At 65.0% G+C, this 57,671-nt stretch carries 37 protein-coding genes (1 of these 37 running past the window's edge); 27 read left to right on the top strand and 10 right to left on the bottom strand.

Annotation, left to right across the window (positions count from 1 at the left end; all coding sequences use genetic code 11):
- On the bottom strand, nt 1-620 hold the start of the coding sequence (gene glnE, locus AC56DV_RS24640) for a bifunctional [glutamate--ammonia ligase]-adenylyl-L-tyrosine phosphorylase/[glutamate--ammonia-ligase] adenylyltransferase (protein ID WP_496316849.1). It extends 2,134 nt beyond the left edge of the window; 620 of the gene's 2,754 nt are visible here — the first part of the coding sequence; its start codon is at nt 618-620; its stop codon lies off the left edge, out of view.
- A gap of 158 nt (nt 621-778) precedes the next feature.
- Here glnE and AC56DV_RS24635 point away from each other — a divergent pair, with 158 nt between their 5' ends.
- The 3 genes from AC56DV_RS24635 (at nt 779) to tldD (ending at nt 7,292) form a co-directional block, all read left to right on the top strand.
- Nucleotides 779-4,948 (top strand): YhdP family protein, encoded by a 4,170-nt coding sequence (locus AC56DV_RS24635; RefSeq protein WP_496316848.1) that lies wholly within the window; start codon nt 779-781, stop codon nt 4,946-4,948.
- 21 nt (nt 4,949-4,969) lie between these two features.
- Complete coding sequence (locus tag AC56DV_RS24630) at nt 4,970-5,767, top strand: carbon-nitrogen hydrolase family protein (RefSeq protein ID WP_496316847.1); 798 nt, start codon at nt 4,970-4,972, stop codon at nt 5,765-5,767.
- Between the two features lie 64 nt (nt 5,768-5,831).
- Nucleotides 5,832-7,292 carry a metalloprotease TldD gene (gene tldD, locus AC56DV_RS24625; protein ID WP_496316846.1) on the top strand — a complete coding sequence of 487 codons (1,461 nt, stop codon included), beginning with the start codon at nt 5,832-5,834 and terminating at the stop codon, nt 7,290-7,292.
- 43 nt (nt 7,293-7,335) lie between these two features.
- On the opposite strand, the gene AC56DV_RS24620 is transcribed toward tldD, so the two are convergent.
- On the bottom strand, nt 7,336-10,149 hold the full coding sequence (locus tag AC56DV_RS24620; protein ID WP_496316845.1) for a TonB-dependent receptor: 2,814 nt from the start codon (nt 10,147-10,149) through the stop codon (nt 7,336-7,338).
- 383 nt (nt 10,150-10,532) lie between these two features.
- Between AC56DV_RS24620 and aroG the strand changes: the two genes are divergently transcribed.
- Complete coding sequence (gene aroG / locus AC56DV_RS24615) at nt 10,533-11,594, top strand: 3-deoxy-7-phosphoheptulonate synthase AroG (RefSeq protein WP_496316844.1); 1,062 nt, start codon at nt 10,533-10,535, stop codon at nt 11,592-11,594.
- 69 nt (nt 11,595-11,663) lie between these two features.
- On the opposite strand, the gene AC56DV_RS24610 is transcribed toward aroG, so the two are convergent.
- The 5 genes from AC56DV_RS24610 to AC56DV_RS24590 all read right to left on the bottom strand — a co-directional run bounded on the left by AC56DV_RS24610 (nt 11,664) and on the right by AC56DV_RS24590 (nt 26,961).
- Complete coding sequence (locus AC56DV_RS24610; RefSeq protein WP_496316843.1) at nt 11,664-14,429, bottom strand: TonB-dependent receptor domain-containing protein; 2,766 nt, start codon at nt 14,427-14,429, stop codon at nt 11,664-11,666.
- Between the two features lie 467 nt (nt 14,430-14,896).
- Entirely contained in the window at nt 14,897-17,572 is a 2,676-nt protein-coding gene (locus AC56DV_RS24605) for a TonB-dependent receptor (RefSeq protein WP_496316842.1), read from the bottom strand.
- A 300-nt stretch (nt 17,573-17,872) separates the two neighbouring features.
- Complete coding sequence (locus AC56DV_RS24600) at nt 17,873-20,692, bottom strand: TonB-dependent receptor (protein WP_496316841.1); 2,820 nt, start codon at nt 20,690-20,692, stop codon at nt 17,873-17,875.
- Nucleotides 20,693-20,981: 289 nt separating this feature from the next.
- Entirely contained in the window at nt 20,982-23,756 is a 2,775-nt protein-coding gene (locus AC56DV_RS24595; RefSeq protein WP_496316840.1) for a TonB-dependent receptor, read from the bottom strand.
- Between the two features lie 424 nt (nt 23,757-24,180).
- Complete coding sequence (locus tag AC56DV_RS24590; protein ID WP_496316839.1) at nt 24,181-26,961, bottom strand: TonB-dependent receptor; 2,781 nt, start codon at nt 26,959-26,961, stop codon at nt 24,181-24,183.
- 412 nt (nt 26,962-27,373) lie between these two features.
- Here AC56DV_RS24590 and AC56DV_RS24585 point away from each other — a divergent pair, with 412 nt between their 5' ends.
- The 18 genes from AC56DV_RS24585 (at nt 27,374) to AC56DV_RS24500 (ending at nt 50,605) form a co-directional block, all read left to right on the top strand.
- On the top strand, nt 27,374-28,312 hold the full coding sequence (locus AC56DV_RS24585) for an ABC transporter permease (RefSeq protein ID WP_496316838.1): 939 nt from the start codon (nt 27,374-27,376) through the stop codon (nt 28,310-28,312).
- A 10-nt stretch (nt 28,313-28,322) separates the two neighbouring features.
- Nucleotides 28,323-29,348, top strand: a complete 1,026-nt coding sequence (locus tag AC56DV_RS24580) for an ABC transporter permease (protein WP_496316837.1) — start codon at nt 28,323-28,325, stop codon at nt 29,346-29,348.
- Nucleotides 29,348-31,039, top strand: a complete 1,692-nt coding sequence (locus AC56DV_RS24575) for an ABC transporter ATP-binding protein (protein WP_496316836.1) — start codon at nt 29,348-29,350, stop codon at nt 31,037-31,039. The genes AC56DV_RS24580 and AC56DV_RS24575 overlap by 1 nt, the downstream gene beginning before the upstream one ends.
- Before the next feature lie 12 nt (nt 31,040-31,051).
- Complete coding sequence (locus tag AC56DV_RS24570) at nt 31,052-32,029, top strand: VTT domain-containing protein (RefSeq protein ID WP_496316835.1); 978 nt, start codon at nt 31,052-31,054, stop codon at nt 32,027-32,029.
- A gap of 198 nt (nt 32,030-32,227) precedes the next feature.
- A complete protein-coding gene (locus tag AC56DV_RS24565) occupies nt 32,228-33,259 on the top strand; it encodes a glucokinase (RefSeq protein WP_496316834.1) in 1,032 nt (343 codons plus the stop codon).
- A 157-nt stretch (nt 33,260-33,416) separates the two neighbouring features.
- Nucleotides 33,417-34,136, top strand: a complete 720-nt coding sequence (gene scpB / locus AC56DV_RS24560) for an SMC-Scp complex subunit ScpB (protein WP_496316833.1) — start codon at nt 33,417-33,419, stop codon at nt 34,134-34,136.
- On the top strand, nt 34,123-36,246 hold the full coding sequence (locus AC56DV_RS24555; protein WP_496316832.1) for a pseudouridine synthase: 2,124 nt from the start codon (nt 34,123-34,125) through the stop codon (nt 36,244-36,246). The genes scpB and AC56DV_RS24555 overlap by 14 nt, the downstream gene beginning before the upstream one ends.
- A gap of 231 nt (nt 36,247-36,477) precedes the next feature.
- On the top strand, nt 36,478-36,966 hold the full coding sequence (rimP, locus tag AC56DV_RS24550) for a ribosome maturation factor RimP (protein WP_056399542.1): 489 nt from the start codon (nt 36,478-36,480) through the stop codon (nt 36,964-36,966).
- The gene (gene nusA / locus AC56DV_RS24545) at nt 36,963-38,528 is read left to right on the top strand and encodes a transcription termination factor NusA (RefSeq protein WP_056399544.1); all 1,566 of its coding nucleotides are present in this window, start codon (nt 36,963-36,965) and stop codon (nt 38,526-38,528) included. The genes rimP and nusA overlap by 4 nt, the downstream gene beginning before the upstream one ends.
- A gap of 46 nt (nt 38,529-38,574) precedes the next feature.
- Nucleotides 38,575-41,448, top strand: coding sequence for a translation initiation factor IF-2 (gene infB, locus AC56DV_RS24540; protein WP_496316831.1), 2,874 nt, complete (start codon nt 38,575-38,577; stop codon nt 41,446-41,448).
- Nucleotides 41,449-41,533: 85 nt separating this feature from the next.
- A complete protein-coding gene (gene rbfA / locus AC56DV_RS24535; RefSeq protein ID WP_496316830.1) occupies nt 41,534-41,959 on the top strand; it encodes a 30S ribosome-binding factor RbfA in 426 nt (141 codons plus the stop codon).
- A complete protein-coding gene (truB, locus tag AC56DV_RS24530; RefSeq protein WP_496316829.1) occupies nt 41,959-42,891 on the top strand; it encodes a tRNA pseudouridine(55) synthase TruB in 933 nt (310 codons plus the stop codon). The genes rbfA and truB overlap by 1 nt, the downstream gene beginning before the upstream one ends.
- 97 nt (nt 42,892-42,988) lie before the next feature.
- On the top strand, nt 42,989-44,821 hold the full coding sequence (typA, locus tag AC56DV_RS24525; protein ID WP_496316828.1) for a translational GTPase TypA: 1,833 nt from the start codon (nt 42,989-42,991) through the stop codon (nt 44,819-44,821).
- 164 nt (nt 44,822-44,985) lie between these two features.
- Nucleotides 44,986-47,247, top strand: a complete 2,262-nt coding sequence (locus AC56DV_RS24520) for a DUF3141 domain-containing protein (RefSeq protein ID WP_496316827.1) — start codon at nt 44,986-44,988, stop codon at nt 47,245-47,247.
- The gene (locus AC56DV_RS24515) at nt 47,244-48,203 is read left to right on the top strand and encodes a phosphate acetyltransferase (RefSeq protein ID WP_496316826.1); all 960 of its coding nucleotides are present in this window, start codon (nt 47,244-47,246) and stop codon (nt 48,201-48,203) included. The genes AC56DV_RS24520 and AC56DV_RS24515 overlap by 4 nt, the downstream gene beginning before the upstream one ends.
- A 12-nt stretch (nt 48,204-48,215) precedes the next feature.
- Nucleotides 48,216-49,523, top strand: a complete 1,308-nt coding sequence (locus AC56DV_RS24510) for an acetate/propionate family kinase (protein WP_496317281.1) — start codon at nt 48,216-48,218, stop codon at nt 49,521-49,523.
- Nucleotide 49,524: 1 nt separating this feature from the next.
- Complete coding sequence (fabI, locus tag AC56DV_RS24505) at nt 49,525-50,307, top strand: enoyl-ACP reductase FabI (RefSeq protein ID WP_496316825.1); 783 nt, start codon at nt 49,525-49,527, stop codon at nt 50,305-50,307.
- A gap of 10 nt (nt 50,308-50,317) precedes the next feature.
- Nucleotides 50,318-50,605 carry an RNA-binding protein gene (locus AC56DV_RS24500; protein WP_496316824.1) on the top strand — a complete coding sequence of 96 codons (288 nt, stop codon included), beginning with the start codon at nt 50,318-50,320 and terminating at the stop codon, nt 50,603-50,605.
- 40 nt (nt 50,606-50,645) lie between these two features.
- Here the strand turns inward: AC56DV_RS24500 and AC56DV_RS24495 are convergent, their stop codons facing one another.
- Entirely contained in the window at nt 50,646-51,416 is a 771-nt protein-coding gene (locus AC56DV_RS24495; RefSeq protein ID WP_496316823.1) for a PEP-CTERM sorting domain-containing protein, read from the bottom strand.
- A gap of 440 nt (nt 51,417-51,856) precedes the next feature.
- On the opposite strand from AC56DV_RS24495, the gene dusA reads away from it, so the two are divergent.
- The 5 genes from dusA (at nt 51,857) to AC56DV_RS24470 (ending at nt 56,317) form a co-directional block, all read left to right on the top strand.
- Entirely contained in the window at nt 51,857-52,888 is a 1,032-nt protein-coding gene (dusA, locus tag AC56DV_RS24490) for a tRNA dihydrouridine(20/20a) synthase DusA (protein ID WP_496316822.1), read from the top strand.
- A 347-nt stretch (nt 52,889-53,235) separates the two neighbouring features.
- Complete coding sequence (locus AC56DV_RS24485) at nt 53,236-54,975, top strand: methyl-accepting chemotaxis protein (protein ID WP_496316821.1); 1,740 nt, start codon at nt 53,236-53,238, stop codon at nt 54,973-54,975.
- Between the two features lie 84 nt (nt 54,976-55,059).
- Complete coding sequence (locus AC56DV_RS24480; protein ID WP_496316820.1) at nt 55,060-55,392, top strand: energy transducer TonB; 333 nt, start codon at nt 55,060-55,062, stop codon at nt 55,390-55,392.
- Nucleotides 55,393-55,444: 52 nt separating this feature from the next.
- Entirely contained in the window at nt 55,445-55,786 is a 342-nt protein-coding gene (locus tag AC56DV_RS24475) for an energy transducer TonB (RefSeq protein WP_496316819.1), read from the top strand.
- Nucleotides 55,787-55,957: 171 nt separating this feature from the next.
- The gene (locus tag AC56DV_RS24470; protein WP_496316818.1) at nt 55,958-56,317 is read left to right on the top strand and encodes a hypothetical protein; all 360 of its coding nucleotides are present in this window, start codon (nt 55,958-55,960) and stop codon (nt 56,315-56,317) included.
- Between the two features lie 246 nt (nt 56,318-56,563).
- On the opposite strand, the gene AC56DV_RS24465 is transcribed toward AC56DV_RS24470, so the two are convergent.
- Both AC56DV_RS24465 and AC56DV_RS24460 read right to left on the bottom strand, forming a co-directional pair.
- Nucleotides 56,564-57,010: a hypothetical protein gene (locus AC56DV_RS24465; protein WP_496316817.1), complete on the bottom strand. Its 447-nt coding sequence runs from the start codon at nt 57,008-57,010 to the stop codon at nt 56,564-56,566.
- Nucleotides 57,011-57,221: 211 nt separating this feature from the next.
- On the bottom strand, nt 57,222-57,437 hold the full coding sequence (locus tag AC56DV_RS24460) for a hypothetical protein (RefSeq protein ID WP_496316816.1): 216 nt from the start codon (nt 57,435-57,437) through the stop codon (nt 57,222-57,224).
- Nucleotides 57,438-57,671 lie beyond the last annotated feature (234 nt).

Raw genomic sequence — 57,671 nt, 5'->3', positions numbered from 1 at the left:
GAGCCGCCGTTCGGGCGCAGCGCCATGTCGACCCGGAAGGTGTAGCCGTCCTCGGTGATCTCGGCCATGGCGGCGATCAGCTTCTTGCCGAGGCGGACGAAGAATTCGTGGTTGGACAGCGAGCGCTGGCCGGGGCCGGCCGCCGTGTCGCCGTCTTCGGGATAGACGAAGATCAGGTCGATGTCGGAGGACACGTTGAGCTCGCCGCCCCCCTGCTTGCCCATGGCCAGCACCATCAGTTCCTGCTCCTCGCCGCTGTCGTGGCCGACGGGCTGGCCGTGCAGGGCCACCATTTCCGCGTGCAGCGCCGCCACGTGCTGCCGGATGGCGAAGTCGGCGAAGCGGGTCATGGCGGTCACCACCTCGTGCAGGTCGGCCCGGCCTTCCAGGTCGCGCCGGATCAGGCCGCATACCAGCAGGTTGCGCAGGCGGCGCATGGCGCGCGGCAGGGGCAGCGGCTGCTCTTGCCCCACGTCCGCTTCCCTTGCCAGATAGGCGGCGAAATCCAGTTCGGCCAGCGATAATTTCGCCAGCGCATCAACCTTGGCCGCGCGGCCCGGATCGGCGCTGAGCCAGCGCTGGTAGTAACGGGAGGCGGAGGTCAGTGCGGGTGCGGTCATATAAAGGAAGGTAAGGGGAAAGTAACTTAGTGTTGCAACGTAATAAACAGAGCGTGGGGATACCGGCCTATGCGGTAAAATGAACGCGTAGGCTCCTTCAGGGCTGGAAACGATTTTAGCGATTTATTTGACGCCGGGCCCGAATTATTAGCTTATTGATGCAAAAACCGCCAGAGGAGACCGTGACAGGCAGCGTGCCCTTGGCCGAACGCTGGCACCGGCTGCGTTCCGCCTATCGCGTCTGCAATCTGGCCACCCACCATGTGCTGGGCTTTACTGTCAAGTTGGCCCTGTTGGTGTACTTTGCCTTCGCCGTTCTGCTGCTGGTGCTGCGCTACCTGGTGCTGCCCAATATCGACCACTACAAGGGCGACATCGAGCGCCTGGCCAGCCGCGCGGTCGGCAACCCCGTCACCATTGAACGCATCTACGCCTCCTGGTCCGGCCTCAGCCCCAGCCTGTTCCTGGGCGACGTGGTGCTGCGCGACCCGCAGGGCCGCGAAGTGCTGGCGCTGCCCAGCGTGTCGGCCACGTTGTCGTGGTGGAGCGTGGCGGCGGCCGACGTGCGGTTCGAATCGCTGGAACTGATACGCCCCAAGCTGGACGTGCGGCGCGAGGCGGACGGCAAGCTGTACGCGGCCGGCGTGTATATCGACCTGAACCGGAAGGGCGACGGCAAGGGCGCCGACTGGCTGCTGGCGCAGCGTGAAATCGTCATCCGCGAAGGCCAGCTGGACTGGACCGACAAGCTGCGCGGCACGCCGCAGGTGAGCCTGGCCGACATGCGCCTGGTGCTGCGCAACAAGTGGCGCCGCCACCAGTTCGGCATGACCGCCACCCCGCCCGCCGCGCTGGGCGGCCCGCTGGACGTGCGCGCCGACTTCGTCCACCCGGCCTTCGCCAGCCGCCGCTCCGACGTGCGCCTGTGGCAGGGCGAGCTGTACGCCGACGTGCGCCAGGCCGACCTGGCCGCCTGGCGGCAGCATATCGATTACCCCTTCGACCTGCGTTCCGGCATGGGTTCGGTGCGCGCCTGGATCAAGCTGGACCACGCCAAGCTGGCCGGCTTCACGGCCGACGTCAGCCTGGCCGACGTGACGGCCCAGCTGGGCAAGGACCTGGAGCCGCTGGACCTGGTGGAAGTGCGCGGCCGGGTCTCGGCGCGCGAGGAAATCCCCGCCACGCTGCAAATCGGCCAGCCCGCGTTCGGCGTGCTGGGCCACAGCGTGACGCTGAACAATTTCTCGCTGCGCACGCGCGATGGCCTCGAGCTGCCGCCCACCGATTTGTCCGAGCGCTATGTGGCGGCCACCGCCAAGGCGCCGGCGCGCATGGAGCTGAACGCCAGCGTGCTGGACCTGGAAACCCTGGCCGCGCTGGCCGGCCGCCTGCCGCTGAACGAGGGCCAGCGCGCCATGCTGGAAGACGTGGCGCCCAGCGGCCGGCTGCGCGGCGTGGCGGCCTCCTGGTATGGCAGCTATCCGGCGCTGCTGTCCTACCATGTGAAGGCGGAGCTGGACGGCCTGGGCCTGCGGCCGCGCGCGGCGCGCCTGCCTCAGCCGAAGAACGGCAAGATCCCGGCGGTGCGCGGCATGCCGGCGCTGCCGGGTTTCGAACACCTGAGCGGCACCCTGGAAGCGAGCGAGAAGGGCGGCACCTTCACCCTGGACGCCGACCAGCTGCTGCTGCAGATGCCGGACTATTTCGCCGAAGCGGCGATGCAGTTCGACAAGCTGCGCGGCCGGATGAGCTGGTCGTTCGAAGGCAATGAACAGCTCAGGGTCGACCTGCACAACCTGGAATTCGCGCAGGAAGGCCTGAGCGGCTCGCTGTCCGGCAGCCATGTGCTGCCGCTGGACGGCAAGAGCGCCGGCGTGGCCGACTTTACCGGCAAGCTGGACGGCTTCGACCTGAAGAAGATCGGCCGCTACCTGCCGCTGCAAACTCCGGAACACCTGCACCACTGGCTCACCGGCGCGCTGGAGGACGGCATGGCCGACGACGTGACCTTGCGCCTGCGCGGCGACTTGGCGCATTTCCCGTTCAAGAGCGCGGGCCCGGTGCCCACCGCCGCCGAGCGCGCCAGGGGCGAGTTCCGCGTGGCCGGCCGCCTGACGAATGGCAAGCTCAACTACGACCCCGGCTTCTACGCCAAGGACGGCAAGTCGCCGCTGTGGCCGCAGGCCGAAAAGATCAAGGGCAGCTTCGTGTTCGACCGCACGCGCATGGAAATCCGGGGCGACACGGCCACCACCGGCGGCGTGGCGCTGAGCGGCGTGAAAGCCGTCATCGCCGACTTGTCGTCGCACGACGGCCTGCTGGAGATCGACGGCAACGCGGCCGGGCCGATGCAGGAATTCCTGCACTATGTGGCGGCCAGCCCGGTGCTGGAATGGATCGGCCATTTCACCGACGAGACGCAAGCCAGCGGCAACGCCAGGCTGGCGCTCAAGCTGCAGCTGCCGCTGAACCATATGCACGATTCGAAAGTGCAGGGCTCGCTGCAGCTGGCCAATAACGACATCGTGCTGTGGCACGACATGCCTGTGGTGGCGGGCTCCACCGGCAAGATCGAATTCAACGAAAAAGGCGTGAACCTGAACAACCTGGCGGGCAACTTCATCGGCGGCCCGGTTTCCATCACCGGCGGCAGCCAGCGCGACGGCAGCATCCAGGTGCGCCTGGGCGGCACCGTCACGGCCGACGGCCTGCGCAAGACCTGGCCGTCGCCGCAGATGCAGCGCGTGGCCGGCCACTTCAGCGGCGGCACGCGCTACAGCGGCCTGGTGGTGGCGCGCGACCACCACTACTCGGTCACGGTCGATTCCACCCTGGCCGGCCTGGGCCTGGACTTCCCGGCGCCGCTGGCCAAGGGCGCGGCCGACACGCTGCCGCTGCATTTCGTGCTGAACGGCACCCACGCCAACGAGGCGGGCCTGATGCGCGACGAGATCCGCGTGGCGCTCGGCTCCGGCATTGCGGCCGCCTACCAGCGTCAGCGCCAGGGCAAGGACGCGTGGAAACTGGTGCGCGGCGGCATCGGCGTGAACGTGCCGGCGCCGGAACCGGACAGCGGCATGATGCTGCAGGCTAATGTGAAATCGCTCAACGTGGACCAGTGGCTGGCATTGGGCGAAGCCATCGCCGGCAAGGATGCGGCCAGCAGCGGCGGCGGCAGCGGCGCCGACGCGGCGCAATATGTGGTGGCCGACACGATGGCCGCGCGGGCGGGCGAGCTCATCATCGGCGAGCGCAAGCTGGACAATGTGGTGGTGGGCGTCAGCCACCAGAAAAACGTGTGGCAGGCGAATATCGATTCGCGCCACGTGAACGGCTACGTCACGTGGAACGAGTCGCCGACCGGGCAGGGCGTGGGCAAGGTGACGGCGCGCCTGTCATCGCTCATCATTCCCGAGTCGCAGGCCAACGAGGTCAAGGACTTACTGGAGAATAAGGCCGCCCAGCCCGCCATTCCGGCGCTGGACGTGGTGGCCGAGCGCTTCGAGCTGTTCAACAAGCCGCTGGGCCGCCTGGAGCTGCAGGCCCACAACGCGCTGATCGCGGCCTCGCGCGAATGGCGCGTGTCGAAGCTGTCGCTGGCCAACGCGGACGGCGAACTGAACGGCACCGGGCGCTGGGTGGTGAAGGACGGCCAGCCGCAGACCAGCCTGAACTTCGAACTGGAGATCGCCAACGCCGGCAAGCTGCTGGACCGCTTCGGTTTCGCCGACACCGTGCGCAACGGCAGGGGCAAGCTCAGCGGCGACATTTCCTGGAAGGGCTTGCCGTATTCGCTGGACATTCCCAGCCTGTCGGGCCAGATCAGCATGAACGTGGAAAAGGGCCAGTTCCTCAAGCAGGACCCGGGCGCGGCCAAGCTGCTGGGCGTGCTCAGCCTGCAGGCGCTGCCGCGCATGCTCAAGCTGGACTTCCACGACGTGTTCTCGGAAGGCCTGGCGTTCGACGGCATCAGCGCCAACGCCGCCATCACGCGCGGCATCGTCAAGACCGACAACTTGAAAATGCACGGCGTCGCCGCTACTGTACTGATGGACGGCACCGTCGATATCGCCAACGAGTCGACCAATCTGCGCGTGGTGGTGATGCCGGAAGTCAATCTCGGTACGGCGCCGCTGGTGTACGCGCTGGCGGTGAACCCGGTGATCGGCCTGGGCAGCTACCTGGCCCAGCTGTTCCTGGCGCAGCCGATGATGCGCGCGCTGACCTATGAAATGCAGGTCACGGGGCCGTGGAAGGCGCCCGTCATCACCAAGCTGGACACCGGCAGGCTGGAAGCGGCCAAAGACCAGGCCAAGGCCAAACCATAAGGACTCGATAAGGACATGCCCATGAACACCGTCGCAGCGATACAGATGATTTCCTCGCCTTCCGTGGGCGAAAACCTGGCCACCGCGCGGCGCCTGATCGCGCAGGCGGCCGGCACCGGCGCCAAGCTGGTGCTGCTGCCCGAGTACTGGGCCATCATGGGGCTGAGCGACAGCGACAAGGTGGCCGTGGCCGAGCCGCTGGGCAAGGGACCGATCCAGGACTTCATGAGCGAGATGGCGCGCCAGCACAGCATCTGGCTGCTGGGCGGCACCTTGCCGCTGGCGTCCGACGATCCGGCCCGCGTGGTCAACACCACCCTGGTGTACGACGATCAAGGCCGCCGCGTGGGCCGCTACGACAAGATCCACCTGTTCGGCTTCACCAAGGGCACCGAATCCTACGACGAGGCGCGCACCATCGTGCCGGGCCGCAATGTCGGCACGGTGGACACGCCGGTGGGCAAGGTCGGCATGTCGGTCTGCTACGACCTGCGCTTCCCGGAACTGTTCCGCGCCATGGGGCCGGTGTCGCTGATCGTGGTGCCGGCCGCGTTCACCTACACCACCGGCCAGGCGCACTGGGAAATCCTGCTGCGCGCGCGCGCGATTGAAAACCAGTGCTACGTGCTGGCGGCGGCGCAGGGCGGTGCCCACCAGAACGGCCGCCGCACCTGGGGCCACAGCATGCTGATCGACCCCTGGGGCGCGGTGAAGGCGGTGCAGGCCGAAGGCGAGGGCGTGGTGCACGGCGAAGTGGACGCGCTGTTCATGGACAGCGTGCGGGAGAGTTTGCCGGCGCTGAAACACCGCACCATGTGACGGCGGCCCGGCACCATGCATGAATTCGCCCTACAATGGCAACATATTCAATAAGGCATACACCATGATCCCATTCGAACCCAATCTGTCCACCCTGGCCGTCGCGCGCGATTTGCTGCTGACGCCGTTCGGCCTGGACGAAGGCAAGCTGCTGAAAACGCTGGGCAGCATGTTCACCCACAAAGTCGATTACGCCGACCTGTATTTCCAGTTCACCAAGAACGAAGGCTGGAGCCTGGAAGAAGGCATCGTCAAGACCGGCAGCTTCTCGATCGACCAGGGCGTGGGCGTGCGCGCCATCTCCGGCGACAAGACCGCCTTCGCCTACTCGGACGATATTTCCGAACGCGCGCTGATGGAAGCGGCGGCGGCAACCCGCACCATCGGCCGTTCCGGCGCCGGCAAGATCAAGGTGGCCGGCGGCATGACCCAGGTGGGCGGCCGCTCGCTGTACCTGCCGAACGACCCGCTGGCCTCGCTGGACGCGACCGCCAAGGTGAAACTGCTGGAGCGCCTGGAGAAAATGGCGCGCGCCAAGGACCCGCGCGTGGTGCAGGTGATGGCCGGCCTGGCCGGTGAATACGACGTGGTGCTGGTGGCGCGCAGCGACGGCGTGCTGGCGGCCGACATCCGTCCGCTGGTGCGCGTGTCGCTGACCGTGATCGCCGAGCAGGACGGCCGCCGCGAGGTGGGCTCGTCCGGCGGCGGCGGCCGCTACGACTACGGCTACTTCAGCGACGAGCTGCTGGAGCAGTACGCCGACGAGGCGGTGAAATCGGCCATCGTCAACCTGGACGCGCGCCCGGCGCCGGCCGGCCCGATGACCGTGGTGCTGGGACCGGGCTGGCCCGGCATCCTGCTGCACGAGGCGATCGGCCACGGCCTGGAGGGCGATTTCAACCGCAAGGGCTCGTCCACCTTCTCCGGCCGCATCGGCGAACGGGTGGCGGCCAAGGGCGTCACGGTGGTCGACGACGGCACGCTGCGGGACCGCCGCGGTTCGCTCAACATCGACGACGAGGGCAACCCGACCCAGTGCACCACGCTGATCGAGGACGGCATCCTGAAAGGCTATATCCAGGACACCATGAACGCGCGCCTGATGAAGATGCCGGTGACCGGCAACGCGCGCCGCGAATCGTTCGCCCACCTGCCGATGCCGCGCATGACCAACACCTATATGCTGGGCGGCGACAAGGACCCGGGCGAGATCCTGGCGTCGGTGAAGAACGGCCTGTACGCGGTCAATTTCGGCGGCGGCCAGGTCGACATCACCAACGGCAAGTTCGTGTTCTCGGCCAGCGAAGCGTACATGATCGAGGACGGCAAGATCACCTACCCGGTGAAGGGCGCCACCTTGATCGGCAACGGTCCCGACGTGCTGAACCGCGTGTCCATGATCGGCAACGACATGAAGCTCGATCCGGGCGTGGGCGTGTGCGGCAAGGAGGGCCAGAGCGTGCCGGTGGGCGTCGGCCAGCCAACCCTGCGCCTGGACGGCGTGACGGTCGGCGGCACGGCGTAAGCAACAACTAAAAACCGGGCACAGCCCGGTTTTTTTTACGTCTTCAGAACTGGTAGCGCATCCCCACGTTGAAATAACGCCCCAGCGCCCCGCTGTAATCGAGCGGGTTGTACGACACCGCCCCGTAGGTCAGCGGATCGAGCGGCGGGATCTTGTCGAACAGGTTCTGGATCGACGCCGTCACTTCCATCTTCGCGCTGACCTTCCAGCGCGCCGTCAAATCCACCGTGGTGAACGACGCCAGCTTGCAGCCGCGCGGCGCGTCCGTGCCGTCGGCGAAGTGGGTGGCGCAGCCGTCCGGGTCGTTCTTGAACAGCGTGTTGTCCATCTTGCCCCGGTAGTTGGCCGTGGCCGTCACGCGCCATGCCTCGCGCTCCCAGGTGGCGCCCAGGTTGACCCGGTCGTCCGGCGTGCCGATGCAGTTGGTCACGTCGCAATTGCCGTGCGTGCCGGCGAAGTCGCGCTGCGAGCCGTCGGTTTCCGTGCGCAGCCATTTGAACAAATGGGTCCACTTGGCGTCCGCCGCCAGCGTGCCCCAGCCGCCGCCCAGGGTGAAGGTCTTGCGCAGGTCCAGGTCGGCGCCGCGCACCTTGGTGTTGCTGGAGTTGACGTAGCGCGCCAGCACCGCCGTGATGGCGCCCGGGTCGCCGGGACGGGTGGCGGTGGACGGGTCGCGCGCGACCTGGCCGGCCGCGATGGCGGCGTCGATCTGCTCCTGGTTGATCTCGTTCTTGCGCTTGATCTGCCAGAAGTCCAGCGACACGCTGGTGCGCGGCAGCGGGTCCCACACCAGGCCTGCGCTGTAGCTCTTCGAGCGCTCCGGCGACAGGGCGGGATTGGGCGAGGTGATCACCGCCACCGAGGCCGGGTTGCAGGCCACCTGCACGCCCAGCGCGCAGCGCGCCGGATCGTCCGCCGTGGCGAACGCGGCCAGGCCGCCGACGCCGTTCTCGGCCGCGCTCGGGGCGCGGAAGCCGCGCGCGAAGGTGCCGCGCAGCGCGAGGGCGCGGGTCGGCGTCCACTTCAGGCCGGCTTTCGGCGTGGTGGAATTGCCGACGTCCGAGAAGTGGTCGTAGCGCAGCGCGGCCGACGCTTCCAGCGTCTTGTGCAGCGGCGCCAGCAGTTCGGCGTACAGCGCGCTGGCGGTGCGCTTGCCCCGGTAGGCCGAGTAGCCCAGGCCGATGATGTTGCCCAGTTCGGTGCCCTGGGTCGGCGCCAGCTCGGTCGACTCGCGCCGGTACTCGGCGCCCACCGCCACGCCCATGGCGCCGCCGGGCAGCGCGCCGAATTCGCGGCTGGCCTTGACGTCGAGCTGGTTGATGCGGGTCTGGGCGTCGTTGGCGATGGTGGGCGACAGCGCGCCGTACAGCGCGGCCGGGTTCAGGCCGGCGTTCTCGCCGATGCGCCAGAAGCTGCCGGCCGGCAGCGCGGCGTAGGCGGCGCTGCGGGCGCGCGCCGCCGCCACGTTGGCCGCGCTCGGGTCGAGCAGCGCGAAGGCCACGTCGCGCTGCAGGTAGCCGGTGCGGGTGTTGCCCACTTCGCTTTGCGAGAACAGCCAGGCGGCGTCGAGGTCCCATTGCAGCCAGCTGCCCTTGGCGCCGGCCACGAAGCGCGTGAAGTCCGAACGGACGTTGCTCACGCGCGGGCCGACGTCGGCCGCCAGGTAGCGCAGCCGCGCGGCGCGGCCGAAGTAGGGATTGTCCGGGTGCCCCGCGCCCAGCTGCACGGCGGCGTTGCTGACCGGACCGCCCGGATAGCCGACCGAGGCGCTGACGGTGGAAGGCGTAGTGGCGGCGGTGGAATTGCTGTGATAGAAGTTCAGCTCGCTGTACGCCAGCCATTGCGGGTTGAGCTGGTAGCTCAGGCGCGCGAAGGCGTTGGTGGTTTCCTGTTGCGGCTGGATTTGGCTGTACTGCTGCGGGGCGTCGATCAGGCAGCCGCCGCCGGGGTCGCCCTGCGGGTGGCTGGTGAAGTTGGCGCAGTTGGCGCCGGGGAAGAAGCGCGTGAAGCCGGCGCCGGCCGGGTTGCCGCGGTTGTAGTACGCCAGCGTGTCGGGGTTGCGCACGTTGCCGTTGACGGCGCTGCCGGCGTTGTTGGTGCTGACGATGGCGCCGGTACCGCCCAGCGTTTCCTGGGCCGAGAAGCCGAAGTCGCGCAGGTCGGCGCGCCCGACCGGGCCGCGGCCGGCGCGCGCGCTGTTGGCGACGGCGCCCTTGCGGCCGTACTCCAGGCTGCCCATGAAGTTGTAGCGGTCGGTCTCCAGGCTGCCGATGCCGTGGCTGATGGCCACGCGCGTGTCATGGCCGTCGTGCTGTTCGGAGATGCCCTGGCTGGCGCGCACTGTGGTGCCGCGGAAGTCGCGCCGCAGGATCACGTTGACCACGCCGGCGATGGCGTCCGAGCCGTAGATGGCCGAGGCGCCGTCCTTCAGGATCTCGACCCGCTCGATGGCTTCGGACGGGATCACGTTCAGGTCGGCGAACACTTTCTGGCCGTCGTCGGCCAGGCCGTAGGGCGCCACGCGGCGGCCGTTGATCAGCACCAGGGTGGAGGCGGCGCCCAGGCCGCGCAGCGACATGCCGGACGCGCCGGAGGCGAAGCCGCCGCCGAAGCTCGTCGGCACCGAGCCCTGGTTGTCCACCGCCAGCGTCTGCATCAGCTCGGCCACCGTGGTCTTGCCCGATTTTTCGATGTCGGCGCGGTTCAGCGTCTGCACCGGCGAGGCCGTCTCGGCCTGCGCGCGGCGGATGTTGGAGCCGGTGATTTCCACTCGCTGCATGGGCTGCTGGGCAGCTTCCTGCGCATAGGCCTGGCCCAGCACGCTCAGCAGGCCAGGCAAGATCAGTTTCTTCATCATGTCACTCCATTTAGGTAAGCAGGATTGTGCAATCTTGCTTCCTTCGCATGGGGGGATGCTGATCTGGATCAAGGTGCGGCGCGGAACAGGCACCGTTGTGGTGCGTGCGCCACGCATGCTCCTGACGGGCCTGCTTGACAAACTGCTTGCCAAAACTTGTAACTTGTTGCTATAGTCGTTGCAACCTTTTAGGATTTCTTCCATGCAGCGCAGCGTTTTCTTTACCGGCCACTTTTACTTTAGCAATTCCAACCCAAAGGCGGTGGAGTAGCGGCCGGTTCACGTAGCAGCAAAACGAGATCCCAGCAGACCCAGACAAACCGCCAGCGATGGCGGTTTTTTTTTAGCCCACGATTTTTCAGCCTTAGACTTCAGGAGATACCATGCAACGCACCGACGACCTGCGCATCCGCGAAATGAAGGAACTGGTCCCGCCCTCGCACCTGATCCGCGAGTACGCCGTCAGCGAGTCCGCCAGCACCACCGCCGCCAATGCGCGCGTGGCGCTGCACCGCATCCTGCACGGCCAGGACGACCGCCTGATGGTGGTGATCGGCCCGTGCTCGATCCACGACCCGAAAGCGGCCATGGAATACGCGCGCCGCCTGGCGCCGCTGCGCCAGCAGCTGGGCGCGGACCTGGAGATCGTGATGCGGGTGTACTTCGAGAAGCCGCGCACCACGGTGGGCTGGAAGGGCATGATCAACGACCCCTACATGGACAACAGCTTCCGCATCAACGACGGGCTGCGCATGGCGCGCGAACTGCTGCGCGACATCAACGAGCTGGGCCTGCCGGCCGGCACCGAATACCTGGACGTGATCAGCCCGCAGTACATCGCCGACCTGATCAGCTGGGGCGCGATCGGCGCCCGCACCACCGAGTCGCAGGTGCACCGCGAGCTCGCTTCCGGCCTGTCGTGCCCGGTGGGCTTCAAGAACGGCACCGACGGCAACGTCAAGATCGCCGTGGAAGCCATCAAGGCGGCCTCGCAGCCGCACCACTTCCTGTCGGTGACCAAGGGCGGCCACTCGGCCATCGTGTCCACCAACGGCAATGAGGACTGCCACATCATCCTGCGCGGCGGCAAAGCGCCGAACTACGACGCGGCCAGCGTGGAGGAGGCCTGCAAGGCCATCGCCGCCCAGGGCCTGGCGGCGCGCCTGATGATCGACGCCTCGCACGCCAACAGCTCGAAAAAGCCGGAGAACCAGATCCCGGTGTGCGCCGACATCGCGGCCCAGGTGGCCGGCGGCGACGCCCGCATCGTCGGCGTGATGGTGGAGTCGCACCTGGTGGCCGGACGCCAGGACCTGGTGCCGGGCAAGGAGCTGACCTACGGCCAGTCCATTACCGACGGCTGCATCGACTGGGACAGCAGCGTGCAGGTGCTGGAAGGCCTGGCCGCCGCCGTGCGCCAGCGCCGCCTGCAGCACACCGACTGATGAAAGCCAGCGCCCATTAAAAAACCCCGCCGTATCGCTACGGCGGGGTTTTTTTTCAGCTGCTACGTCTTACTTGAAGGTGTAGCCTGCCGACACGTACACAAAGCGGCCGCGTGGGTCGTATTGGTTGATGTCGTAGCCGGCCTGGAACTGGTTCGACACTGGCACGAACACACCAGGCTGCTTGTCGAACAGGTTGCGCACGCCTGCGCTCAGCACCAGCGATTTCCAGCCTTTCCACGTCACGTTGGTGTCGTAGGTGGTCATGGCGCCGATGAAGTTGCGCTGGCCGTCGCCTTGGCGGAAGCCGGTTTCATAGCCCGAAGCGAAGTTCTGGGTCAGCGAGATTGCCAGAGGGCCCTGGGTCCAGGTGCCGCTCAGGGCATGACGCCAGCGCAGTACCACGCCGCCGTCCTGCGCGCCCAGTACCGGGTCGCCGTTCTTGTCTACCAGCGTGCCGACCTTGTGCGACAGGGTGCCGCCTGGGCTGGTCTGGTCGAACTTGTCCATGTAGGTACCGTTCAACGTGGTGTCGAAGCGGCCGAACGCGGTGTTCTGACGGAACTGGGCGAACACGTCGAAGCCTTCGACGGTGGCGTTGCCGGTGTTGGCCAGGGTGGTGTAGATCAGGTCAACGTCGTTGCCCTGCAGTTTCACCAGGTTGGCGTAAGCCGAGTCGCCGCGGCGGAAGCCGGACACCACTTCCTGTGCCGATGGGGTGGCCAGGATGTCGGACACCTTGATCTTGAACCAGTCCACGCCGAAGGTGAAGCTGTCGGCTGGCGACAGGACGATACCGACCGAACGCTGCTGCGATTCTTCAGGCTTCAGGTTAGGGTTACCGCCGGATACGGCGTTAACTTGCAGCTGGGACTGGCCGGTTGCCGGATCGTTGAAGGTCTCCGACGAGCCGGTGGTCTGCGGCTGCCACAGGTCGCTCAGGGTAGGAGCGCGGAAGCCCGAACCGGCCGATGCGCGCACCAGGACCGATTTCAGCGGCTGCCAGCGGCCGTTCACCTTGTAGTTGTTGGTGCTGCCGACGTCGTTGTAGTCGTCGCGGCGCAGCGCCAGGCCCAGGTCCACGGTCTTGGTCAGCGGAACGCTGCCTTCGGCGAACACCGAGTTGATGGTGCGCGACTTGTTCACCGGAGGCACGCTGCCGCCCAGGCCGGCGATGTCGCCGGTTTCCAGCGCAGGGCTAGGGGTGGTGTGGAACTTGTCCTTGCGCGACTGGGCGCCAACCGCGTACTGCGCGGTCAGGCCGGCGAACTGCGGCAGCTCGCCGGAGATCTTGGCGTCGAAGGTGTTGCTGGTCGATTTGCCGGTCAGCGTGTCGCCCGAGTACTGGGCGGTTTTCAGCTTGTCAGCCAGCGCGCCGGTCTGCACCGCGCCTGGAGCCCATGGGTTCCAGTTGTTGGCCGGATCGTTGATGATCTTGGCGTAAGCCACTTGCGAGAAGTAGCCGGCCGGCACGGTGCCGTGGATCTTGCTCTCGTTGGTGGCAACGGCCACTTCGTAGTCCTGGCCCCATACGGTGCCTTTCGAACCCAGTACCAGGCGCGATTGCTTGGCTTCGTCGACGCTGGTGCGGTTGCCGAAGTCGAACACGCGGCTGGTGATGGCCAGTGGGCGGCCGATCAGGCTGGTGAAGCCGTACTTGGTCAGGTAAGGCACGGCGATCGACTGGTACACCGGGTTGCTTGGGTACAGCAGCAGCGCTGGATGCACGCCTTGCTTGGCGAACTCGCCGTCGGTTTCCAGGAAGGAGCGGCGCACCGGGCTGCCCTGGAAGCTCTGGGTCACGGTCGATTCCGAGTACAGCGCGTCGGCGAACAGCTCGTGGTTGGCGTTCAGCTTGAAGGTGCCGTTGGCGGTCAGGTTTTTCAGTTCGCGCTGAGGAATCAGGCCCACGAAGGCGGCGCTGTCGAAGGCGCAGTACGGCGTGTTCTTGGTGGTGTTGGTCGCGTTCTGGTACATCAGGATGGAGTCGCACTTGCCCTGGTCGGCCATCGGGTTGCCGTAGCCGGTGCCTGGCGAATTGCCGAAGCCTGGCAGACGGTCGGCAGGGTAGGCGCCGGGAATGATGCCGCCTTCGATGTTGCCCTGGCCGGTAGCGCCGGAAGCGTAGTAAGGCAGGTTGTTGCCGGTGGCCGCGTAAGCGCGGTCGGCTGCTTTCAGCAGTTTTTCTTTTTCGTACGAAGCCGACACCACCACCGAGTAGCCGTCGGTGCTCAGGTCGCCCAAGCCGCCGGTGATCGATGCCTTGGTGTTCTGGCCGCCGCCGCTTTCGGTAGGCGAACCGTAGCCGGCGGTGACTTCCACGCCTTTGAAGGATTTGGACAGGATGAAGTTGACCACGCCGGCCACTGCGTCCGAACCGTACACGCCCGATGCGCCGTCTTTCAGCACTTCGACGCGCTCGATGGCGGCCAGCGGGATCACGTTGACGTTGACGGCTGCGCCGCCACCGCCGGCGAAGGCTGCCAGGCGGCGGCCGTTGACCAGCACCAGGGTGCGCTCGTCGCCCAGGCCGCGCAGGGAGATCGAGGACATGCCGTAGGTGGAGCTGCCGGCGCCGGTCGAGTTCTGGGTCGAACCGGACGAGGACAGCGCGGAGATCGAGGTCAGCAGCTCTTGCGTGCTGGTGGCGCCGGTACGGGAGATTTCAGCCTTGGTCATCACCTGCACTGGCAGGGCGGTTTCGGCGTCCACGCGCTTCAGCGAGGAACCGGTGATTTCAACGCGCTGGATGGTTTCCGGTGCGGATTGGGCCTGGGCGGCATGCATGCCCAGCACCAGACCACCGGCGCAGATCAGGCGTACCGAACGGGACAAAACAGTTTCCTTCATCATTTAACTACTCCCAAGATGTACTACTTAGTGAAACGGCGTCTACGGCCGAGTTGAAAGATTTCTTATCTTTTCGACAGTGCAGGCGGCTCGCCATTGATAAACGGCAAAGATTAGCCAGTGGCTCATGTAATCATCTAGACAAGGTGGTGTCAACGTGAAAAATTTGTGGTTTTTGGTGATTTTCCAGTTTTCCGCACGGTAGGAAAGTCGGCGTCAATCCCGCCAGAAAGGCGTAGTTCGCGACAAATATGGGCGAAAATCGCCGATATTGCCGCCATCATTGCGGACTATGTAAAAACCGGTAAAGAAGCGGAAAGGCGGTCTTTCATTGTTTACGACGAATAGTAAATAATGTAACCGGGAAAGGGATTGTCACTTTTTTGCTACAAACCGATACGTTGCGCTACAAAACGATACCGCCGGCCGGAGCCGGCGGCGGGAGGGGCGGGTTAGAAGGTGTAGCTGCCGCGCAGGTAGACGGCGCGGCCGACCGCGTCGGTGTAGCGCGGGTCGTAGCCCTTCTGGAACAGCGTGCCCTGGTTGGAGAACGGCGGGTCCTTGTCGAGCAGGTTCTTCACGCCGGCGGTCAGGGTCAGGCCGGCGATGCCGGTGTAGCTGGCGGTCAGGTTCCACAGGCTATAGGACGGCACCTTGTTCAGGAACTGGTCGTCGATGTCCAGGTTCTGGTCGGTGTAGCCGGTCTTGAAGGTCTGCGCCAGCGTGGCGCTCCACACGCCCATGCGCCAGTTCAGCGAGGCGTTGTGCTTCCAGCGGAACACCGGGTTGTTGGCGGCGTAGCGGCCCACGTTCTGGGTGTACGGGCCTTCGCGTTCATCCTGGTATTCGTACTTGTGGACATAGGTGCCGTCCAGCGCGAAGGTGAAGTTGCCGTAGGCGGTGCCGCCCGAACGCAGCGTCAGCGACACGTCCACGCCGTCGGTGTTGACCTTGCCCAGGTTTTCCTTCAGGTCCAGGATGGCGAACGGCGAGCCGTCCGGATTGCGCAGGAAGCGGTCTTTGTACTTCGCATAGTTGCCGTAGATGACCTCTTCGGGCAGCGCGTTGATCTTGTCCTTCAGCTTGATGTTCCAGTAGTCCAGCGCCAGCGTGGCCTGCGGGATCGGCTCGATGACGATGCCGGCCGCGAAGGTGCGCGACTCTTCCGGGCTCAGGTCCGGATTGCCGCCCTGCAGCTTGAACTGCTGCAGGTCGCAGTCGCGCAGCGGATTGGTGATCGGGTTGGACGAGGGCACGCCGCCCGGGCACAGGATAGGATCGTTGTAGGAGTTGTTGGTGTCGTTCTTCGAGCGCGGCGCGTTTTTCTCGAACAGCGTCGGGGCGCGGAAGCCGGTCGAGGCCGAGCCGCGCAGCAGCACCTGCTTGGTGGGCTGGTAGCGCACGCCCAGTTTCGGGTTGGTGGTGTTGCCGGCGTCGCTGTAATCGTCGAAGCGGGTGGCCAGCTGCACTTCCAGGTCCTTGATCAGCGGCAAATTCAATTCGCCGAACACGGCCTTGATGGTGCGCGAGCCGGAGGTCGACTGCGAACCGGACAGGCCGGAGCTGGCGGCCTGGCCGGCGATGTCGCGGTTGACGAAGAAGTCCGCCTCTTCGCGGCGCAGCTCGCCGCCGAAGGCCACTGCCGCCTTGCCGCCGGCCATGTCCCACAGCTCGCGGCTGGCCTTGACGTCGATGCCGGTGTTGCGGGTTTTGCCGTCCTGCACCTTGCCGCGCAGCGCGGTGCTGGCCAGGTAAGCCTTGCCGGCCGCGTCCTGCAGCCCGAACGGATTCAGGATGCCGTTGGTGACGCCGGCGGCGAAGGATTCGTCGCGCACGTAGCCGCCGGTGAACCATTCTTCCGAACGGCTTTCGGACAGGGTGAAGCCGGTCTTGTAGTCCCAGCCGCGCAGCACGCCTTCCACGCCGATGCTGAGGCGGTCGGCCGCGCCCAGCGAGTTGATTTCGCGCTGGCCCGCTTCGGTGGGGCGCCAGTTCACCGACAGCGGCTGGCCGGACAGGCCGGGCATGGCCGGCACGCCGCCGCCCGGGTTGCCCGGGTAGTACTTGCTGGTCTTCGGCAGGATCAGGCCGGTTTGCGGCGGCGGCGCGGTGTGCGACAGCACGTCGTTCTCGGCGTGCAGGTATTCGATGGTGGCCAGGTGGTCGTTGTTGATCTTGAAGCTGGCCTTGCCGAAGAAGGCGGTCTGCTTCTGCGCCGGCAGGTTGTCGATCAGGCGGGTGTAGTCCTGGCGGCAGGTGCCGCCGCCGCCGATCGGCAGCGAGTAGGGCTGGTCGCAGCCGGCCGCGCGGCCGGGGTTGCCGGTCACGTTGGAGCCCGGATCGAAGAAGTTGCCGGGGAAGGTGGTGCCGGAGGTCAGGTTCAGGCCGCGCTCGGGGATCACGCCGGTCTTGGAGAACTCGCGCTGCTGCGAGGTCAGGATGTCGATCTTGTGGTAGTCGAACACGCCGAACACGTTGTAGCCGTCGGTCTCCAGGTTGCCGAAGCCGCTGGAGATGTTGACGCGCTTCTCGTCCGCGCCGGGGGCGCGCGGCAGCAGGGCCTCGGCGGTGATGGTGGTGGCCTGCACCGAGCGCTTGGTGATGAAGTTGATCACGCCGCCGATGGCGTCGGTGCCGTAGATGGCCGAGGCGCCGTCGCGCAGCACTTCCACGCGCTCGAGCGCGGTCACCGGGATGATGTTCAGGTCGACGCTGGCGCCGTCGTACGGGTGGTTGGCGATGCGGCGTCCGTTCAGCAGCACCAGGGTCTTGTCGCTGCCCAGGCCGCGCAAGTCGGCGCTGGACTGGCCGCCGGTGGGCAGGCCGGAGCTGTTGCCGCCGACCACGTTGCCGGAACTGTAGCTGGAGCTGTTGGAGGGAATCCGGTCCAGCACTTCCTGGGCCGTGGTCAAGCCCTGCTTGACGAAGTCCTCCGCCTTGAACACGGTCAGCGGATTGGCCGTTTCCGACACCAGCCGCTTGATCGAGGAGCCGGTCACTTCCACGCGCTGCATGGGCTGGCTGCTGTCCTGCGCCGCGGCAAGCTGGCTGGCCAGGCCCAGGCTCAGGCCCAGTCCGGTGGCGCACAGCAGGCGCACCGAGCGCGCGATTTTCGTTTCTTTCATCATTGCCCAAAACTCCCAAAAGAACATCGTTGTACATGTTATGGGCCGGACCGTGCCGGATAGGGACGGTGGCCCTCGTATGGCGTTTCCCTGAAGAAATGTTAATCTTCAAGCAGTCAGATGTAACCACCGGTTGCTATCCATGTCAATAATGAAAGATTGCGTGTCAGGTTAATACAACGGCTTGCAAATCAGCCTGTGCAATAACGATGTTTTATGCAGAAAAACAAAAAGGGCGATGATCGCTCATCGCCCTTAGCCCGAAGTTAGCGGGTTTTTTCCGTCAGATGACGGATTTTCAGCTTAGAACTTGTAAGAACCGCTGACGTAGAACTGGCGTCCGAGGGCGCTCGAGTACGACGGGTTGTAGCCGACCTGGTGCGAACCGGTGTTGCGCAGCGTGAACGGCGGGGTGCGGTCGAACAGGTTGATGATGCCGGCGGTGAGCTCCACGTTCTTCAGCGGGCGGTAGGCCGACTGCAGGTCGAAGGTGGTGTAGCTCGGCACTTCCAGGGTGATGCCGTAGCACTCGCCCGGCGAACCGGCCACGATGACGGCGCAGTCGTCTTCCGTCTGCGGCTTGTCGGTGTAGCCGTTGCGGTAGTTGGCCGCCAGCGTGTGGGTGAACTTGGCCGTCTCGAAGGAGGTGGTGGCGCGGATCACGTGGCGGAAGCTGACCTTGTCGTTCGAGCCGTAACGGTTCAGGCTGGTCTCCCACTGGTCGTCGGTGCCCGGCGTGGTGTAGCGCGACTTGAGCAGCCAGGTGCCGGCCAGGCGGCTGGTCAGGCGGCCCTCGGCCAGCTTGATCTTGTGGGTCAGGTCGTAGTCGACGCCCTGGTTTTCCACCTTGCCGATGTTAATCGGCAGCAGCTTGATGGCCAGCACGTCCTTGCCGGTCGAGCTGATGTGCTTGGTGGTAAACAGCGAAGCGTACTTGGCCGGGTTGGCGAAGATCAGGCCTTCGGAAACCGAGGTCACCTGGTCGCGGATCTCGACGTTCCACAGGTCCAGCGCCAGCGACAGGCTGTCGATCGGCTCGAACACCATGCCCACGCTCCACTGCTTGGACTTCTCCGGCTTCAGGTCCGGGTTGCCGCCCTGGAAGGCTTCAAACTGCTGGCGCTGCACGCCGTTGCAGTAGGAGGCCAGCGGGTGGCCGCCCATGCCGTTGGCGGCGGTCAGCGGGCACTGGTAGTTGCCGCCGGTGACGCCCCAGTCTTCCAGCGGGCCGGCGATTTCCGTCATGCTGGCGGCGCGGAAGCCGGTGCCTGCCGCGGCGCGCAGCAGCAGGTTCTTGGCGGCCGAGTACTTGGTGCTCACTTTCCAGGTGGCCGCGTTTTCCTTGCTGCCCACTTCCTTGCCGGTGAGGTTGTTGTCGATGGCGCCGATCTGGTCGTAGCGCACCGAAGCGGTCGCTTCCAGTTTCTTGGTGAACGGCATCACCAGCTCGGCGTAGGCGCCGGCGTTGTTGCGCTCGTAGTTGCTGTCGACCTGGGCGTTGTCGAACAGGATCCGGGCCTGCTTGGCGACGTCGGCCTGGTCGATGCGGAAGGCGGTGTTGCGGAAGTCCGCGCCCACGCCCAGCTGGGCGGCGCCGCCGGCCAGCTTGAACACTTCGCGCGAGGCGCGCGCGTCCACGCCCTTCATTTCCACGGTCTGCGTGTTGTAGGTGCCGGAGAAGCCGGTGCCCAGCAGCGTGTCGCGCATGCCGTGCGGCATGTCGCCCTGGGCGTAGCCGAACGGGTCGATGGTGCCCGCGTCCAGCGCGGCCTGGAACTTGTCGGACAGCGGGAAGCCGCCCACGTACTTCTGGGTCTGCTTGTTCTTCGAGTAGGTAACCGCCGAGTTGACGTCCCAGCCGAAGGCCTGGCCGTCCACGCCCGCCACCAGGTGGGTGGCCTTGGTGCCGTAGTCGTAGGTGCGGTTGCCCATCTCATACAGGCGGTACTTGGCCACCACCGAGGTGGCGCCGGCGTCCTGCGCCGCGCTCAGGTAGGGCTGGATGTACTTGTTGTACAGCGCCGAACCCTTGGTGATGGAGAAATCGGCCGGGTAGGGCGCGATGCTGGCGACGATTTTCGCTTCGGTGTAGGCGAAGTCGAAGAAGCCCTTGAAACCGGTGTTGCCCAGCTTCAGGCTGCCCGAGCTGAAGATCGAGTCGCGCTGCGATTCCGGGTTGATCTCGATGGTGGACGGCGAATCGTAGAAGCAGTTGCCGTCGCCGTAGAAGTCCAGGTTGCCGGCCGCGCACTTGCCGCCGTGCGACAGCGCGTACGGGTTCAGGTTGACGTTCTTCTCCACCGTCTTGCCGGTGGCCGGGTCGATGGTGTCGTAGCTGACGGTGGCGTTGGCCGGCAGCGCGCGCGAGGAGCCGTTGATGAACTGCAGCGCCTTGCCGGTTTTCGGGTCGGTGAAGTTGACGATGCCGGTGCGCGCGAAGGAGCGCTGCGACGCTTTCAGCTGCTTCTGCTGGTCGTGGCTGGCCGAGACGAACACGCTGTAGCCGTCGTCCTCGTAGTCGCCGAAGCCCTTGCTGATGCTGATGGAATTGCTCTGGCCGCCGGACTTCTGGGGGCTGTTGAACTTGGCGTTCACTTCCCACGGGGAAGCGCCTTTTTTCAGGATGAAGTTGACCACGCCGGCGATGGCGTCGGCGCCGTACAGGGCCGAGGCGCCGTCGGTCAGCACTTCCACGCGCTCGATGGCCGACAGCGGGATCGAGTTCAGGTCAATGGTGGTACCGGAATTGGCCGGCGCCACGCGGCGGCCGTTCAGCAGCACCAGCGTGTAGGCTGCGCCGATGTCGTGGATGGAGGCGGTGGTGATGCCGCCGCCGCCGCCGCCGACCGAGTCGCCGGCCACGGAGAAGCCCTGCATGGCGGGCAGCTGCTGGATGAAGTCGGTGACCGTGCTGACGCCGGTCTTCTTGATGTCCTTCTGGCTGAAGCTCTGCACCGGCAGCGAGGCTTCGGAGGCGATGCGCTTGATGCTGGAACCGGTGATTTCCACGCGCTGCATGGACTCGGTTGCTGCTTCCTGGGCTGCGGCGGCGTGCATGCCCAGTGCCAGGCCGCCCGCGAACATCACGCGCAGGGAGCGGGACAGTACTGTTTCTTTGATCATTACTTTGATGCTTTCTTTTGATGCGATGGGGAGGGAATCAACTTGCTGCTTACTTGCTGCTTACTTGCTGCTTTTGCAGGTTCCTGTAATTCTCACTAAAAATCACAGGGGCAGTATGAAACCATTGATTGCGCAACCTTGTCAATTTTTGTTCGGGTTTAATGCGGAAAATGGAGTATTTCTGCTAACTCGATACGGTTTTGACAAAACTATCTGTATAGACTTATCAAAAGAAAAAGGGCGGTGCTTGCGCACCGCCCTTCAGGCGTTCCTGGTAAAAGCTAAGCGATTAGAAGAACTTGTAGTTCACGCCCACTTTGACGTAGCGGCCGATGGCGCCCGAAGCGTCCATCGGGTTGTAGCTCAGGCCGCCGTAGGTCAGCGGATCCAGCGGCGCGATCTTGTCGAGCACGTTGTTCATCGACGCGAACAAGGTCAGCTGTTTGCTGAAGTTGTAGCGGGTCGACAGGTCCAGCGTGGTGAACGACGGGATTTCGCAGTTGGTGGTGCCAGGCTGGCCGTTGGCCAGGTTGGAGGCGCAGGTGTTGCCTTCGAACAGGATGTTCTTCATCTTGGCGCGATAGTTCACGATGCCGTTGAAGTTCCAGTCGCCCAGGTCCCAGGTGCCGGTCAGGTTGATCTTGTCCTTCGGCGTGCCGGCGCAGTTCGAGGTGTCGCAGTTGCCGTGGGTGCCGGCGAACTGGTACACGGTGGTGGCCGACTCGTGGCGCTTCCAGGATGCCACGTGGGTCCAGGTCAGGCCGATCTGGGCCTTGCCCCAGGCGCCCAGGCGCAGGCGCTGCTTGATGTCCACGTCCACGCCGCTGATCTCGGTGAAGCTCGAATTGCGGTACGGGGCCTGGGTCAGCACCAGGGTGCCCGAGTTCGGGATCACGACGCCGCCCTGGACCAGGTTGTTGTCGTTACGGATGGCGGTCGGCAAGGCGGCCGCTTCGTTGTACGGCAGCGGGTTGATCTCGTCGGAGCGCTTGATCTTCCAGCCGTCCACGGTGATGGCGGTATCGGCCAGCACGTCCCATACCAGGCCGACGGTCATGCCCTTGGAGGTTTCAGGACGCAGGTTGGGGTCGCCCACCTTCACAGCCGCGACAGGAATGGCGCAGTCGGTCGAGGTGGCGCCGCCCAGGGCCGGCTTGCCGCCAGGGCAGCGGATCGGATCGGCCACGGTGGAGGTGCCGGTCGACTGCGACGATGCGCTGCCTTCGGCCGGGCCCGGGGCGCGGAAGCCTTCGGTGTAGGTGCCGCGCAGGGCGAAGCTCTTCATCGGGGTCCACTTGATGCCGGCTTTCGGCGTGGTCGAATTGAAGTTGTCGTACTTGTCGTAACGCACGGCGGCGCTCAGCTCGACGTTCTTGATCACCGGCGCCAGGATCTCGGCGTAGATCGCCGATACCTTGGTGTCGCCGAAAGCGGCCACGTAGCTGGCGTTGATCGAGCCGTCCTGCGAACCCGACAGCGACGGGTTCGACAGTTTTTCCTGGCGGTGCTCGGCGCCGATCGCCAGGCCCATGTTGCCGCCCGGCAGAGCCCACAGCTCACGCGAGGCCTTGAAGTCGATCACGTCCAGCTTGGTGGTCGAATCGGAGGTGGCGTTCGTGACCATGGCCGCGTACAGCGAGGCCGGGTTCTTGTTCGCCTGCGCGCCGATGTAGTACGGGAAGTACTTCGAGGTTGGATCGCTCAGTGCAGCCACCAACACCTTCATGTTCAGCATATTGCTGTAGTCCAGGTGCAGCTTGGACTCGGAGTGGGTGTAGCCGGTGTCGTAGTCCCAGCCCATGGCCGAACCCTTCACGCCCACCACGAAGCGCGAGAACTCGTTGTTGGCGCTGCGGGTGCTCGGGCCGACGTCGAAGGCGGTGTAGCGGATGCGGGCCGGCGCGCCGTACGGGTTCTGCGGGTGGCTGGCAGCCATGATGTTCAGGTTGCCGAAGTTGATGAAGCCCTGCGGATTGGCGGCGTTGCGCGGGAAGGCCACAGTCGGGGTGACGGTGGGCGGGATCATCATGAACGAGGTGTCGCGCTTGGAGTAGCCCGCTTCCACGTAGGCCTGCATGTTGTCGTTGACCTGCCAGGTGCCGCGCGAGTACAGGTTGACCGACTCGATCTCCGGCTGCATGTCGCGGAACTGGTCGTGGTGCCACAGGCAGCCGCCGTTGGCGCCGGTCTGGTCGACGGTCTTGCTCAGCGAGGAGCAGCCCGGCAGGCTGGTGTAGGCGGTGGTGGCCGGGTTGCGGATCGAACCGGCCGGGCCCGCGTTGGCATTGTTCAGGCCGGCGATATAGCCGCCCGCGAACTGGGTGCCGACCGGGAAGCCGTATGGACGCAGGTCGCCGTGGCCGATATGGCCGCGCGAGGCGCGGTCGCTGTTTTTCAGGCTGTCCGAATGCATGTACTCGGCATTCAGCACGAAGTTGTACTTGTCTTCGTCCAGGTTGCCCTTGCCGAACGAGATCGACGCCTTGTTCTGCTTGGCGTCGCTGTAGCGCGAAGCGCCGGTGTCGGCCTTCACTTGCAGGCCTTCGAAGTCCTTGCGCAGGATGATGTTGACCACGCCGGCGATGGCGTCGGCGCCGTAGGTCGACGAAGCGCCGTCCTTCAGGATCTCGATGCGCTCGACGATCTGCATCGGCACGGTGGACAGGTCGGTGAAGCTTTTCTGGCCGTCGTCGGCGCGGGCGAACGGCGCCATGCGGCGGCCGTTCAGCAGCACCAGGGTGGAAGTCGCGCCCAGGCCGCGCAGCGAGATGGCGGTGGAGCCGGCGGCGAAGCCGTTGCCGAAGCCGGTCGGCAGCGAACCGGCGCCGTCCACGGTCAGGGTCTGCAGGTATTCGGCCACGGTGGCCTTGCCCGACTTGAGCAGCTCTTCGCGGCCGATCAGCTGGATCGGCGAGGCGGTTTCCGCGGTGGCACGCTTGATGCTTGAACCGGTAATTTCAACGCGCTGGACATTCGCGCCGGCATCTTGTGCCATCGCCGGTGCCGCCAGCAGACCTGCTGCAACCACGCTGCCCGAGAATATCAGGCGCACGGAACGTGCCATAACTGTTTCCATCATCATGCTAAAAACCTCCAACTAGTGTAGTGATAAACGAAGCGACTGCACTGACTTTTTGTTACCCGCATCTTCTGCAAAGTCTGCCCGTTCCCAGTTGAGCAAACGTCTAGGCATTTGCTCAAGTCTTCGATGGAACCACCCGGCGGCGCCCTGTCAAGGCGGACGCGGCTGCGGGGGATGGACCAAAAGTCGCGTTCGCCCCGGCAAAGTGCTCAAACGTGGTGCTAAATCGCGCCAATGTCACGCTACGGAAGCGATCGGCCCGAAACGGAAGTGTGAATGTGGCTTTACGGCAAGTTTACGGTTTCGTGGATTTTTGTTAGTTTTTGACCACATATGAAAACAGCGGACGTAAAAAGGGCGGTGATCGCTCACCGCCCTTTCGGGTTCCTGCCTTCAGCTTGTTACATTAGTTGAAGGTGTAGGTCGCGCCGACTTTGAAATAGCGGCCGATGGCGCCGGAAGCGTCCATCGGGTTGAAGCTCATGCCGCCGTAGGTCAGCGGGTCCAGCGGCGCGATCTTGTCGAGCACGTTGGCCACCGACGCAGTCAGCTGCAGGTTCTTGCTGAAGTTGTAGCGGGTCGACAGGTCCATGGTGGTGAACGAAGCCAGCTTGCAGCCGTTAGGGGCGGCGCGGCCGTCGGCAAACTTGGAGGCGCAGATGTCGCCTTCGTATTTGATGTTCTTCATGCTGTCGCGGTAGTTCACGTTGGACGCGAAGTTCCAGGCGCCGATGTCCCACGAAGCGGACAGGGTGGCCTTGTTCTTCGGCGTGCCGGCGCAGTTCGAGGTGTCGCAGTTGCCGTGGGTGCCAGCGAACTGGTACTGCACGGTGTCGGACTCGGCGCGCAGCCAGGACGAGATGTGGGTCAGGTTCAGGCCGATGACAGCCTTGCCCCAGGCGCCCAGGCGCAGGCGCTGCTTGACGTCCAGATCCACGCCGGTCACTTCGGTGTAGCTCGAGTTGCGGTAGGCGCCCGACACCACCAGCAGCGAGCCGGAGTTCGGGATCACCTGGCCGGCGGCGTTGCGCAGGTTGTTGTCGTTGCGCACGGCGGTCGGCGATTGCGCCGCTTCGGCGTAGGACACCGGGTTGATCTCGTTGGAACGCTTGATCTTGAACGCGTCGATGGCGATGCTGTTGCCTTCGAACGGATCCCATACCATGCCCAGGGTGTAGCCCTTGGATTCCTCAGGCTGCAGGTTCGGGTTGCCGACCTTGATCGAGCTGACGGTGATCGAGCAGTCGGTCAGGGAAGCGCCGGCCGCCGGCGTGCCGCCAGGGCAACGGATCGGGTCGCGCACCGGGGCGCTGCCGACTGCCTGGCTCCGGGTGTTCGACTCGGCCGCGCTCGGTGCGCGGAAGCCTTCGGTGTAAGTGCCGCGTACCGCGAAGTTCTTGGCCGGGGTCCATTTCGCGCCCAGTTTCGGGGTGGTCGAATTGAACTGGTCGTAGTGGTCGTAGCGCAGGGCAGCGGTCAGTTCCACGGTCTTCAGCACCGGCGCCAGCACCTCGGCGTAGATCGCCGACACGTTGGTCTTGCCGAATGCGGCGGTGTAGCTGGAGTTGATCGAACCGTCGGACGTGCCCGACAGGGACGGGTTGCTCAGCGTTTCGCGGCGGTGCTCGCCGCCGATGGCCAGGCCCATGTTGCCGCCGGGCAGAGCCCACAGTTCGCGGCTGGCCTTGAAGTCGGCGATCATCAGCTTGGTGCTGGAATCGGAGGTGGCGTTGGTCACCAGGGCCGAGTACAGCGAAGCCGGGTTCTTGCCGGCTTGCGCGCCGATGTAGTACGGGAACAGCTTGGAGGTCGGATCGCCCAGCGCGGACTGCAGCGCCTTCATGTTGAACAGGTTGCTCCAGTCCAGGTTCAGCTTGGACTGCGAGAAGGTGAAGCCGGTCTCATAGTCCCAGCCCTTGACGGTGCCTTTCAGGCCGGCCACGAAGCGGGTGAACTCGTTGGTGTTCTTGCGGGTGCTTGGGCCCACGTCGAAGGCCGAGTAGCGCACGCGCACCGGCACGCCGTACGGGTTCTGCGGGTGGCTGGCGGCCATCAGGATGGTGTTGCCGTAGTTGATCAGCTGGTTGGCGCCGCCGTTCGCGCCCGGGAACACCACGGTCGACGAGGTGGCCGACGGGGTCAGCGTGAAGGCGGTGTCGCGCTCCGAGTAGCCGGCTTCGAAGAAGGCCTGGTGGTCGGCGTTGATCTGGAAGGTGCCGCGCGAGTACAGGTTGATCGATTCGATCTCCGGGTTCATCGAGCGGAACTTGTCCTGGTGCCACAGGCAGCCGCCGTTCGGGTCTTGCGGCGCCGAGGAAGAGAACTGGTCGCAGCCCGGCAGCGACACGTACTGGCCGGTTTTCGGGTTCAGCAGCGCGCCGGTAGGCGAAGGCGAGGCGGCGCCGTTGGTGATGTAGCCGCCGGCGTACTGGGTGCCGATGCCGTAGCCCCATGGGCGGATGTCGCCGTGGCCGATCCAGGCGCGGCTGCCGCGGTCGGATGCCTGCAGGCCGTCGGTCTTGCTGTATTCGGCGTTGAAGACGATGTTGTACTTGTCGTCGTCCAGGTTGCCCTTGCCGGCGGTGACCGAGACCTTGTTCTGCTTGGCGTCGGAGTAGCGCGAAGCGCCGGTGTCGCCCTTGATCTGCAGGCCTTCGAAGTCCTTCTTCAGGATGATGTTGACCACGCCGGCGATGGCGTCGGCGCCGTACAGGGAGGAAGCACCGTCCTTCAGCACTTCGATGCGCTCGACGATCTGCATCGGGATGGTGGACAGGTCGGTGAAGCTCTTCTGGCCGTCATCGGCACGGGCGAACGGGGCCATGCGGCGGCCGTTCAGCAGTACCAGGGTGGAAGTCGCGCCCAGGCCGCGCAGCGAAATGCCGGTGGCGCCTGCGGCGAAACCGGAACCGAAGCCGGTCGGCAGGGAGCCGGCGCCGTCTGCGGACAGGGTCTGCAGGTACTCGGCCACGGTGGCCTTGCCCGACTTCATCATGTCGTCGCTGGTCAGGACCTGGATCGGCGACGCGGTTTCCGCGGTCGCGCGTTTGATGCTCGAGCCCGTGATTTCCACGCGCTGGATGTTAGCGTCTTGTGCAAAAGCCTGTTGGGCCATCAAGCCCGCCGCCACCACGCTGCCCGAGAAGATCAGGCGCACCGAGCGGGATAAAACCGTTTCCATCATCATTACAAACAACTCCCAAGAAAAGTATCGTCTGGCGGCATCCAAAGGCGTAGCCAAGCTGAGCCGCATTCGGGGTCAGACCCCGAATGCGGCTCAGCTCGCTAGAAGGATTAGTTGCGCACCAACAATTCTCTCCAAAAATCACATATTGTTTTCGGAGAGGGTTCGCATCAGAACACTGCGGGCCAAGAATTGTCAATGAAAAGCGCGCCTGGTGATGCGCGAAAACAACAGTGCTTTTCTTTCCTCATAAGTAAGATGTTGCACTGCGTTTTGCTATGGAAAGTAAGAAAAAACGTTGTTTTAAAGAATGTTAATATTGCATTGCAGCATATTTTTTTCTTGCGCGTTGGGCCGGGGTAAGGAAGATGGTGGGGGAGCGGGTGCTCCTATAACTCTAAGGAATACCTGATTAATGCTTGCCTATATTCTGCGCCGCCTGTGGCAGATGCTGCCCACCATGCTGGGCGTGGTGCTGCTGGTGTTTATTCTTTTCAACTGGGTGGGCGGCGATCCGGCCTATATCCTGGCGGGCAAGATGTCCAGCGCCGAGAGCATCGCCAACATCCGCCGCCAGCTGGGCGTGGACCAGCCGTACTACGTCCAGCTCGGCATCTTCCTGAAGCAGATCGTCACCTTCGACTTCGGCCAGAGCTGGGCCACCGGCGAGACCGTGTCCAGCATCATCACCACGCGGCTGGGGCCGTCGCTGACGGTGCTGGTGCCGCTGACCATCCTGGAAACGCTGATCGGCATCGCGCTGGCGCTGGTGGTCGCCTTCGTGCGCGGCTCGCTGCTGGACCGCGCGGTGATGATCGCCTGCACCATCGGCATGTCGATCTCCATCCTGGTCTACATCATCGTGTTCCAGTACGGCTTCGCCTACCAGATGGGGCTGTTCCCGGTGCAGGGCTGGGGCAATAGCTTCTGGGAAAACCTGCTGCGCTATTCCACCTTGCCCATCCTGATCGGGCTGGCGGTGACCATCGCGCCCACCCTGCGGCTGTACCGCACCTTCGTGCTCGACGAGGTCAACCAGGACTATGTGCGCACCGCGCGCGCCAAGGGCCTGGGGGAGGGGCGCGTGATGTGGGTGCACGTGCTGCGCAACGCCGCCATCCCCATCATCACGCACGTGATGGCCAACCTGCCCGCGCTGCTGATCGGGGCCTTCCTGCTGGAGCGCTTTTTCGGCATCCCGGGCATCGGGCGCGAAGTGATCCTGGCGGTGGAGCGCAGCGACTTCCCGGTCATCAAAGCCATTACCGTGTACGTGGCCGCCGCCACCATGGTGTTCAACCTGCTGACCGACCTGCTGTACCAGGCAGTCGATCCGCGCGTGCAATTGAAATAGGGAAGTGCAGATGCAGAATACACACGCCGCGCCCGGACTCTGGACGCTAGCCTGGCGCCGCTTGCGCGCCGACCGCGTGGCCATGGTCGCCCTTGCCGTCGTCGGCGCCTTCATGCTGCTGCTGGCGCTGTCGGCCAGCGGACTGATCGTCTCCGACTGGGAGGAGGAGGTGGGGATCAATTACGCGCCGCCGGCCTTTGCTGCCGGCCCGGCCGGCCCGGCCGGCGCGGCGCATCCGGCCGGCGCTGCCGCGCGCCAGGCGCCGCCGCCGGCCAACGAATTCGACCCGCTGGCCGACGACCTGCAAGCCCTGCGCGCCGAACTGCCCGCCGCCGCGCTGGCGCCCCCTGAACGCCAGGCCACGCTGCCTTTCGGCGCCGACAAATGGGGCCACGACGTCATCAAGAAAACCATCAAGGGCGGCGAAACCTCCATCGTGGTGGGCCTGGTGGCGGCGCTGGTCGCGGTGGCGCTGGGCACGCTGTTCGGCGCCGTGTCCGGTTTCTACGGCGGCCTGGTGGACGACTTCTTCAACTGGTTCTACAGCATCTTCACCTCCATCCCGTCCATCCTGATGATACTCACGGTGGCCGCCGTGCTGCAGCAGAAGGGCGTGATGACCATCGTGCTGATCCTCGGCCTGACCGGCTGGACCGGCCCCTACCGGCTGATCCGCGCCGAATACATCAAGCACAAGGCGCGCGAATACGTGATGGCGGCCGACGCCATCGGCGCCTCCAGCTGGCGCAAGATGTTCTCGCACATCTTCCCCAACGTCAGCCACGTGGCGCTGGTGCAGCTGTCCATCCTGGTGGTGGGCTTCATCAAGGCCGAAGTCATCCTCAGCTTCCTCGGCTTCGGCGTGCCGGTGGGCGTGGTCAGCTGGGGTTCCATGCTGAACGAGGCGCAGAACGAACTCATCCTCGGCAAATGGTGGCAGCTGACGGCGGCCGCCACCGCGATGGCGCTGCTGGTCACCGCCTTCTCCCTGTTCACCGACGCGCTGCGCGACGCCCTCGATCCGAAAGTGAAGTGATGGACAACACCAATTTGCTGGAAGTGCGCGACCTGCGCGTCCGCTTCCGCACCGGCAAGAGCGGCACCTTCGAGGCCGTGAAAGGCATCGGCTTCGGCGTGCCGCGCAACAGCACCGTGGCGCTGGTGGGCGAATCCGGCAGCGGCAAGTCGGTCAGCTCGCTGGCCGTGATGGGCCTGCTGCCGCCGGACACCACCCTGATCGACCCGGCCAGCAGCATCCTGTTCCAGGGGCGCGACGTGCTCAAGCTCGGCGTGGCCGAGCGGCGCCGCATGTGCGGCAAGGATATCTCGATGATCTTCCAGGAGCCGATGTCGTCGCTGAACCCGGTGTTCACGGTGGGCTACCAGATCGGCGAAGTGCTGCGCCAGCACATGGGCATGAACCAGAAGCAGGCGCGGGTGCGGACGCTGGCGCTGCTGGACGAGGTGGGCATTCCCGATCCGGCGCAGAAGATCGACGCCTATCCCAGCCAGATGTCCGGCGGCCAGCAGCAGCGCGTGATGATCGCCATGGCCATCGCCTGCGAGCCGCAACTGCTGATCGCCGACGAGCCCACCACCGCGCTGGACGTCACCATCCAGAAGCAGATCATGGAGCTGATCGCCAGCCTGCAGCAAAAGCGCCAGATGTCGGTGCTGTTCATCACGCACGACCTGGGGCTGGTGGGCGAAATCGCCGACCATGTGATCGTGATGCGCCACGGCGAAGTGCGCGAAGCGGGCCCGGCGCGCCGGATCTTCGGCGACCCGCAGGACAGCTACACCAAGGCGCTGCTGCATTGCCGCCCGCCGCTGGATGCGCGCCCGTGGCGCCTGCCGGTCATCGATGATTACATGGATGGCAAGGCCGGCGCGGGCGTCGAACTGAAGCAGCGCGCGCGCGGCACCGCGCCGGACGACGAGCACGTGCTGGTGGTGGACAATCTCAGCAAGAGCTTCTACCTGCGCGAAGGCCTGTTCGGCAAGCGCGAGTTCAAGGCGGTCAAGGGCGTGTCGTTCAAGCTGCCGCGCGGCAAAACGCTGGGCGTGGTGGGCGAATCCGGTTCCGGCAAGACCACGGTCGGGCTGACCCTGCTGCGCCTGCACCAGGCCACCGGCGGCACTGCCATGTTCGAAGGCAAGGACCTGATCTCCATGCCGGCCAGGGAGTACATGGCCTACAAGCGCCGCATCCAGATCATTTTCCAGAACCCGTACGCGTCGCTGAACCCGCGCTTCACGGTGGGGCAGATCCTGCTCGAGCCGATGAAGCTGCACAATATCGGCGCCAGCGAACGCGAGCGCGTGGAGGCGGCCTACCAGCTGCTGGAGAAAGTGGGCCTGCCGGCGCAAGCCTTCCACCGCTACCCGCACGAGTTTTCCGGCGGCCAGCGGCAGCGCATCGCCATCGCGCGCTGCCTGACGATGAAGCCGGAAATCCTGGTGTGCGACGAATCGGTGTCGGCGCTGGACGTGTCGGTGCAGGCGCAAGTGCTGAACCTGCTGCAGGATTTGCAGGACGAGTTCGGCCTGTCCTATATCTTCATTTCGCACGATTTGTCGGTGGTGAAGTACATCGCCGACCAGGTGATGGTGATGCACAAGGGCGAAGTGGTGGAGCTGGCCGACTCGGACGAGCTGTACCGTAATCCGGCCCATCCCTATACCCGCGCGCTGCTTGGGGCGATCCCGCGCCACGATTTCGGATAAGATAGCGGCATCATGGCGAACTTACTCTCATTGCTGCAGGAATACGGTGTGTTCATCGTGTTTGCGATCGTGCTGATCGAACAGATGGGTTTGCCCATCCCCGCGTTTCCGCTGCTGATCGTCTCCGGCGCGCTGGCCGCGAACGGCGAGCTGCACTGGGGCGGCGTGCTGGCCGCGGCGCTGCTGGCCTGCTCGGTGAGCGACTTTTTCTGGTTCCGCGCCGGGCGGCGCTATGGCAAGCGCATCCTGAAACTGCTGTGCCGCATTTCGTTGTCGCCGGACTACTGCGTCAGCCAGACCGAGGACAATTTCCGCCGCTGGGGGCCGAAGTCGCTGCTGGTCGCCAAGTTCATTCCAGGTTTTAACACCATCGCGCCGCCGATGTCGGGCGCCATGGGCACGTCGTATCCGCGTTTCCTGGGCTTCAGCGTGCCGGGCGGGCTGATCTGGTGCGGCACCGGCATCGGCATCGGCGCCTATTTCCACCAGAGCATCGACGACGTGCTGGACATCCTGTCCACCATGGGCGGCACCGCGCTGACCGTGCTGGGCGCCTTGCTGGTGCTGTTCATCCTGTACAAATACGTGGAGCGCAAGCGCTTCCAGCAGGCCGTGCAGATGGAGCGCATCACCGTCGACGAGCTGAAGCAGCTGCTGATGGACGGCCACGCGCCGGTGATGGTGGACGCCCGCAGCGCCACGGCGCAGATGCTGGAGCCGGCCGTGCCGGGCGCGCTGCTGGTCAATGGCGATCCGCTGGGCGTGATCGCCGCGCTGCCGAAGGACCGCCACATCATCGTCTACTGCAGTTGCCCGAACGACGTGACGGCCGCCCATGTGGCCAAGCAGATGCATGCGCGCGGCTACAGCTATGCGCGGCCGCTGCACGGCGGGCTCGATGCGTGGAACACCGCATTCGCCCACGAGCTGCGCCGCCCGCGCGATGGGGAGGATTCCGCCGACTCCGCCGTCACTGCCTCCCACGGCTGAGCAGGCCCCGCACCGTCAAAAACCCCGGCTTCGGCCGGGGTTTTTTGCTTTTGCGGGGTAGTCATACTACGGTTGATTTATTGCGAAGCGTTAGTTTTTGTACCAAGTGCGTCTGAAAATGTACCAAAACTACAAAGAGGGCTTGCGCGGGAGTTGAGATTTCCATTAAGCTAAGGCCTCAACTATTTTTTTGCCATCATGACTGTCCAGCCTACTTCCCCTCAACATTCCGGCTTCCCCGGCGGCCCGCGTTTATTGGCGGACGTGGGCGGCACCAATGCCCGTTTTGCACTGGAAGTGGCTCCTGGCAGCGTCGCCCACATCAACGTGCTGGCCTGTGCGGACTATCCGTCGCTGGCCGACGCGCTGCGCGCCTACCTGGCGCTGCCCGAGGTGGCTGCCGTGGTGGCAGCGGCCGGCGGCGCCGGCATCCGCCACGGCGCCATCGCCATCGCCAACCCGGTGACGGGCGATTTCGTGCGCATGACCAATCACCATTGGGCGTTCTCGATCGAGGCGCTGCGCACCGGCTGCGGCTTCGAGGTGCTGGCGGTGGTGAACGACTTCACGGCCCTGGCCAGCTCGCTGCCTTTCCTGTCGGATGAGCAGAAGCGCCAGGTGGGCGGCGGCACGGCGCAAGCCGGCGCGCCGCTGGGCCTGATCGGCGCCGGCACCGGCCTCGGCGTCTCGGGGCTGATCCCCGCCAAGGACGGCGGCTGGACCGCGCTGCTGAGCGAGGGCGGCCATGTCAGCTTCTCGCCGGTCAATCCGACCGAAGTCGCGATCCTGCAATACGCGTGGACCGAGTTCGAGCATGTGTCGGCCGAGCGCCTGATGTCCGGCGTGGGCATCGAACTGATCTACCGCGCGCTGCGCCACCATCGCGGCCTGGCCGCCGAGCCGCTGGCGGTGCCGGAAATCGTGCGCCGCGCGCTGGACGGCGAATGCGCGCTGTGCGACGACGCGGTGGAAGCGTTCTGCTGCATGCTGGGCACCGTGGCCGGCAACCTGGGCGTTACCCTGGGCGCGCAGGGCGGCATATATATAGGCGGCGGCATCGTGCCGCGCCTGGGCGCGCGCTTCGACCGTTCCGGTTTCCGCGCGCGCTACGAGCAGAAGGGCCGCTTCGCGCAGTACCTGGCGCGCATCCCCACGTTCGTCATCACGGCGGAATACCCGGCCTTCGTTGGTGTTTCGGCAATATTAAATGAACGACTTGCCTCGGCGTAATTCTTATTCCGCTTGACTGGACAAATTATCCGTTTCGTAGTTTTATCAGGTACAATTGCCGCAGTTGGACCTGACACCTCCATCCCCATCGGTACTGCCCCTGCCCAGCGCGCATAGGCCGGGCGCACCTTGCATTTATTGCAAACACAAGATAGCTATGAATACAGTTGAGGCGAAAAAAGTCCTCGAAACCGCTTTGCTATGCGCGCATGAGCCTCTGTCGATTCACAGTTTGAAAAAGCTGTTTGTCGAACTGGACGATCAGGGCCGGCCACGCAACGACGGCCTGGGCACCGATACGATCAAGGAAATACTGGAAGAATTAAGGCAGGACTGGGACGGCCGTGGCATCGAGGTCGTCAGTCTGGCCAGCGGCTGGCGTTTTCAGAGCCGGCCCGAGATGAAGCTGTATCTCGACCGCCTGAGCCCGGAAAAGCCGCAGAAGTACTCGCGCGCGACGCTGGAAACGCTGGCCATCATTGCCTACCGCCAGCCTGTGACGCGCGGCGATATCGAGGAGATTCGCGGCGTGGCCGTGAATTCGCAGACGATCAAGATGCTGGAAGACCGCGGCTGGGTCGACGTGGTCGGCTACCGTGACGTGCTGGGACGGCCAGCCCTGCTGGGCACCACCAAGCACTTTTTGGATGATTTGGGACTCAATTCGCTGTCCCAGCTGCCGCCTTTGCAGCAAATCAGCGACATGCGGGGTGGCGCGCCAGACATGGAAGCGCTGGAAGCAGCCCTGCAGGAGAACTTTGACAAAGCGGCGCAACACGCCGCGCCGCCCATCAATGAGGCACCGGCTCACGCCCTTGCGCCAGAAACGACGGTTGATGCTGAGCCCAACCAAGAAATGAATAATGAACAACACTGATACCCCAGAGACTGTCGCCGGCGCACCCGCCGCCGACGCGGCTGCCAAGCCTAAGCGCCGCACCAAAGCCCAGATCGAAGCCGACAACGCCGCGCAAGCCGCCGGCGAGACTGCGAAACCGAAACGCAAAACCAAGGCCGACGCCGCCGGCGACGCCGCTGCGCCGGCCGCCGGCGACGCCGCCGCGCCCGTGAAGAAGCCGCGCGCCAAGCCGGTCAAAGCCGCCGCTGAAGGCGCCGATGCCGGCGCTTCCGCCGCCGCTCCGGCTGCCGCCCCGGCCGCCTCCGGCGAAGCAGCCCCGGCCAAGGCGCCGCGCGCCAAAAAGCCGAAAGCCGACGCGCCAGCCGCCGCTTCCGCTGAAGCAGCCGCGCAAGCCGCATCCGGCGACGCTCCGGCCGCCGACGCCGCGCAGGGCAAGCATGACAAGTCCGACCGCCGTCCACGCGGTCCGCGCCAGATGCGCGAACTGCGCGCCGTGCGCGAAGCCAGCCGTCCGGCGCCAGCCCCGGCTGCTGCCGGTGCTGCTGGTACCGAAAGTGCCGAAGGCGCCGCAGCCGCGGCCCCGCAGGCAGGCACCGCTGAAGGCGAGGGCGCAGCCCCGGCCGCAGCAGGCCAAGGCCAGCGCCACGAGCGCGGTCCGCGCAACGAAGGCCGCAACAAGAACAAGAAGAAGGGCAAGCAGCGCGGCCAGGGTGCGCAAGCCGGCCAGGCTGGCGCCAAGCTGAGCGACGCCGACGCCGCTTTCGCCTACGCCACCTCCGACGCCTTCGACCGCGAAGACGGCAAAGGCCGCGCGCCAGCCAAGGCGGTGCGCCGCGACCTGACCGCCGACGACGACGCGCCGAAGCTGCACAAAGTGCTGGCCGAGGCAGGCCTGGGCTCGCGCCGCGACATGGAAGACCTGATCGTTGCCGGCCGCGTGTCGGTGAACGGCGAGCCGGCCCACATCGGCCAGCGCATCCTGCCGACCGACGCGGTGCGCATCAACGGCAAGCTGATCCAGCGCAAGGTGAGCAAGAAGCCGCCGCGCGTGCTGGTGTACCACAAGCCGGCCGGCGAAATCGTGTCGCACGACGATCCGGACGGCCGTCCGTCGGTGTTCGACCGCCTGCCGACCATGAAGGCCGGCAAATGGCTGGCCATCGGCCGCCTGGACTTCAACACCGAAGGCCTGCTGCTGTTTACCACCTCCGGCGACCTGGCTAACCGCCTGATGCACCCGCGCTACAACATCGACCGCGAATACGCGGTGCGTACGCTGGGCACGCTGGAAGAGGGCATGCGCCAGAAGCTGCTGGCCGGCGTGGAGCTGGAAGACGGCATGGCCAACTTCTCCAAGATCGCCGACGGTGGCGGCGAGGGCATCAACCGCTGGTACCGCGTGGTGATCAGCGAGGGCCGCAACCGCGAGGTGCGCCGCATGTTCGAAGCCATCGGCCTGACCGTGTCGCGCCTGATCCGTACCCGCTACGGCGCGATGACCTTGCCAAGCGACCTGAAACGCGGCCGCTGGGAAGAAATGGAAGAAAACACCGTGCGCGACCTGCTGGCCGCGTACGGCGTGGAGAAAAAGCAGCCGGGCGAGCAGGGTGCGCAAGGCGGCCAGGGCGGGCAAAAGCGTCCGCAAGGCGCGCAGGGCGGCCGTGGCCAGGGTCAAGGCCAGGGGCCGGCGCAGGCCCAGGGCGGCCAGCGCGGCAACCCGAAGCCGCGCCGCGACCGCGACGAGCACGATGACGGCGAGCCGAACGGCAACCGCATGGACGTCAGCAACAAGAACGCCGATCCGTTCCCGCAAGCACCACGCGGCCAGGGCCGTGGCCAGGGCGCCTATTTCGGCGCCGGCCAGGGCGGCGGTTTCGGCCGTCCGGGTGGCGGTTCGGGCCGTCCAGGCTCCGGCCGTCCGGGCGGCGCGGGCGGCGCGCAGGGCGGTCTGGGCCGTGGCCAGGGCGGCCAGGCCGCCGGTGGCGGCAAGGGGCCGAAAGGCCCGCGCCAGCCGGATCCGCTGCAAACCACCTTCGGCTTCGGCAACGCCGGCGGCCCGCGCCGCGGCAACCAGCAGCCGCGCGGCGGCGCTTCCGACCACGGCATGCCGCGCCGCCGCAAGGGTTGATGCAACAAAACCCGGCCTGCCGGCCGGGTTTTTTGGCGGATTTGATTGTTGTTTGCGCGTCCACTGTGGTATGTGGCATTGCAGCGAAGTCAATTGGCGGTTATAATGACCAGCCTAGAAAAGTGATACGCAGGTTTTAACGCTGAGTGTGCTTTCATCTGGATTGGAATACAAGAAGATGGGCAATTGCCCATTTTTTTTTTGGTGAACCGTTTTTAGCGGAGAATTTTTTTGCAACTGCCGGAACTAATTGAAAAGACCGTCGCCGGTCTGGGCTACGAGCTGGTTGATGTCGAACGGGCCGAGCGCGGACTGCTGCGCGTCTATATCGATTTCAGCGCGGCGGATGCGGCCGAAAAAGGCCCGATCACGGTTGAAGACTGCGCCACGGTCAGCCACCAGCTGAGCCATGTGCTGACGGTCGAAAACGTCAACTACGAGCGGCTGGAGATTTCGTCGCCCGGCCTGGATCGGCCGCTGCGCAAACTGGAAGATTTCACCCGTTTCGCAGGTTGCGAAGCCATCGTCAAGCTGAAGGTCGCCATGCCAGGCACTTCCAACCGCAAGTCCTTCGAGGGCGTGCTGCAGGAACCGCAGGGCGATCAGCTGGCGTTGGAGTTTGAAGGTAAAGATGGTCCGGCGCTGTTGGAGTTTACGCTCGCCGATATGGATAAGGCACGCTTGGTGCCGCAGGTGGATTTTAAGGGACGCAAAGCATGAGTCGCGAAGTTTTGTTATTGGTGGACGCGCTGGCGCGTGAAAAAAACGTCGACAAGGACGTGGTCTTTGGTGCGCTGGAGTTCGCGCTGGCGCAAGCCACGAAGAAGCGCTACGAAGGCGAGGTCGACATCCGCGTTTCGATCGACCGCGATTCGGGTGAGTTCGAATCCTTCCGCCGCTGGCACGTGGTGCCCGACGAAGCGGGCCTGCAGCTGCCTGACCAGGAAGTGCTGCTGTTCGAAGCAAAAGAACAGATCCCCGACATCGAAGTGGACGACCACATCGAAGAGCCGATCGAATCGGTTGAATTCGGCCGCCGCTTCGCGCAGGACACCAAGCAAGTGGTGCTGCAGCGCGTGCGCGATGCCGAGCGCGAACAGATCCTGGCCGACTTCCTGGAGCGCGGCGACTCGCTCGTGACCGGCACCATCAAGCGCATGGAGCGCGGCGACGCCATCGTGGAATCGGGCAAGATCGAAGCGCGCCTGCCGCGCGACCAGATGATCCCGAAGGAAAATCTGCGCATCGGCGACCGCGTGCGTGCCTTCATCCTGCGCGTGGACCGCAATATGCGCGGCCCGCAGGTGATCCTGTCGCGTACCGCTCCCGACTTCATCATGAAGCTGTTCGAGCTGGAAGTGCCGGAAATCGAGCAGGGCATGCTGGAAATTAAATCCGCCGCCCGCGACGCCGGCGTGCGCGCCAAGATCGCCGTCTACACGGCCGACAAGCGCATCGACCCGATCGGCACCTGCGTCGGCATGCGCGGTTCGCGCGTGCAAGCTGTTACCGGCGAGCTGGGCGGCGAGCGCGTGGACATCGTGCTGTGGTCGGAAGATCCGGCCCAGTTCGTCATCGGCGCGCTGGCCCCGGCCAACGTCTCGTCGATCATGGTCGACGAAGAGAAGCACGCCATGGACGTGGTGGTGGACGAGGAAAACCTGGCCATCGCCATCGGCCGCTCGGGCCAGAACGTGCGCCTGGCCGCCGAACTGACCGGCTGGAAGATCAACATCATGACGGCCGAAGAATCGGCCGACAAGGCAGCCCAGGAAACCGCCGCGATCCGCGCGCTGTTCATGGAAAAACTGGACGTCGACCAGGAAGTGGCCGACATCCTGGTGGAAGAGGGCTTTGCCAGCCTGGAAGAAATTGCTTACGTGCCGATCTCCGAAATGCTGGAAATCGATGCGTTCGACGAAGATACCGTCAATGAATTGCGGACCCGCGCACGCGATGCGCTGGTGACCGAGGCGATCGCCTCGGAAGAAGGTCTGGAAGGCATGGACGAGGCATTGGTTGGTCTGGAAGGCATGGACCGTATCACCGCCGGCAAGCTGGGTCTGGCTGGTATCAAGACTGTGGAAGCTTTTGCCGCACTGGCTTACGACGAATTTGGCGCCATTTTGGCCCTGTCCGCCGACCGTGCCCGTGCACTGATTGCAAGTGAATTTGAAGATGTGACCGACGATGAGATGAAGTTGGTTGACTCGAAGTACGACGACCGCGCCAAGGCCCTGCAAGCCAAAGCCTGGTCGGCGGCCGAATCCGCAAAGGCATAATTTGAGTATCTTTATCATCTCCGCGACACATAGAAAAGAGGACTGAATGGCGAGTAACAACGTAGCCCAATTTGCCACCGAACTGAAGATGCCTGCAGATTTGCTGCTGACGCAGCTGCGTTCTGCTGGCGTCGAAAAAAGTTCGACGTCAGATCCATTGTCGAAAGATGATAAGGATAAGTTGCTGGAACATCTGCGCCGCACCCACGGCGCAGCTGCGGACACAGAAAAGAAAAAGATCACGCTGACCCGCAAGGAAACCACCGAGATCAAGCAGGCTGACGCCACTGGCAAATCCCGCACCATCCAGGTAGCGGTCAAGAAAGTACGCACCTTCGTCCAGCGCGACGAGCCGGCCCCTGTCGCCGCGCCAGCCGCGCCGGTAGTGGACGCCGCCGAAGTGGCGCGCCGCGAGGAAGATGCCCGCAAGCAGGCCGAGCTGATCGCCCGCCAGGAAGCGGAACTGCGCGAAAAGCAGGAACGCCTGGCCAAGCTGGAATCGGAAAAGGCCGAGCAGGCGCAAGCCGCCGCCGCCGCCGAAGCCGAAGCGAAGAAAGCCGCCGAAGCCGAAGCCAAGAAAGCCGCAGCAGCAGCCAAGGCCGCCGCCGACAAGCCAGCCGCCGCAGCCGCAGCGCCTGTCGTGGTCGACGCCGCCGCCGAAGCGAAGAAAGCCGCTGCCGCTGAAGAAGCGAAGAAGGCCGCCGAACTGGCCAACAAGGAAGCCGCCGAGCGCGCTGCCGCCACCGAGCGCGCACGCAAGGCCGTGGCCGACGAAGTGGCCCAGATCAAGGCCATGATGAACGCGCCGCGCCGCGCCATCAAAGCTCCGGAACCAACCCCGGCGCCGGTCGCCGTCAAGGCCAAGACCGCTGAAGGCACGCTGCACAAGCCTGCCGACAAGAAGCCGGCCACTGACAAGCCGGGCGACAAGAAGCCTGCCGTCGGCGACAAGAAGTCCATCAAGTCGGCCAATGTGTCGTCGACCTGGCAGGACGACGCCAAGAAGCGCGGCGCCCCTGGCGGCGGCGCGGGCAAAGGCCGTGGCGGCAACACCGGTTCGACCGGCGGCCGCGACGGCTGGCGCAGCGGTGGCCGTGGCGGCCGCCGTGGCGGTTCGCACGCGGATGACCGCGAGACCAACTTCCAGGCGCCGACCGAAGCCATCGTCAAAGATGTGCACGTGCCGGAAACCATCACCGTGGCCGAACTGGCGCACAAGATGTCCGTCAAGGCGTCCGAGGTCATCAAGCAGCTGATGAAGCTGGGCCAGATGTGCACCATCAACCAGGTGCTGGATCAGGAAACCGCGATGATCCTGGTGGAAGAGATGGGCCACAAAGCCCACCCTGCCGCCGAGGACGATCCGGAAGCGCTGCTGGCCGACCAGGGTGAGCACGCTCACTTCGAGTCCACCTCGCGCGCACCGGTGGTGACCGTCATGGGTCACGTCGACCACGGCAAGACCTCGCTGCTGGATTACATCCGCCGCGCCAAAGTGGCGTCCGGCGAAGCCGGCGGCATTACGCAGCACATCGGCGCATACCACGTCGAAACGCCGCGCGGCATCATCACCTTCCTGGACACCCCGGGCCACGAAGCCTTTACGGCCATGCGTGCCCGCGGCGCCAAGGCTACCGACATCGTCATCCTGGTGGTGGCGGCGGACGACGGCGTGATGCCGCAGACCAAGGAAGCGATCGCCCACGCGAAAGCTGCAGGCGTACCGCTGGTGGTGGCGATCAACAAGATCGACAAACCGGGCGGCAACCTGGAGCGCGTGACGCAGGAGCTGATCTCCGAACAAGTGGTGCCGGAAGAATACGGCGGCGATTCGCCGTTCGTGCCGGTGTCGGCCAAGACCGGCCAGGGCATCGACGACCTGCTGGAGCAAGTGCTGCTGCAAGCCGAAGTGCTGGAACTGAAAGCACCGGTCGACGCGCCGGCGCGCGGCCTGGTGGTGGAAGCCCGTCTGGACAAAGGCAAGGGTCCTGTGGCCACCATCCTGGTCCAGTCCGGTACGCTGAAGCGCGGCGACGTCGTGCTGGCAGGTTCCTCGTATGGCCGCGTGCGCGCCATGCTGGACGAGAACGGCAAGGCAGTGGCTGAAGCCGGCCCATCGATCCCGGTAGAAATCCAGGGTCTGACCGAAGTGCCGGCCGCCGGCGAAGAAGTGATGGTCATGGCGGACGAGCGCAAAGCCCGCGAGATCGGCCTGTTCCGTCAAGGTAAGTTCCGCGACGTGAAGCTGGCCAAGCAGCAGGCGGCCAAGCTGGAGAACATGTTCGAACAGATGGCCGAAGGCGAAGTGAAGAACCTGCCGCTGATCGTCAAGACCGACGTGCAGGGTTCGCAGGAGGCGCTGGTGTCCTCGCTGCAGAAGCTGTCGACCTCCGAAGTGCGGGTGCAGGTTGTGCACGCAGCGGTGGGCGGCATCACGGAATCGGACGTCAACCTGGCGGTGGCCTCGAAAGCGGTCATCATCGGCTTCAACGCCCGCGCCGATGCACAGGCGCGCAAGCTGGCCGAGTCGAACGGCGTGGACATCCGCTACTACAACATCATCTACGACGCGATCGAAGAGGTGAAGGCAGCGCTGTCCGGCATGCTGGCGCCGGAGCGCCGCGAGCAGGTCACCGGCCAGGTCGAAGTACGCCAGGTCATCCTGGTTTCCAAGGTCGGCGCGATTGCGGGCTGCCTGGTTACCGACGGCGTGGTCAAGCGTGTTTCCTCGGTCCGTCTGCTGCGCAACAACATCGTGGTGTGGACCGGCGAGATCGACTCGCTCAAGCGCTTCAAGGACGACGCGAAAGAAGTCCGCGCCGGTCTGGAATGCGGCTTGTCGCTGAAGAACTACAACGACATCCAGGTTGGCGACACCCTGGAAGTGTTCGAAGTGCAGGAAATCGCCCGTACGCTGTAATAGCGGTTCGGCGCACTGGCGGGTCAGTGAAACCGGGGAGCGTCCCCGGTTTTATTGGCCCGCCAATTTTTTTAGGTAACGCATCATGGCAAAACATAGCAAAACCATCCCCGCGCGCGGCTTGCGCGTCGCCGACCAGATCCAGAAGGACCTGTCGGTACTGATCGCCTACGAGCTGAAGGATCCGCGCGTGGGCATGATCACGCTGTCCGAAGTGCAGCTCACGCCGGACTACGCGCACGCCAAGATCTACTTCACGATGCTGAAGGACGATCCGGAAACCGTGAAGAACACGCTGGCCGGCCTGAACGCGGCCTCCGGCTACCTGCGCAACATGCTGGGCAAGCGCCTGCACATCCACACGCTGCCGTCGCTGCACTTCCACCACGACATGTCGGCCTCGCGCGGCATGGAGCTGTCGGCGCTGATCGACCAGGCCAACTCGACCCGCTCGCTGGACGACGAGGGCGACGCCGCCGATGACGGCGACAAGGGTAACGGCGGAGCTTAATGAATCAAGCCAAAGTAAAACGCGTGCGCGACATCGTCGATGGCGTGCTGCTGCTGGACAAGCCGGTCGGCCTGTCCTCCAACGACGCGCTGATCAAGGCCAAGCGCATGCTGAACGCGAAGAAGGCGGGCCACACCGGCACGCTGGACCCGTTCGCCACCGGCCTGCTGCCGCTGTGCTTCGGCGAAGCCACCAAGTTCTCGCAGGACTTGCTGGAGGCCGACAAGACCTACCTGACCACCGTGCACCTGGGCCAGCGCACCGACACCGGCGACACCGAAGGCCAGGTCATCGAGACGCACGAGGTGAACGTCACGCGCGAGCAGATCGAGGCCGTGCTGGAACGCTTCCGCGGCCCCATCGAGCAGGTGCCGCCGATGTATTCGGCCCTGAAGCGCGACGGCAAGCCGCTGTATGAATACGCGCGCGCCGGCGTGACCTTGGAGCGCGAAGCGCGCCCGGTCACCATCCACAAGCTGGAATTCATCAGCTACGAGGCGCCGTTCCTGAAGCTGGAAGTCAAGTGCAGCAAGGGCACCTACATCCGCGTGCTGGGCGAGGACATCGGCGCGGCCCTGGGCTGCGGCGCGCATTTGAACGCGCTGCGCCGCATCCAGGTCGGCGAGCTGGTGATGAAGGACGTGGTGACGCTGGAGGAGGTGGCCGCGCATGCCGCGCCTTTGGCCCTGCTGGCGCCGGTCGATGCGCTGCTGTCGTCCTTCCCGCCGGTGCAGCTGACCGAGGAGCTGGCCAAGCGCTTCCTGAACGGCCAGCGCCTGCCGCTGGGCAAAGAGCCGGCTGTCACGCCGCCCAGGCTGGAGCAGGTGCCCGGCCGCGTGCGCGTCTACCTGGGCGACAAGCTGCTCGGCACCGCCCAGTTGGGCGAGTACGACATCCTGGCCCCGGAACGGCTGATCAGCTTCAATAATTAAGCATCGAGCTTAGTCTTGCGCTGCAACATGCTATAATAGTGGGTTCCAGTGACCGCATTCGCATTCACTCCGCAGTTTTTCTGTAAATATAACGACTATGTCTAATACTAAACGCGCAATTCGCAATATCGCCATCATCGCCCACGTTGACCACGGCAAAACCACCCTCGTGGACCAGCTGCTGAAGCAGTCCGGTACCTTCCGTGAAAACCAGGCGGTCGATACCCGCGTGATGGACTCGAATGACCTCGAAAAAGAGCGCGGCATTACGATTCTGTCGAAAAACTGCGCCGTCGAATACGAAGGCACCCACATCAACATCGTCGACACCCCGGGCCACGCCGACTTCGGCGGCGAAGTGGAGCGCGTGCTGTCGATGGTGGACTCGGTTCTGCTGCTGATCGATGCGCAGGAAGGCCCGATGCCGCAGACCCGCTTCGTGACCCGCAAGGCGCTGGCCCTGGGCCTGAAGCCGATCGTCGTGGTCAACAAGATCGACCGTCCGGGCGCGCGCGCCGACTGGGCCATCAACCAGACCTTCGAACTGTTCGACAAGCTGGGCGCAACCGACGAGCAGCTGGACTTCCCTATCGTGTACGCATCGGGCCTGAACGGCTACGCCGGCATGACCGACGACGTGCGCGGCGGCGACATGAAGCCGCTGTTCGACGCCATCCTGAAATACGTGCCGGTGCGCGACGACAATCCGGACGGCCCGCTGCAGATGCAAATCACCTCGCTGGACTACTCGTCCTACGTCGGCAAGATCGGCATCGGCCGCGTGTCCCGCGGCCGCGTCAAGGCCGGCCAGGACGTCGTGTTCATGAACGGTCCAGGCACCACCCCGCAAAAAGGCCGCATCAACCAGGTGCTGAACTTCAAGGGCCTGGAGCGCGTGCTGGTTGACGAAGCCGTCGCCGGCGACATCATCCTGATCAACGGTATCGAAGAAATCGGCATCGGCTCGACCGTGTGCGCACCGGACACCCCGGAAGCGCTGCCGATGCTGACCGTCGACGAGCCGACCCTGACCATGAACTTCATGGTCAACAACTCGCCGCTGGCCGGCCGCGAAGGCAAGTTCGTCACCTCGCGCCAGCTGCGCGACCGTCTGGACAAGGAACTGAAAGCCAACGTGGCGCTGCGCGTTGCCCCGACCGACGACGACACCACGTTCGAAGTATCGGGCCGCGGCGAACTGCACCTGACCATCCTGATCGAAAACATGCGCCGCGAAGGTTTCGAGCTGGCCGTGTCCCGTCCACGCGTGGTGTTCAAGATGGTCGATGGCGTGCGCCACGAGCCGTTTGAACAGCTGAGCGTCGACGTGGAAGAAGTCAACCAGGGCGGCGTGATGGAAGAACTGGGCCGCCGCCGTGGCGACCTGCAGAACATGGAATCGGACGGCAAAGGCCGTGTGCGCCTGGAATACCGCATCCCTGCGCGCGGCCTGATCGGCTTCCAGGGCGAATTCATGACCCTGACCCGCGGCACCGGCCTGATGAGCCACGTGTTCGACGCCTACGGCCCTGTGGACAACTCCAAGGGTGAACTGGGCGGCCGCCGCAACGGCGTGCTGATCTCGCAGGACGACGGCGCCGCCGTGGCCTACGCCATCTGGAAACTGCAGGATCGCGGCCGCATGTTCGTGGTCCACAACGACCCGGTGTACGAAGGCATGATCATCGGCATCCACTCGCGCGACAACGATCTGGTGGTTAACCCGATCAAGGGCAAGCAGCTGACCAACGTGCGTTCGTCGGGTACCGACGAAGCCGTGCGCCTGGTGCCGCCGATCCAGATGTCGCTGGAATATGCAGTCGAGTTCATCGACGACGACGAACTGGTGGAAATCACCCCGAAATCGATCCGTCTGCGCAAGCGCTTCCTGAAAGAGCACGAGCGTAAAAAAGCTTCCCGCGAAGCGTAATCGCTGAGTTCCAGGAAAAACCGCCGCACCCGCAAGGGGCGGCGGTTTTTTCTTTTGCGGCGCACCATAGCGAGCTGGTTAATTGTTGTTTTTCTATTGCTGATATACTGGATTACAGTCCGGAAGCTCAATTGTGCAGTGCACACAGCAAAAGGGGATTCAGCGTGAACGATAGAACCAATGTATTCCAGCCGGCCTGGCCCGGCACGCCCTTCGACATCGCCCGGCAGGCCGGCGAGTACTGGATCGACGCCTGGCAGCGTTCCGTGCTGTTCATGGACGTGCTGCGCCAGCGCGGCGACGACCATGTGGAAAGCGTTGCGCAGGCCGCGCCCCATGTGCTGAACTTTGAATTCGACGTGGTGCTCGACGGCCGCGACCTGGAACGCCCGGTCAACTACGGCCTGCTGAAGATCCGCCCGCCGGACGGCGTGGAAGTGGACGCCAGCCGGCGGCCCTTCATCGTGTTCGATCCGCGCGCCGGGCACGGCCCCGGCATCGGCGGCATGAAGCACGACAGCGAAATCGGCGTGGTGCTGCGCGCCGGCCATCCCTGCTATTTCGTCGGCTTCCTGCCGCAGCCGGTGCACGGCCAGACCATCGAGGACGTGTGCCGCGCCGAGGCGCGCTTCATCGCCAGGGTGGCCGAGCTGCACCCCGACGCGGACGGCAAGCCGGCGCTGATCGGCAACTGCCAGGCCGGCTGGCAGATCATGATGACGGCCGCGCTGAACCCGGACCTGCCCGGGCCGCTGGTGCTGGCCGGCGCGCCGCTGTCCTACTGGAACGGGGTGCACGGCAAGAACCCCTTGCGCTACCTGGGCGGGGTGCTGGGCGGCACCTGGCTGACCGCGCTGTCCGGCGACCTGGGCAACGGCGTGTTCGACGGCGCCCACCTGGTCAGCAACTTCGAGAGCATGAACCCGGCCAACACCTGGTGGAAGAAGGAGTACAAGGTGTACGCGCAGGTGGACAGCGAGGCGCAGCGCTTCCTCGAGTTCGAGAAATGGTGGGGCAACCCGGTGCTGCTGAACGCGCCCGAGATGCAGTACATCGCCGACAATCTGTTCGTCGGTAACCGCCTCAGTTCCGGCTCCATCCACGACTCCACCGGGCGCCGCATCGACCTGCGCAACGTGAAGTCGCCCATCGTGGTGTTCTGCTCCTGGGGCGACGACATCACGCCGCCGCACCAGGCGCTGGGCTGGGTGCTGGACATGTACCAGGACGACGAGGCGCTGGCCATGAGCGGCCAGACCATCATCTACGCCATGCACGAAACCATCGGCCACCTGGGCATCTTCGTGTCGGCCACGGTGGCCAACAAGGAGCACGAGGAATTCACCTCGGCCATGGACCTGATCGACGTGCTGCCGCCCGGCCTGTACGAAGCGGTGTTCCTGGAGAAGACGCCGGACACGCTGAACGCGGCGCTGGCCACCGGCAATTACGTGATGCGCTTCGAGCGCCGCTTCCTGGACGACCTGCGCGCGCTGGGCGGCAACGACGCCGAGGACGAGCGCCGCTTCGCCGCCGTGGCGCGGGTGTCGGACGTGAACGTGGGCCTGTACCGCACTTTCGTCAGCCCGCTGCTGCGTTCGGCCATGAACGAGCAGGGCGCCGAGGCGCTGCGCCAGCTGCATCCCTACCGGCTGCGCTACCGCGTCTATTCCAGCAAGAACCCGCTGCTGTACGGCATCGACAGGCTGGCGCAGCGGGTGCGCGCCGAGCGCCGCCCGGCGGCGCCGGACAATATCTTCATCGCCATGCAGGAAGCGTTCTCGCGCCAGATCGTGGCGGCGCTGGACCAGTACCGCGACCTGCGCGACAGCGCGGTGGAGCGCTACTTCATGAACCTCTATGGTTCGCCGGTGCTGCAGGCGCTGGTGGGCCTGCGCGCGGACGACCAGCGCGTGCGCCAGCTGGGGCGCGACATCGCGCGCGAAACGGTGGCGGCGTCGGCGCGCGCCAAGCTGGTGGAGCAGGCCGCCATCGGCGGCACGGTGGAAGCCATCGTGCGCGCGCTGCTGTACGTGTTCCGGGCGCCCGAGCTGCGCGCGGCCGACGAGCGCGCCTACGCTACGCTGCGCGAGCTGCGCGCCCATTCGCGCGCCGGCCAGCTGATGACGCTGACGCACTTCAAGGAACTGGTGCAGCAGCAGGCGCAGATCCTGTCGTGGGACGAGGCGGCCGGTTTCGCGGCGCTGCCGGCCTTGCTGCCGCAGGAGCAGGACGAGCGGGCGCGGGCGCTGGACGTGGTGCGCCAGGTGGCCGGCGCGGCCGGTGCCCTGAGCGGCGAAGCGGCCGAGCGCATGGAGCGCGTGGCCACGGCGTTCAGCACCCCGGCCGGGGCGGCGCTGAACTTGGCGGCTGCGGTGGCGGCAACGCCGCCGGCGGCCAGGCTGGCGCACCAGGAGCAGGCATGAGCACTGCGGCGGCCGGCGGCCGCGCGCATGCGCATTACGACAGGCTGATCGCCGCCGCGCAGGCGGTGGAGGCGCCGGTGGTGGCGGTGGCCCACCCCTGCGACCGCAACGCGCTGGAGTCCGCGCTGGGCGCGGCGCGGCTGGGGCTGATGGCGCCCATCCTGGTGGGCCCGGAGGCGCGCATCCGCGCCGCCGCCGCCGAAGCGGACCTGGACATCTCGAGCCTGGCCATCGTGGCCACGGAGCACAGCCACGCCTCGGCGCAGCGCGCCGTGCAGCTGGTGCGCGAGGGCCACGCGGCGGCGCTGATGAAGGGCAGCCTGCATACCGATGAACTGATGGCCGCCGTGGTGCAGACCGAAGGCGGCTTGCGCACCGCGCGCCGCCTGAGCCACTGTTTCATCATGGACGTGCCGGGTTTTCCCGAGCCGCTGATCGTCACCGACGCCGCCGTCAACATCGCGCCCACGCTGGCGGACAAGGTGGACATCGCGCAGAACGCCATCGACCTGGCGCACATCCTGGGGTTCGAGGAAGTGCGCGTGGCCATCCTGTCGGCGGTGGAAACGGTCAACCCCAAAATCCCGTCCACCATCGAAGCGGCGGCGCTGTGCAAAATGGCGGACCGGGGCCAGATTACCGGTGCGCTGCTGGACGGCCCGCTGGCGCTGGACAATGCGGTCAGCCTGGAAGCGGCGCAGGTCAAGCAGCTGCTGTCGCCGGTGGCGGGGCGCGCCAACGTGCTGCTGGTGCCGGACCTGGAGACCGGCAACGTGCTGGCCAAGAGCCTGACCTTCATGGCCGGCGCGGACGCGGCCGGCATCGTGCTGGGCGCGCGCGTGCCGATCATACTGACCAGCCGCGCGGACTCGGTGCAGGCGCGGCTGGCGTCGTGCGCGGTGGCGGCGCTGATCGCGCACAGCAAGCTGGCCGGCGCCAAGCTGCTGGGGAGCTAGCCGATGGCGGCCATGCGCGCGGACGATGCGGTCATCGTCATCAACGCCGGCTCGTCCAGCATCAAGTTCTCGATGTATGCGGGCGGGGACTTGCAACTGCGGGCCAGGGGCAAGATAGAAAACCTGTATGCGGGCCAGACCCGTTTCGCCGCCTTCGACGGGGCCGGACAGCCGTCGGCCGAGCATGTGTGGCCGGGCGCGCCGCTGGCGCACGACGAAGCCATGCGCTACCTGGTGGCGTACGCGCAGGGCCATCTGCAAGGGCTCCGCGTGGCGGCGATAGGCCACCGGATTGTCCACGGCGGCAGCGACTTCAGCGGGCCGGTGAAGCTGGACGCCGAGGCGCTGGCGCGGCTGGACAAGCTGGTGCCGCTGGCGCCGCTGCACCAGCCGCACAACCTGGCGCCGGTGCGCAGCATTTTCGCGCTGGCGCCGCAAGTGCTGCAGGTGGGCTGCTTCGACACCGCCTTCCACAGCGCGCAGCCGCCGCTGGCGCAAGCGTTCGCGCTGCCGCCCGAGATCACCGCGCGCGGCGTGCGGCGCTACGGTTTCCACGGGCTTTCCTACGAATACATCGCCGGCGTGCTGCCTGCGCTGGATCAGGCGCAGGCGGTGCTGGCGGCGCCGGCCGAACCGCAGGCCGGCCCGGTGCCCGTGTTGCTGGGCGGCGTGCCGCCCGCCGCCGCGCGGTTCGCCGCGCCGCTGGCCGCCGGGCGCGTGGTGGCGGCGCACCTGGGCAACGGCGCCAGCATGTGCGCCATGCACGGCGGACGCAGCGTGGCCAGCACCATGGGCTTCACCGCCATCGACGGCCTGCCGATGGGCACGCGCTGCGGCAGCGTCGATCCCGGCGTGGTGCTGTACCTGATGGATGAACTGAAGATGGCGCCGGACGATATCCAGCGCCTGCTGTACCAGCAATCCGGACTGCTGGGCGTGTCCGGCATTTCGTCTGACATGCGCACGCTGGAGCAGAGCGGCGACCCGCGCGCCAGGCTGGCCATCGACCTGATGGTGTACCGCATCGGCCGCGAACTCGGTTCGCTGGCGGCCGCGCTGGGCGGGCTCGACGGCATCGTGTTCTCGGGCGGCATCGGCGAGAACAGCGCGTCGCTGCGCAGCGCCGTCTGCCGCGACGCGGCCTGGCTCGGCGTGCAGATGGACGAGGCCGCCAACCTGATCGGCAGCCTGGCCGGGCACGAAGCCAGCGCGGGCGCCTTCCGCATCAGCGCGGCGGGCAGTGCGGTGCCGGTCTGGGTGGTCCCCGCCAACGAAGAACTGATGATCGCGCGCCACGCGCAATCCCTGCTGGAGGCTTAGCATGAGCGTCGACACTGTTTATCCGATTTTGGCCGGGCGCCGCGCGCTGGTGGTTGGCGTGGCCAACGAGCACTCCATCGCCTACGGCTGCGCCAAGGTGTTCCGCGAACTGGGCGCGGACCTGGCGCTGACCTATCTGAACAACAAGGCCAAGCCCTACGTCGACCCGATCGCCGAAGAACTGGACGCGGCCCTGCTGCTGCCGCTGGACGTGTCCCAGCCCGGCCAGCTGGAGGCCGTGTTTGCCGCCATCTCCGAGCGCTGGGGCAGCCTGGACATCCTGGTGCACTCCATCGCCTACGCGCCCAAGGCCGATCTGCAAGGCGGCCTGCTGGACTGCTCGCTGGACGGCTTCCTGCAGGCCATGAACGTGTCCTGCCACTCCTTCGTGCGCATGGCCAAACTGGCCGCGCCGCTGATGAGCGAGGGCGGCGCCATGTTCGCCATGAGCTATCACGGCGCCGACAAGGTGGTCCCCAACTACAACGTCATGGGCCCGGTGAAAGCCGCGCTGGAAGCGTCCTGCCGCTACCTGGCGCACGAGCTGGGGCCGCAGGGCATCCGCGTGCACGCCGTCTCGCCCGGTCCGCTGCAAACCCGCGCGGCATCCGGCCTGAAGGACTTCGACCTGCTGCTGAGCGACGCGGTGGCGCGCGCGCCGATCGGCGAACTGGTGGACATCTTCGACGTCGGCAACACCTGCGCCTACCTGGCCTCGCCGTACGCCAAACGGCTCACCGGCAGCACCGTCTACGTGGACGGCGGCCTGAACATCATCGCTTGAGGAGGACAGCATGCAGATCATCCTGACCGGCTTGCACGGCGACGCCAGCGAGCACAGCGTGGGGCAGGGCCTGGGCCAATTTTTCGACGTGCGCAACGTGCGCCTGGTGCGCGAGGGCGAGCCGGACAGCCCCTGGGCGGTGGTGGACGTGGGCGACCACTACGGCAGAGTCTGGGACGTGTGCAACCGCCTGCGCGGCATCTTCCACCGCGGCCGCCGCCTGGGCTTCTACATCCCGCTGCACCAGGACCTCGGCCCGGAAGACCTGCTGCCGCACGAACAGCTGCATCTCGATTGAAGCGGGGCACGGCCGGCGCCAGCCGCGCCCCGCTCACGGTTTAAGCCTCGGCTTGGGCTTTATCGCTGCGCTGCCTGCGGCGCGCGATGACGCCCAGCAGGCCCATGCCGCCCAGCAGCATGCCGTAGGTGGACGGCTCGGGCACGGCCGTGATGCTGACGTTGTCGATGGCCACGTCGAAGTTGGTGAAGCCGTAGGCGTAGCCGGGCTTCAGCGTGGTGAAGACGATCTCGTCCACGCTGGACAGCACGCTGGCGAAGCTGCGCCCGCCCGGCAGCATGGGCGCGCCGCTGCCGTCTTCGGCGCCGTAGCCGCCCCAGCCGGCAGGCAGCAGCGAGGACGAGGTGTCGGCGATGGTCACCGAGAAGTGCCGCCAGTCGCTATTGCCCGCGTCCAGCGTGCCCAGGTCGAACCACACGCTGGTGTAGGGCAGGTCGGCCGGCTTGTTGTCGTAGTCGCGCAGCTCCACCACCAGGCTGCGCGTCACTTCCTGCCCGAAGTACTGGATCGACATGGCCGACACGTCCAGCCCCAGCGTGACGCTGCGCGACTTGGTGTAGTCGCCCAGGAAGGCCCCGTTGCTGTTGTTGCGCCAGTCGATGCCGAAGTTCTCCATGGTGGTGCGATAGGCGGGCGCGCCGTGGCCCAGGCCGGTGTCGATGCCGGAGCCGCCGTTGCCGTCGGCCGGCTGCATGCCGAACCAGCCTTCCTCGCCTTTGGAAAAATCCACCGTGGCGCTGGCCGGCGCGGCGCTGGCAGCGCCGGTAGCCAGGGCCAGCAATACTGCGAGCAGTGCTTTCTTCTGTGTCATAACCATTCCTTTGTTAGTTGATGGGATAAGACTGACAGTTACACCCGCCGGGGTTGCCGAAGCATCAAACTTAAGAAATGCTTAAGCGGGTGTGAGCCGACTTTAGGGAGAGCCGATAAGCGTGTCAAAGCCTGCACAGGTAACAATTGTAAGAAATTTGTAACCAAGTTTCTGCATGATCAGGGCATCTTCCTATGAGAAACTTGTAACAGATGGTGGCCATGGGAGGTTGGAATGTAAAATCCCCTATGAGAGGCCGGCGCCGGGCAGGGCGCAGTTTGGCCGGCCGGCAAACGGCGGCCCGGTGACTTGCATGCACCAAACTTTTTTGTAACCGCGCAGGGGCGATGTTCTATTTAAGCGACAAAGCCCTGGCGGGCGCAGCCCTTGCTTCCGCTGTATAATGACGGCCCCCTTCCGATTCCCCGACTGTTGCCGACATGACCACCATCACCGCTCCGACCGCCGACACCACCGCTGCCCGCAAGCTGCCGAGCCGCCGCCTGTCCGTCGCGCCGATGATGGACTGGACCGACCGCCACTGCCGCGTGTTCCACCGCGAAATCACCAGGCACACCTGGCTGTACACGGAGATGGTGACCACCGGCGCCCTGGTGTATGGCGACGTGGAGCGCCACCTGCGCTTCAACGAGGAAGAGCACCCGGTGGCGCTGCAGCTGGGCGGCAGCGACCCGGCCGACCTGGCCACCAGCGCCAGGCTGGGCGAGAAGTGGGGCTACGACGAGATCAACCTCAATTGCGGCTGCCCGTCCGAGCGGGTGCAGAAGGGCGCGTTCGGCGCCTGCCTGATGGCCGAGCCGCAGCTGGTGGCCGACTGCGTGAAAGCCATGCGCGACGCGGTGTCCATCGACGTGACGGTCAAGCACCGCATCGGCATCGACGACAGCGAAAGCTACGGGTTCGTGCGCGACTTCGTCGGCACCGTGGCCGAGGCCGGCTGCAGCACCTTCATCGTGCACGCCCGCAACGCCATCCTGAAGGGCTTGTCGCCCAAGGAAAACCGCGAGATTCCGCCGCTCAAGTACGAGTACGCCTACCGCCTGAAGCGAGAGTTTCCGCAGTTCGAGATCCTGATCAACGGCGGCATCAAGACCGAGGCCGAGATCGACCAGCACCTGCTGCACGTGGATGGCGTGATGCTGGGCCGCGAGGCTTACCATAACCCCTTCCTGATGGCGTCCTTCGACCAGCGCTACTACGGCGACGCGGCTGCGCCCAGGACCCGCGAGCAGGTGCTGGCGGCCATGGTGCCCTACATCCAGGCCCAGCTGGCGAAAGAGGGCGGGCGCGGCCTCAAGCTGAACAGCATCACGCGCCACATGCTGGGCTTGATGCAAGGCTTGCCGGGCGCGCGCCTGTTCCGCCAGACCCTGTCCGACTCCAAAAAACTCGCCCTCGGCGACGCCAACCTGCTGCTGGAAGCCGCTTCCCGCCTGTCACTGCCGGTCTGATCCCGGCCTTTTGTCCAAAGCAAAATCTGCATTTCGCCTCTTTCTCCGCAGAAAGTTAGGTTGCGTAAAATGCAGGCAGTTTCTGCTTGCTTTGAGGCAAAATTTGCACCTATAATTTCATAATATACACACATAGTCACCGCGGTCATCCGGCCGGTCCAGTGGCGTCTTGCGCTGAAAAACCACACATTGTAACGATCCGTAGAGCAATTTTTGCATTCGCAGTCATTGTTTGTTACTGTCATTACTTGCGCAGCGGCAAGGAATTTAATGGGTGTTTTCTCGTGTGCGAGCGGGTGCGTACCTGGGTACCTCTTATCAATAGTGTCACTTACAAAGAAGCCGAAATGAATTTAGCAAAAATGAAAGTGGGGACGCGCCTGGGCCTCGGGTTTGCGTTGGTACTGCTCTTCCTGATCGCCGTGACCGGCGTCGGCATCGTACGCATGGCCCAGATCCAGGACCGCCTGGACCACGTCGTGAGCTTTAACAATGTGGTGACGCGCCTGGTGATCGACATGCGCAACAACGTCAACGAGCGCGTGAGCTCGCTGCGCACCCTGACCCTGATGAGCGACCCGGCCGACATGGAACCGGAAATGAAGCGCATCAAGGAACTGTCCGACAAGTACGCCGCCGCGCAGAAGAAGCTGGAAGCCCAGTTCGCGCTGGAAGCGACTGCGGAAGAGAAGGCGCTGATGGCCGCCATCAAGGAACACGAAGCCGCCACCATGCCGGCCATCGCCAAGGCTTCCGAGCTGTGGCTGTCGAACCAGGCTGAAGCCGCCACCAAGGTGATGATCAAGGAAATCCGTCCGCCGCAGAAGAAGTGGATGGAAGCGCTGGACCAGCTGGGCGCGCTGGAAGACAAGCTGAACGCGCAAGTGCAGGTGGACGCCTCCGAAGGTTTCAAGAGCGCGCGCAACTTCATGATCTTCATGGGCCTGCTGGCCGTGGTGATCAGCGTGGGCGCGGCCGTCGTCATCACCCGCGGCCTGCTCAAGCAACTGGGCGGCGAGCCTGACTACACGGCCTCCATCGCCGGCAGCATCGCCAACGGCGACCTGTCGATCTCGATCAACACCAGCTCCACCGACAAGGACAGCCTGCTGGTGGAAATGAAAGAAATGCGCAACAGCCTGGTCGGCATCGTGGGCCAGGTCCGCACCGGCACCGAAACCATCGGCACCGCCTCGCGTGAAATCGCCGCCGGCAATATCGACCTGTCGTCGCGCACCGAAATGCAGGCCTCGTCGCTGGAAAAAACCGCGTCGGCCATGGAAGAGCTGACCTCGACCGTCAAGCAGAACGCCGACAACGCCCGCCAGGCCAACCAGCTGGCAGCCAACGCGTCCGACGTGGCGCGCAAGGGCGGCGAAGTGGTGTCGCAGGTGGTCGACACGATGAGCTCGATCAACGAATCGGCCAACAAGATTGTCGATATCATCGGCGTGATCGATGGCATCGCCTTCCAGACCAACATCCTGGCGCTGAACGCCGCGGTTGAAGCAGCCCGTGCCGGCGAGCAGGGCCGCGGCTTCGCCGTGGTGGCTTCCGAGGTGCGCAACCTGGCCCAGCGTTCGGCCGGCGCGGCGAAAGAGATCAAGACCCTGATCGGCGACTCCGTGGAGAAAGTCGAGCGCGGTTCGAAGCTGGTCGGCCAGGCCGGCGTGACGATGGACGAAGTGGTGGATTCGGTGCGCCGCGTGACCGACATCATGGGCGAAATCGCTTCCGCCAGCCAGGAGCAGAGCGCCGGCATCGAGCAGGTCAACCAGTCCATCATCGAGATGGACAGCATGACCCAGCAGAACGCCGCCCTGGTGGAGCAAGCCGCCGCCGCCGCGCAGAGCCTGCAAGACCAGGCTGGCGAACTGGCCCGCGTGGTGTCGATCTTCAAGCTGTCCGAGCATGAAGAGCGCGAGCCGCGCATGGCCGCGCCGGCGCCGGTACGGGCAGCCGCCCCTGTGGTGGTGGCCAAGCCTGCCGCCCGCGCGCCGCTGAAGAAGGCCGTTGCAGCACCCGCCGCCAAGCCGAAGAAGATCGCCGCCGCCGCCACCGCCGGCGACGAGTGGGAAGAATTCTAAGCAAGGCAGCCGGCATTACCCGATGGCCGCGTCTGGAGCGGCCGTCGAACAGTTTTTTAAACTTTTTGGACTTACGAAAATATCATGACCAAGCATTCGATCAGTTTCATCGCCGCCGCTCTGCTGAGCTGCTCCGCCTTCGCCGCTGAAGTGCCAGCCGTGTTCGACGCCAAGAACTGCCGCGCCGAATATCCGAAAGCCTCGCTGCTGAACGAAGAGCAGGGTGCGGTATCGATGGCCTTCCTGGTATCGCCAGGCGGCGAAGTGCTGGACTCGAAAGTTGAAAAGTCGAGCGGCTACAAGAACCTGGACAAGGCGGCTGTCAAAGCGATCAGCGCTTGCAAATTCAAGCCGGGCACCAAGGATGGCGCCGTGGCACAAACCTGGACCAAAGTCGATTACGTCTGGAAGCTGTAATTCCAGCCGCGCCTTGATCCAGTAAATTTAAAAAAGCACTTGGGGAAATCAGATGTCTACTAAACAGCGTTGGTTGGGTGTTATCGCGGCAGTGCTCGTATCGGGCAGCGCCTTTGCAGCTGAAGTTCCGGCTAGCTTCGACGGCAAGAATTGCAAGGCCGACTATCCGAAGGCGTCGCTGATGAACGAGGAGCAGGGCACCGTGTCGATGTCGTTCCAGGTGTCGGCCGGCGGCGACGTGCTGGATTCCAAGATCGACAAGTCGAGCGGCTTCAAGAACCTGGACAAGGCGGCCATCAAGGCGCTGAGCGCGTGCAAGTTCAAGCCGGGGACCAAGGACGGCAAGCCGGACACCACCTGGACCAAGGTGGACTACGCCTGGAAACTGGATTAAGTGAACTAATCGGATTCGTGTTACTGCGCCGGCTTGCCTGAGCCGGCGCGTATTTGGACCGGCGCTTGCGCCGGTTTTTTTTCGCTTGTGCAAAGCGTTGTAACAGCCTGTAAAAGTGCGGCAGGAAAAGCGGAATGTTCTTATAGTGGAAGCCTGGAACAGGAGTCTCCCATGAAAACCGTTATTGCCCTGGCCGCCGTCGCGGCCCTGACCGGCTGCGCCACGCAGCCTTCCACCGTTTACTATCCCAGGCCGGCCAACCCGTACGAGTGGCATACGGTGTCGGTGACGCCGGTGCAGCGCGGCACGGCGGCGGGCGCCTCGCGCACGGAGTACACCACCGAACCGGTGACCCGGCAGCCGCGCGTGGTGTACACCACCGAGCCGCTGTATGCGCCGGCCCCGGTATACGTGGCGCCGCCGGTATACGCACCGGCGCCGGCGTATTACTACCCGCCGGTGACGATAGGACTGGACTTTGTATTCGGCAACTGGGGCCACCGCCATCGCGGCTATGGCCGCCGCCGCTAAGGGAAGCGCAGGCTTAGTGGACGAAGAAGAAGGACGCTTCGTGCAGTACGTCGGCGGACAGCAGCAGCCAGGTGGATACACTGGCCAGCCCCATCAGCAGGGCACCGATGGTAAGAGGGCAGATGCGTGACATGGCGGGCTCCGTTGGTTGGTGTTTGCTATGTCACCATCTTATGCATTAATAATGCATATCGGCATCAGCGGAGTGTCCTCGCCTTTGTAGGACAATGGCTCGTCCTGTTTTCCTTACTTCTTCCACTGCACCACGGCGCCCTCGGGCGCGGTGTCGAGCGCGTTCGACAGCGCCAGCCACTGCTGCAGCCGCTCCGGCTGCTTGATGCTGATGCCCAGGCCGTCGATAATGCCCACTTGTTCCAGCATGCGCGCGTCGATCTTGGCCTTGGACACGGTCGGCGCCCGCATCACCATGCGGTCGTAAGCCTTGCGCGCCTTGTTTTCCCACTTGTGCAGGCTGCTTTCGTCGAAGCGGTTGGCTTCGAAGTACACTGTCAGCGAGCCGTCCGGGTTGCCGAAACCGACGATGCCGGCACCCTTGCGGATGGTGGAGGTATTGGCCAGGTCGAACTCGTCGGTGGGCACAAATACGCCAGCGCGGCCGTCGACGTCGGGATGGCCGACAGGGGTGTCCTTGCTGTAGGTCGAGACAGCGGACAGGGTTTTTTCTTCGGACATGGTGAGCCAGGAAAGTGTTACAGGGTAGGCTAGTATTGTAGCGTCAATCTAATGCCTTAGGGAAAGTCATCCGATGAGCACGAGCAAAAAAAATACCGCCAACTGGTGGCGGCATTCAAGGCCGGCGGATCCTCGCGGAGTACGGCGGCGGAATTCCCATAAGGGAACGTTATTCGGTGCTTAGTATTGTTTGTAAGTGCTTACCGTTGCTTCAAGTCTGGTAAAAAGGAAAGCTAAGTTTCTTTTTACTATGGGGTGAGCATAGCACCGGCACGATGCCGGCCGCAGCAAAAATCAACGCGTGCTGCCATTTTTTTGAGCGCCCGTTGTATTTCCGCAGCAGCCGGGCGGCGGCATTGATTGCATGCTGATTGTCAACTATGCCCTCAACTAAGTGTATGATGCGGGTTGCATGTTTTTCTTGCAATGCCAACCACCAGAATGATGACCAACGCTTCCTCCCCTCCCGCCCTGCCGCGCCGCCCCGCCTTCCTGGACGGCGGCGGAGAATGCGGCGAACGCCTGCGCAGTTTCGACTGGACGGCGTCGCGCATGGGGCCGCCCGAGCTGTGGCCGGCGTGCCTGCAAACGGTGCTGCGCACCGTGCTCGGCTCGCGCTTTCCCATGGCGATCCACTGGGGCAGTGAGCTGTTGACGTTTT

Source organism: Massilia sp. BGA-UO-ETr-WB1, assembly GCF_059567845.1.
Note: the sequence above shows the minus strand (reverse complement) of the source record. Positions and strands in the feature narration are given on the sequence as shown.

What these genes read in the sequence shown, in the direction of transcription:
- AC56DV_RS24590 (WP_496316839.1), bottom strand. Translation starts at nt 26,961, where the DNA reads ATGATGATGGAAACGGTTTTATCCCGCTCGGTGCGCCTGATCTTCTCG.
- AC56DV_RS24585 (WP_496316838.1), top strand. Translation starts at nt 27,374, where the DNA reads ATGCTTGCCTATATTCTGCGCCGCCTGTGGCAGATGCTGCCCACCATG.
- tldD (WP_496316846.1), top strand. Translation starts at nt 5,832, where the DNA reads ATGATCCCATTCGAACCCAATCTGTCCACCCTGGCCGTCGCGCGCGAT.
- AC56DV_RS24485 (WP_496316821.1), top strand. Translation starts at nt 53,236, where the DNA reads ATGAATTTAGCAAAAATGAAAGTGGGGACGCGCCTGGGCCTCGGGTTT.
- aroG (WP_496316844.1), top strand. Translation starts at nt 10,533, where the DNA reads ATGCAACGCACCGACGACCTGCGCATCCGCGAAATGAAGGAACTGGTC.
- AC56DV_RS24475 (WP_496316819.1), top strand. Translation starts at nt 55,445, where the DNA reads ATGTCTACTAAACAGCGTTGGTTGGGTGTTATCGCGGCAGTGCTCGTA.
- AC56DV_RS24635 (WP_496316848.1), top strand. Translation starts at nt 779, where the DNA reads ATGCAAAAACCGCCAGAGGAGACCGTGACAGGCAGCGTGCCCTTGGCC.
- AC56DV_RS24480 (WP_496316820.1), top strand. Translation starts at nt 55,060, where the DNA reads ATGACCAAGCATTCGATCAGTTTCATCGCCGCCGCTCTGCTGAGCTGC.
- AC56DV_RS24600 (WP_496316841.1), bottom strand. Translation starts at nt 20,692, where the DNA reads ATGATCAAAGAAACAGTACTGTCCCGCTCCCTGCGCGTGATGTTCGCG.
- fabI (WP_496316825.1), top strand. Translation starts at nt 49,525, where the DNA reads ATGAGCGTCGACACTGTTTATCCGATTTTGGCCGGGCGCCGCGCGCTG.
- AC56DV_RS24465 (WP_496316817.1), bottom strand. Translation starts at nt 57,010, where the DNA reads ATGTCCGAAGAAAAAACCCTGTCCGCTGTCTCGACCTACAGCAAGGAC.
- AC56DV_RS24555 (WP_496316832.1), top strand. Translation starts at nt 34,123, where the DNA reads ATGAACAACACTGATACCCCAGAGACTGTCGCCGGCGCACCCGCCGCC.
- AC56DV_RS24565 (WP_496316834.1), top strand. Translation starts at nt 32,228, where the DNA reads ATGACTGTCCAGCCTACTTCCCCTCAACATTCCGGCTTCCCCGGCGGC.
- rbfA (WP_496316830.1), top strand. Translation starts at nt 41,534, where the DNA reads ATGGCAAAACATAGCAAAACCATCCCCGCGCGCGGCTTGCGCGTCGCC.
- AC56DV_RS24605 (WP_496316842.1), bottom strand. Translation starts at nt 17,572, where the DNA reads ATGATGAAAGAAACGAAAATCGCGCGCTCGGTGCGCCTGCTGTGCGCC.
- dusA (WP_496316822.1), top strand. Translation starts at nt 51,857, where the DNA reads ATGACCACCATCACCGCTCCGACCGCCGACACCACCGCTGCCCGCAAG.
- infB (WP_496316831.1), top strand. Translation starts at nt 38,575, where the DNA reads ATGGCGAGTAACAACGTAGCCCAATTTGCCACCGAACTGAAGATGCCT.
- AC56DV_RS24495 (WP_496316823.1), bottom strand. Translation starts at nt 51,416, where the DNA reads ATGACACAGAAGAAAGCACTGCTCGCAGTATTGCTGGCCCTGGCTACC.
- AC56DV_RS24515 (WP_496316826.1), top strand. Translation starts at nt 47,244, where the DNA reads ATGAGCACTGCGGCGGCCGGCGGCCGCGCGCATGCGCATTACGACAGG.
- AC56DV_RS24575 (WP_496316836.1), top strand. Translation starts at nt 29,348, where the DNA reads ATGGACAACACCAATTTGCTGGAAGTGCGCGACCTGCGCGTCCGCTTC.
- AC56DV_RS24510 (WP_496317281.1), top strand. Translation starts at nt 48,216, where the DNA reads ATGCGCGCGGACGATGCGGTCATCGTCATCAACGCCGGCTCGTCCAGC.
- nusA (WP_056399544.1), top strand. Translation starts at nt 36,963, where the DNA reads ATGAGTCGCGAAGTTTTGTTATTGGTGGACGCGCTGGCGCGTGAAAAA.
- AC56DV_RS24470 (WP_496316818.1), top strand. Translation starts at nt 55,958, where the DNA reads ATGAAAACCGTTATTGCCCTGGCCGCCGTCGCGGCCCTGACCGGCTGC.
- AC56DV_RS24630 (WP_496316847.1), top strand. Translation starts at nt 4,970, where the DNA reads ATGAACACCGTCGCAGCGATACAGATGATTTCCTCGCCTTCCGTGGGC.
- AC56DV_RS24595 (WP_496316840.1), bottom strand. Translation starts at nt 23,756, where the DNA reads ATGGCACGTTCCGTGCGCCTGATATTCTCGGGCAGCGTGGTTGCAGCA.
- scpB (WP_496316833.1), top strand. Translation starts at nt 33,417, where the DNA reads ATGAATACAGTTGAGGCGAAAAAAGTCCTCGAAACCGCTTTGCTATGC.
- AC56DV_RS24570 (WP_496316835.1), top strand. Translation starts at nt 31,052, where the DNA reads ATGGCGAACTTACTCTCATTGCTGCAGGAATACGGTGTGTTCATCGTG.
- AC56DV_RS24580 (WP_496316837.1), top strand. Translation starts at nt 28,323, where the DNA reads ATGCAGAATACACACGCCGCGCCCGGACTCTGGACGCTAGCCTGGCGC.
- AC56DV_RS24500 (WP_496316824.1), top strand. Translation starts at nt 50,318, where the DNA reads ATGCAGATCATCCTGACCGGCTTGCACGGCGACGCCAGCGAGCACAGC.
- truB (WP_496316829.1), top strand. Translation starts at nt 41,959, where the DNA reads ATGAATCAAGCCAAAGTAAAACGCGTGCGCGACATCGTCGATGGCGTG.
- typA (WP_496316828.1), top strand. Translation starts at nt 42,989, where the DNA reads ATGTCTAATACTAAACGCGCAATTCGCAATATCGCCATCATCGCCCAC.
- AC56DV_RS24620 (WP_496316845.1), bottom strand. Translation starts at nt 10,149, where the DNA reads ATGATGAAGAAACTGATCTTGCCTGGCCTGCTGAGCGTGCTGGGCCAG.